A 56633-nucleotide genomic window follows, 5' to 3' on the forward strand; every position below is an offset into this window, starting at 1 on the left:
ACGCGGATCCAGGCTGCCGCACCCGGCGCCGAGGTGAACAGGACAGCGTCGACGGCTCCCGATGCGGCCTGCTGCGCGGAGCGCCGCACCACTTCCGGGTCCGGCGGAGGCCCCCAGCGGTACACGGTGAGCGGCACGACGTCGGCGCCGTGCTCGATCAGCAGGGAGTCGAGCCCATCGGCCCCGGCGCCGTGGTGCTGGACGGCGATGCGAAGCCCCTCGACACCGCCCGCGATCAGGTGCTCTGCGACCTCGGCGGACGTCTCGGATGCGGCGACCCACCGCGCCGCGAAGCCGGCCTGCTGGACGGCGCCGTGCGCTTTGGGCCCACGGGCGATGAAGCGGGCGTCCTGCAGGGCGGTTGATAGGGGCTCGTGCAGACCGCGCTCGTGCGCCGCGTCCATCCACCCCCGCAGGCCGATGCCGGTGGTGACCACGACCACGTCCGGCGGTTCCGCGATGAGCGCGCGCGACCGCTCGATGAGCTGCTCGTCATCGGCGGCATGAAGGATGCTCAGTGCCGGAGCCCGGTACACCGCGGCTCCGCGGCGCTCGAGCGCCTTGGCCAGGTCGCCCGCGCGCCGGTCGGCGGCGATGACGATCGTGCATCCGGTCAGGGCCTCGTCGGGCAGGGAGGCGGCCGTCATGCGAGTGCCACCCGCTGCGACGCGGGGGCGGGCAGAAGCAGATCTGCGCGTGCGACCTCGCCGATCACGATCACCGCGGGGTTGCTGAGGCCGATCTCCGCGGCGGCGGTCAGCGCGTGCGCCAGCGTGGTGCGGGTGGTGCGCTGCACTGCGCTGTGCCCGTTCTCGACGAACGCCATCGGACGCTCCCCCGGGATGCCGCTGCGCACCGCGGCCGAAACGAGCTGCGGGAGCGCGGCGACGCCCATGAGCACGATCGTCGTCACCGCGGGATCGCCCATCGCGGCCAGCGTCGAAGGCTCGAGTCCGCCCTGGCCGTTGACGACGTGGAAGGCGGCTGCGGTGCCAAGGTGGGTGACCGGGATGCCCGCCGCCTGAGGCACAGCGATCGCGCTGGACACCCCTGGCGTGACCTCGACGGCGACACCGGCGGCGAGGCAGGCCCGCACCTCCTCACCACCGCGGCCGAACACGAACGGATCGCCGCCCTTGAGGCGGACCACACGATGCCCCGCGAGCGCATGCTCGACGAGGATGCTGTTGATCTCCTCCTGTGGCACGGGATGGGCCCCAGGGCGCTTTCCGACGTCGATCACCTGCACACCGGGGTCGAGTTCACGGACGACCTCCTGCGCGGGCCCGAGACGGTCGGTGACGATCACGTCCGCCTCGGCGATGAGGCGCCGGGCACGCACCGTCATCAGATCGGCGGGCCCTGGCCCTCCGCCGACGAGATCCACGCGGCCTGCCCCGCCTCGCCGGTTGCGGCGCAGCGGGAGGCGTCCGTTGGCCACGAGGTCTCCGATCGCATCCCGGATCGCCATCGTGCGCCTCGGGTCGGCGCCGTGGGTGCTGACGACGCCGAGTGTGACGTCACCCGCCTCCGTCTGAGCAGTCATCCGCGCTGAGCCGTGCGATCCGTCACCGGCCGCGACGCACAGGATCCGGCGTCGTTCGCAGAGTGCCACGACGCGGCGATCGACGTGCGCATCGCCGGTCGCGACGTGCACCATCCACACCCCTGCGAGGTCCGCGGCGCGGAACCGTCGCGCCCGCCAGTCCAGCGCATGCGTCCGGACGAGCCGAGCGGTGTCGGAATCCAGCTCCGGCGCGACGACCCGCACGATGGCGCCCTCATCGACGAACCGACGCAGCCGGCGCGCCGACACGGCGCCTCCCCCGACCAGCAGAACGTCGCGCCCGGCAAGTGAGACCCCCAGCATCAGCGTCATCCCTGCTCCTCGAAGTCGAGGTAGACGTCATCATCGCGGACGACGACCAGCCAGACCCGCAAGGACGCCGCAGGCCTGCCCTGCGTCGCCACGCACAGGCCGGTGCGCAGATCGAAGACCTGCTTGTGCATCGGAGAGGCGACCGTGGGCGACTGATCCCTGGTGCCGACGATGCCGCGGGACATCACGTGCGCTCCGCTGTACGGGTCGAGGTTCGACACGGCGTGCACCGTGCCGTCCGCGAGGAGGAACAGCGCGATCTGCGTGCTGCCGAGCAGCGCGGCGCGACCGCGTTCCACTTCCAGGTCCCGTATTGAGCACACGCGCACGAGCGTGTCGACGGCTGCTGCGATGGTCATCTGCGCACCTCCAAGGTGGTTCCGGCGATGAGGATGCTCTCGGCCGACCGCTCGTCCGCGGTCGCCGGCCGCACCTGTCCGCGGACGGGCACGTACGCGAGCGAGGGATCGGGGGTGTCTGCGGCGTTCACGAAGGAGCCGAAGCGCCGCAGCTTCTCCGGGTCGCGGAGCGTCGCCGCCCACTCGTCCTCGTAGCGGTCGACGTGGCGCGCCATCGCGGCGTCGAGATCAGCGCAGATGCCGAGACTGTCATCGAAGATGACCTCGCGCAGGCCGTCCAGACCGCCCTCGAGTTCCTCACACCAGGGTGCCGTCCGCTGCAGCCGGTCGGCCGTGCGGATGTAGTACATGAAGAAGCGATCGATCGCGCGGATCAGCCCCTCGTCGTCGAGCTCCGAGGCCAGCAGCTCGGCATGCCTCGGTGAGAATCCGCCGTTCCCGCCCACATACATGTTCCAGCCGGTCTCGGTGGCGATCACTCCGACGTCCTTGCTGCGGGCCTCCGCGCATTCGCGAGCGCATCCCGAGACGCCCACCTTGAGCTTGTGGGGCGCACGCAGCCCGCGGTAGCGCAGTTCGAGGCGCACCGCCATGCCCACCGAGTCGAGGACGCCGTATCGGCACCACGTGGAGCCCACGCACGACTTCACCGTGCGCAACGCCTTGCCGTACGCCTGCCCAGACTCGAATCCCGCCTCGACGAGGCGCCCCCAGATCGCGGGAAGCTGCTCGAGCCGGGCGCCGAACATGTCGATCCGCTGACCCCCGGTGATCTTCGTGTAGAGCCCGTAGTCGTCGGCGATCCGGCCGATCGCGATCAATCCGGCAGGTGTGACCTCGCCGCCGGGCATGCGCGGCACGACCGAATAGGTGCCGTCCTTCTGCATGTTCGCCATCACATGGTCGTTGGTGTCCTGCAGCGCGGCGTTCTCGCCGTCGAGCACGTGCTCCCCGACCAGCACGGAGAGAATGCTGGCCAGGGCGGGCTTGCAGATGTCGCAGCCCCGCCCACGGCCGAAGCGCGCGATGATCGCGCTGAAGGTCGTGAGCTCCGACACGCGCACGGCGTCGAACAGCTGGCGTCGTGACATGTCGAAGTGCTCGCACAGAGCCGTGGAAGCCGTGCGACCGGACTTCGCGAGTTCCTTGGCGACGATCTTCGACACCATGAAGACGCAGGAACCGCAGGTGGCGCCCGCTCGTGTGCAGCTCTTCACGCCCGCCGCGTCCGCGCATCCCTCCTCGTGCACGGCGGTGCGGATGCGTCCCGCGGTGACGTTCGAGCACGAGCAGACGACAGCGTCGTCGGGCAGTTCGCGGGAGGGCGCCTCTACGCGGTCCTCCGGCAGCAGGTACGCCGCCGGGTCACCGCCCAGTGGGCCCCCGACGAGCGGCCGCAGTGCGCCGTACGCCGACGCGTCGCCAATCAGGATGCCGCCGAGGAGCGTCTTCGCATCGTCCGAGAGGACGAGTTTCTTGTAGACGCCCGCCACCGGGTCGGTGTAGACCACGTCGAGCGCGCCGGGAATCGTCGCCATCGCGTCCCCGAAGCTCGCCACGTCCACGCCGGACAGCTTCAGCTTCGTCGAGTCGTCGTAGCCGGGGAAGGACGCGTCCGCGCCGTTCAGCCGCGCCGCCGCCACTTCCGCCATCGCGTATCCCGGCGCGACCAGACCCACCGCGCGCCCCTCGAAGCTCGCGACCTCACCGACGGCGAGGATCCGAGGATCGTCCGTGCGGCATCCCTCGTCGATGATCACGCCTCCGTGCGGGTGGACCGCGAGTCCCGCCGCGCGGGCGAGCTCGTCGCGCGGGCGGACGCCGACGGTGAACACGACGACGTCGGCGGGCAGGCGGCCTCCGTCCTGGAACTCGACCGCGGCGACCGCGCCGGACTCGTCGGCCGCGAGCCGGCTGGTGCGGCTTCCGGTGCGCACCGAGATGCCTCGAGCCTCGATGAGACGCCGCAGCACGATCCCGCCCGCCGCGTCGAGCTGGGCGGACATGAGCCGATCCGAGGACTGCACCACCGTGCAGTCGACATCCATCCCCTGCAGCGCCCCGGCGGCCTCGAGCCCGAGCAGGCCACCGCCGATCACAGCGCCGCGTAGCGTCCGTCCCAGTCGCGCGCTCCGCTCCGCGACGTGCTCACGCAGCCGCGCCACGTCGTCGAGGGTGCGATAGACGAAGCATCCGTCGAGGTCGCGGCCCTCGACCGGAAGCCGCGGAGCATACGACCCGGTGGCCAGAACCAGCGTCTGGTAGGCGAGCACCGCGCCGGACAGCGTCTGCACCGTCTGCGCGGCACGGTCGACGTGCGTCACGGGATCGCCGCTCAGATGGGTCACCCGTGGATCGGCGAGCACCCTGCGGTCCAGCGCGAGCTCGTCGGCGGTCGCGCCGGAGAAGAAGGACGTCAGGCCCACGCGGTCGTAGGGATCCCTCGCCTCCTCGCCGATCACGGTGACGGAGTGGCGGTCCTGACCGCCGCTGAGAAGACTGTCGACGAAGCGGTGCGCGACCATCCCCGCACCCACCACGAGCACATCCGCGGCGGCTCTGAGCTTTTCGGTCATCGCACCCTGTTCCATGCATCGAAGCTATGGAGCCCGTGTTTCGCGAACCGGCCGATCCACGTTACGCGCGTCGAACAGTTCGCTCACAAACGGGTAACGATGGTGTGAGCAGACCAGGCGATAGGGTTGCGGTGGCGGGCCCACCGGTCCGGACGGAGGGAGAGGAACGCGATGGCGACACGCGGTTCCCGTGGCGCGCAGCAGCGCGCCCGCAAGGATGCAGAACGTGCGCGCCTGTACGCGGCGCGAACCGGTTGGAACGATCGGATGCTGGCGCGCCGTCGGCGAGACACCGTGATCGCTTCGATCGCCTGTGGGCTGATCGTGATCGGCGCGGTCGTCAGCCAGACCGTCCACGCCCAGGTCACAGCCCCCGCGCCCACCCCGTCCGCGCCCTCCGACGCGCCGTCGGCGCCCGCACCGACTCCCCTGTTCACGCCCGATGCGACGCCGTCACCGCAGCCCACACAGACGTCGGGTGAGTGAACTAGGCTGAGCGGAGTCCTTTCCCCACTCCCGCGGGCTGACCGCGCAAGGAGCACACCGTGTCTGACGACAACGCCCCCAAGCCCACCCCTCCCATGCCCGCGCCGCCGCGCAAGCCGCTGACCCCGATCGTCGCGGCCGCCGCCGCAGCTCCGGCCGCCCCCGCACCCGTGGCGTCGGATGCCGCCCAGTGGGGACGCGTGACCGAGGACGGCACCGTCGAGGTGCGCGAGGGCGAGAACTGGCGCCCCGTGGGCCAGTACCCCGACGGCACGCCCGAGGAGGCGCTGGCGTACTACGCGCGCAAATTCGACGACTTCGCGGTGAAGCTCGGGACGCTCGAGACCCGCGCTCAGGCCGGCGGCAGCTCTGCATCCGACCTGACCAAGCAGGCGAAGCACCTGCTCACCGAGGTCACCGACGCTGCCGCGGTCGGCGATCTCGCAGGCCTTCGTGCACGGATCGAGATGCTGATCTCCTCGCTGTCGGAGGCGACCGAGAAGGAGGCCGAGGCGGCCAAGGAGGCGCTGGAGGCCGCCATCACGGAGCGCGCCGCGATCGTGGAGAAGGCTGAGGCAGTCGCTGCCCGCGACCTCACGAAGGTGCAGTGGAAGCAGGTCACCGTCGAGATGACCGAGCTGTTCGACGCCTGGCAGGCGCACCAGCAGAACGGACCGCGTCTGCCCAAGGGCACCGCGCAGCAGCTCTGGAAGCGATTCCGCGATGCGCGCTCGAGCGTCGACAAGGCCCGCCGCGCGTTCTTCTCCGAGCTCGACGACGTGCACCGCGCTGCGCGCGACGCGAAGTCGCGCCTGGTCGAGCGCGCCGAGGCCCTCGCACCACGTGGGGTCGACGGCATCCCCGCCTACCGCGGTCTGCTCGACGAGTGGAAGGCGGCCGGCCGTGCCGGACGCAAGGCCGACGACGCCCTGTGGGCGAAGTTCAAGGCCGCCGGCGACGCGCTGTACGCGGCCCGCGCCGAGCAGGCTGCGGCCGAAGAAGCCGACTCCGCGCCCCGGATCGAAGCTCGTGAGGCGCTGCTCGAAGAGGCCAAGGCAGTCGCCGACGAGCCCAACCTGAAGCGGGCACGTGCGCTGCTGACCCGCATCCAGCGCCAGTGGGACGAAGTCGGACGCATCTTCCCGCGCGAGCGGGAGCGCGCACTCGATGACCGGATGCGCTCGATCGAGCAGGCGCTGAAGTCTCGCGAGGACGTCGACTGGAAGAAGAACAACCCCGAGACGAAGGCGCGCGCGAACGACATGAGCTCGCAGCTGGTCGAGTCCATCGAGAAGCTCGAGGCCGAGCTTGCCGCCGCGGAGAAGTCCGGCGACAAGAGGGCCGTCAAGGAGGCGACCGAGGCGCTGACCGCGCGTCGTGCGTGGCTGAACGCGCTGGGCGGCTGAACGGCCCCGATCGCGTTATCCACAGGTATGAGCCGTGCTCGCCCGTCGCCCGGGCGCACGGCTCATACTCTTTGTATGCATCCTGCGCTGTTCTACCGCCCGGGAGGACGTCTCTCGCTGCCCGAGCTGACGGCCGCTCGCCTGGACGGCGATGTGATCGAGGTCGGTGACGGCTACATGCCGGCCGACTCGGTGGAGGATGCGGATGCCAGGGCGACGAGCGTGCGGGAGCTGGTGCCCGCGCACGCGGCGGCGTGCGGACCGACCGCGGCCTGGATCCACGGTGCCGGCGACGCTCCGCCCGGCATCCACCACGTTCGTCGCATCGTGAGCACCCGAACGCGCGTGCCGCATTCCCCCCGGGTGATGTACCACGAGGCCAGGGCGTCACGCGACGACGTGCAGAGCATCGGCGGCACGAGAGTTCTCACTCCGCTGGCGACGGCGGTGGAGCTGCTGTTCGCCACCGCGCTCACCGATGCGGATGACTGGTGGCTGCGCGCCCTGCTGCAGGCCCGCTCCACGCTGCTCGCGGAGCTGAGCGACGTCGTCGACGCCTCGCCGCGGCGGCCGGGACGACGGGGCGCGGCGGAGCACCTGCAGAAGCTGGGTGCAGCTGCCCGCCGGTCGGGTCAGGAGGTCGTGACGCGGTACACGTCGTAAACGGCGTCTATGCGCCGCACGGCGTTCAGCACGCGGTCCAGATGCACCGAGTCGCCCATCTCGAACACGAAGCGACTGAGCGCCAGCCGTTCATCGGTGGTGGACACGGATGCGGAGAGGATGTTGACGTGGTGCTCGGTGAGCACGCGCGTGACATCGGAGAGCAGCCCCCCGCGATCCAGCGCCTCCACCTGGATCTGCACGCGGAACACGCTCTTGGTGGTCGGAGCCCACTCCACCTCGACGAAGCGCTCGGGGTCCGAGCCCAGCGCCTTCACATTGACGCAGTCCTTGCGGTGCACCGACACGCCGCTGCCGCGGGTAACGAAGCCGACGATCGGGTCACCCGGCACGGGCGTGCAGCAGCGCGCCAGCTTGACCAGGATGTCGGACGCACCGCGCACCAGGATGCCCGAGTCGCCGGAGCGCGCCTCGCGGACCGGCGCGTGCCCGGGCAGCTCGATGGCCCCGGTGCTGGTGTCGGGCTCGGTGGCGACCAGAGCGGTCACCTTCTCGAGCACCGACTGCGTGGAGACATGTCCCTCGCCGACTGCGGCGTAGAGCGCGGAGACGTCCTCATAGCGCAGCTGACGGGCGACCTCGGCGAAGGACTCCTGGTTCATCAGTCGCTGCAGGGGCAGGTTCTGCTTGCGCATCGCGCGTGCGATGGACTCCTTGCCCTGCTCGACCGCCTCTTCGCGGCGCTCCTTGGTGAACCAGCCGCGGATCTTGTTGCGCGCCCTCGTGCTCTTCACGAACGACAGCCAGTCCTGGCTGGGGCCGGCATCCGGATTCTTCGAGGTGAACACCTCGACCACGTCGCCGCTGCGCAGCTCTGTCTCCAGCGGCATCAGGCGCCCGTTGACCTTAGCGCCCATGGTGCGGTGACCGATCTCGGTGTGCACGGCGTACGCGAAGTCCACCGTCGTCGCACCGGACGGCAGGCCGATGACACGCCCCTTCGGGGTGAAGACGTAGACCTCCTTCGCTCCGATCTCGAAGCGCAGCGAGTCCAGGAACTCGCTCGGGTCTGCGGTCTCGGCCTGCCAGTCGGAGATGTGCGCGAGCCAGGCCATGTCGGCATCCGTCTTGCGGGTGTCGACCTTGCCCCCATTCATGCGCTCCTTGTACATCCAGTGCGCGGCGACGCCGAACTCGGCCTGCTGATGCATCTCGTGCGTGCGGATCTGGATCTCGACCGTGCGCCCTGAGGGGCCGATCACCGTGGTGTGCAGCGACTGGTACAGGTTGAACTTGGGCGTGGCGATGTAATCCTTGAAGCGGCCGGGCAGCGGAGTCCAGCGCGCGTGGATCGCACCGAGCACCGCATAGCAGTCGCGCACCGAGTTCACCAGCACGCGGATGCCGATCAGATCGTAGATGTCGTCGAACTCGCGACCGCGCACCACCATCTTCTGGTACACCGAGTAGAGCTGCTTGGGGCGGCCGAACACCTTGCCGCGGATGCGCAGTTCGCGCAGATCCTCGTCGATCGCGTCGATGACCTGCTGCAGGTACTTCTCCCGCTGCGGGGTGCGCTGGGCGATGAGGCTGGTGATCTCTGCGTAGAGCTTGGGATGCAGCACCGCGAAGGACAGGTCCTCGAGCTCGGACTTGATGGTCTGGATGCCCAGCCGATTGGCCAGCGGGGCATAGATCTCCAGTGTCTCCTTGGCCTTGCGCGCCGCCTTCTCTGGCGGAACGAACCCCCAGGTGCGTGCGTTGTGCAGGCGATCGGCGAGCTTGATGAGCAGCACCCTGATGTCCTTGGACATCGCCACGATCATCTTGCGCACGGTCTCGGCCTGGGCGCTCTCGCCGTACTTCACCTTGTCGAGCTTGGTGACGCCGTCTACGAGCATCGCCACCTCGTCGCCGAACTCCGAGGTCAGCTCGGCCAGCGCGTAGCCGGTGTCCTCGACCGTGTCGTGCAGCAGCGCCGCCGCCACGGCCCGAGGCCCGAGGCCGAGCTCGGCGAGGATCTGCGCGACCGCGAGGGGATGGGTGATGTACGGCTCGCCGCTCTGACGCACCTGGCCCTGGTGCTTCTCCTTGGCGATCCGGTAGGCGTGCTCGATCACCGGCAGATCGCCGCGCGGGTGGTTGGCGCGCACCGTGCGGATCAGGTTGTCCAGGTCGTTGACGCGGGGCGCGCGCGAGAAGATGCGCGGCACCAGCCGGCGCAGGCTGGAACCCTGCGATGTGGCCTGAGAATCCGCCATCTGTGCTCCTGTCCGCGATGTGATCATCCTACGCGGGGGCCGGGGTCTTCCCGGTCCCCGCGGCAGCGGTCAGACCGCGGCGGAGGCGGCGCGCTCGCGCGCCAGCAGCACCTTCTTGTCGTGCTCGCGAATGCCGGGCTCGCCCTGACGGAACGCGGCGTACAGCGGCGCCGACACGAACAGCGTGGAGTAGGTGGCGACCAGGATGCCGACGAAGATCGACAGCGAGATCGAGGTGAGCGTCTCGGCGCCGAACCAGAACGCGCCGATGAACAGGATCGCCCCCACCGGAAGCGCAGCCACGACCGAGGTGTTGATCGAGCGGATCAGGGTCTGGTTGACCGCGAGGTTGACCGATTCGCCGAAGGTGCGCTGCAGCGAGACGGCATCCTCCTCGGTGTTCTCGCGCACCTTGTCGAAGACGACCGTGGTGTCGTACAGCGAGTACGCGAGGATCGTCAGGAAGCCGATCACCGCCGCGGGCGAGATCTCGAACCCTGCCAGCGCGTAGATGCCGACCGTGATCACCAGCACGTCGAGCAGGCCGACGATCGATGCGGCGGACATCTTCCAGGTGCGGAAGTAGATGCCGAGGATCAGGAAGGTCAGTGCCAGGAAGATCGCCAGACCCCAGAGGGACTGGCGCGTGACGCCCTCACCCCAGGCCGGACCGATGAACGAGTCCGCGACCTCGTCGGCCTGCACGCCGTACGCGTCGGCCAGAGCGGCCTTGACGTCCTGCGTCTGGTCAGGCGACATCTGGTCTGTCTGGACTCGGACGTCCTTGTTGTTGACGATCGCGACCTTGGTGGTCGCGTCCGCCACGACGCTGCGCACCGCATCGGTCGCCAGGCTCTGCTCGCGGCTGTCGGGGTCGACGACCATGAACTGCGAGCCGCCGGTGAACTCGATCGAGAACTGCACGCCCTTGGTGAGCGGCACGACGACCGAGCCGAGCACCAGCAGGATGGCGATGACGAACCACAGGCGGCGCCGGCCGACGAACGGGAAGGACGTCTTTCCCGAGTACAGGTTGTTGCCGAACTCATTCATGGAGAACATCAGGCGTCGGAGTCCTTTCCGGCATCCTTGGATCCCATCGCGGCGAGGGCCTCAGCGCGCTTGCGCTCGGCGATGGTCTGGCGCTTCTCGGCTTCGCCGCGGGCGCCCTTGTTGCGGGCTGCCCGGCCGGTGCCTCCCGTGGTCGCCTCACGGAATCGCGCACGACCGCGATACACGGCGCCGAGCGATTCGGGATCCAGCCCCGACAGCTTGTGCCCGCCGCCGAAGAAGCGGGTGCGGGCCAGCAGCTGCATCACCGGATGCGTGAAGATCACGAAGATGAACACGTCGATCAGCGTGGTCAGGCCCAGCGTGAAGGCGAAGCCCTTGACCGTGGCGTCGGCCAGGATGAACAGCACGACGGCCGCCAGCACGTTGATCGACTTGGAGATGTAGATCGTGCGCTTCGCGCGACCCCAGCCGTCCTCCACCGAGCCGATGATCGATTTGCCGTCTCGCAGCTCATCTCGTATTCGCTCGAAGTACACGATGAATGAGTCGGCGGTGAATCCGATCGACACGATCAGACCGGCGACACCGGCGAGCGAGAGCCGGAAGCCCATCCGCCAGGCCAGGATCGCGATGATGATGTACGTCAGCACGCCCATCACGGCGATCGACGCCATGATCACCCAGCCCAGGGCGCGGTAGCTGAGCAGCGAGTAGATGGCGACCAGTCCCAGTCCGATCAGGCCGGCGATCAGGCCGTACTGCAGCTGCTGCGAACCGAGCGTGGCCGAGACGGTGTCCGAGCTCTGCACGGTGAAGCTCAGCGGCAGGGCGCCGTACTTCAGCTGGTCGGCCAGCACCTTGGCCGACTCCTGCGTGAAGTTGCCCGAGATGCTGGGCTTGCCGTTCAGGATCGTGGCCTGCATGATGGGCGCGGAGATGACCTTGCCATCCAGCACGAAGGCGAACTGGTCGCGGGGGCTGAGGTTCGCCAGGCGGTTGGCGTTCAGTCGCTGGCTGATCTCGCCGAACACCTTGGTGCCCTTGGCATCCATCGACAGGTTGACGGTCCACTTGCCGGACTGCTGCTCGCGCCCGGCGGTGGCGTCGTTGATCACGGTGCCGTCCAGCTCCATCGGCCCGAGCAGGTACTTCGCCTGGAAGATGCCCTTCTCGTCGGCCTCGCAGGCGATCAGCGGCTCGTCCTCCGGCGGGTTGCTGTCCTGCTCCTTCGAGCAGTCGTAGGCGAGGAACTCGGCCTGCAGCTTGGGCGTGATGTATGCCGGGTCGGATGCGTCCGTCGGTGCAGCGGTGGGGGTCGCCTCCAGCGTCGCGGCCGGCGACGGGTAAGGGGTGCTCTTGCCGTCCTCCCCGATGAACTCGTTCGACGGGGCGGTCGTGGCGAGCACGGCGCGGAACTCGAGCTTGGCGCTGGCCATGATCCGCTCGCGCTCGGCCTTGGAGGCGGTGCCGGGGATCTGGACGACGATGTTGCGGCCGCCCTCGGTGGTGATGTCCGCCTCGGACACCCCCGATGCATCCACGCGCTGACGGATGATCGCCACCGCCTGGTTCAGCTGGTCGCTCGTCGGCGCCGAGCCGTCGGGCGTCGCGGCCTGCAGGATGATCTGCGTGCCGCCCTGCAGGTCGAGCGCGAGCTCGGGCGCCCACGAGCTGGCGGGCTTGCCGTTGTCCGCCTTGAAGACGTACACGCCGAGCGAGTTGATGCCGAACAGCACCGCCGTCACGATGAGCAGGCCGAGAAGGACCCGCCAGGCGTGGCGGGTCGGGGATGTGGATGCCACGAGGTTCCGCTTTCCGCGAGAGATGACGCTGCGCGTCAGTTGTCGTTGTTGCGCTCGAGACGAGCCTTCGTCTCCTCGGGCGTCTCGACCTGGATCGCCTCGATGCCGTCCTCCGCGCCCTCGGCCGGGATGGTCTCGGCATCCACCTCGTCCTCGTCGGTCGCGTCATCGACCGGGTCGGTGGGGTCGATGACCCGGATGATGGCCTGACTGTGCACCTCGATGACCACGCCCGGCGCGAGCTCGACCTCGGCGGGCTTGTCCAGGTCGACCGGGTCGAAGGAGACGATCGTGCCGTACAGGCCGCCCTGCAGCAGGACCTTGGCGCCGGGGACCGTCTTGGCCGCCTTCTCCTCCTGCTGCTCCTTCATCTGCCTCTGCCGCTTGCGCGTGTTCAGGAACATGAACACGAGCATCACTGCGAGAAGACCGAACAGCATGAGGGACATGGGATCCATGAGTGCAAGAGCCTTTCAGGTGCACGCCGAACGCGGCGCTGCGTGGGGGAAACCGGGATTCCGGGAAGCCTTCAGCGATTATAGGTCATCGAACAATGCCGCACCCTCGGGGTGGTCCACACCCAGGTGGCGGTACGCCTCGGGCATCGCGATGCGACCGCGCGGCGTGCGGCCCAGGAACCCGATGCGCACCAGGTAGGGCTCGACGACGCTCTCCACCGTCTCGGCCTCCTCCCCGACGGCGACGGCGAGGGTGCTGAGTCCCACGGGACCGCCGCGGAATCGGCGCACCAGGGCATCCAGCACCGCTCGGTCGAGCCGGTCGAGTCCGATCGCGTCGACGTCGTACAGCTCCAGAGCCGCGCGCACGTCGGCGATCGACGCCTCTCCCCCACCGCTGTCGCGGCGGGAGCCGTGCACGAGCGCGTAGTCGCGCACGCGCCGCAGCAGCCGGTTCGCGATCCGCGGCGTGCCACGGGAGCGACGGGCGATCTCGGCGAGCGAGTCGGCGGGCAGGCCGACGCCGAGCACCGTCGCCGAGCGCGCGATGACCCGCTCCAGATCGCTCTCGTCGTAGAACTCCAGGTGGCCGGTGAACCCGAAGCGGTCGCGCAGCGGGTTGGGCAGCAGGCCCGAGCGCGTGGTGGCGCCGACGAGCGTGAAGGGGGCCAGGTCCAGCGGGATGCTGGTGGCGCCGGCGCCCTTGCCGACCATGATGTCGATGCGGAAGTCCTCCATCGCGAGGTACAGCATCTCCTCGGCGGAGCGGGCCATCCGGTGGATCTCGTCGATGAACAGCACCTCCCCGGGCGTGAGGCTGGACAGCAGTGCCGCCAGATCACCGGCGTGCTGGATCGCGGGGCCGCTGCTCAGGCGCAAGGCGCGCCCGCTCTCGTGGGCGACGATCATCGCCAGCGTCGTCTTCCCCAGCCCGGGCGGGCCCGCGAGCAGGATGTGATCGGCGGGGCGCTCCTGGATGCGGGCGGCCTCCAGCAGCAGCTGCAGCTGGCCGCGCACCTTGGGCTGCCCGACGAACTCGCCCAGGCTGGTCGGGCGCAGTGCGCCCTCGATCGCGAGCTCGGTCTCATCCAGCGCCTCGGCGGCGTCGCGGGCCTCGTGCTCAGCCACGCTTCGCCCCCTGCGCCGGAGTCGGCTGGCCCATCGCCGCGAGCGTGCGGCGCAGCAGCGCGGACACGGATTCGCGTTCGGCATCCGTGGCATCGTCCGCCGACTGCGCAGCAGCCTCCGCCGCCACCTTCTCCGTCCACCCCAGACCGACGAGCGCGGCGGTGACCTGGTCGACGGTCGCGGATGCTGCTGTCGCCGCCGCCGGCGCGGAGGCGACACGCGCCTGCACCTTGCCCGCCAGCTGCACCACGATCAGCTTGGCGGTCTTCGGGCCGATGCCGGATACGCGCCGGAACGGGGCGTCGTCCTCGGCGGTGACCGCCTCGGCGATCTGATCCACGGTCAGGTGCGAGAGCACGCCCAGCGCCGACTTCGGCCCCACGCCCGTGACGCTGAGCAGCTGCCCGAAGATCTCCAGCTCATCGCGATCCCCGAAGCCGTACAGACTCAGCGCGTCCTCGCGGACGATCAGGCTGGTGTGCAGCTGCAGCGACTCCCCGGGCACCGCGGTGTGAGCGACGTCGGCCGGAACGAACACCGAGAACCCGACGCCGCCCGTCTCGATGACGACGTGGCCGGAGGCGGCGTGCAGCACCGTGCCGCGCAGCGAGGAGATCATGCCTCCACCCTACGGCCCCCTCCCCCGGTTGTTGAGCGAGCGGAGCGAGTCGAAAGACGAGGCGCGCGCGCGCCGCGCTCGGCGTCGGCCCAGGCCCGCTGCGCGGGCGTGAGAGGGCTGGATGCCGTGGGCGCCGCCGCTCCGCCGCGCCAGGCGTGACAGAGGGCGATCGCGAGCGCATCCGCGGCATCCGCGGGCTGCGGCGGTGCATCCAGCCGCAGGATGCGGGCGATCATCGCCTGCACCTGTCGCTTGTCGGCAGAGCCGTAGCCGGTGACGGCCGCCTTCACCTCGCTGGGCGTGTGCGTGGCGGCGGGCAGGCCCGCCTCTGCCGCGATCAGCAGGGCGACGCCGGATGCCTGGGCCGTGCCCATCACTGTCTGCACGTTGTGCTGGGCGAACACGCGCTCGACGGCGACGGCATCCGGACGGTGCTCTTCGATGACGGAGCGGATGCCCGCGGCCACCGCCGCGAGACGCGCGGAGAGGTCCGCGTCAGCGGGTGTGCGAACCACGCCGACGTGCACGAGCGTGGCCTGTCGCGTGCGGCCGACATCGACGATCCCCACGCCGCAGCGGGTCAGGCCGGGGTCGATGCCCAGCACGCGCAGAGAACTCACTCCCCCAGGCTACGGGCGCGGAAACGCCGCGGGCGCAGGCGCGCCCGAGTGGGTCGCTGAGCCGGGCCCACGCGCTCCCGAGGCTCCGGCCGGCGCGCAGCGGTGGCTGGAGTGGGGCGTGGGGATCGAAGCGTCGCGAACCCGGAAAGGGTCACTCGTCGTCGTCGTTCTCCAGCTCGGCCTGCACCTCGGCGGTGAGGTCGAAGTTGCTGAACACGTTCTGCACGTCGTCGCTGTCCTCGAGCGCGTCGATCAGCCGGAAGACCTTGCGGGCCGTGTCGGCGTCGATCTCGACCTTGAGGTTCGGCACGAACTCGACGTCGGCCGACTCGTAATCGATGCCCACGTCGACCAGCGCCGAGCGCACGGCGACCAGATCCGTGGCCTCGGTGATGACCTGGAAGCCCTCGGCGTGGTCCTCGACCTCCTCTGCCCCCGCCTCGAGCGCCGCCATCATCACGTCGTCCTCGGTGGTGCCCTCGGAGCCGACCACGATGACGCCCTTGCGGGTGAAGTTGTAGGCCACCGACCCGGGATCGGCCAGCGTGCCCCCGTTGCGGGTGAGCGCGGTGCGCACCTCGGCCGCGGCGCGGTTCTTGTTGTCGGTCAGACACTCGATCATCAGCGCCACGCCGTTCGGGCCGTAGCCCTCGTACATGATCGAGGAGTACTCGACCGCCTCGCCGCCGATGCCTGCGCCGCGCTTGACGGCGCGGTCGATGTTGTCCTTGGGCACGGAGGTCTTCTTGGCCTTCTGCACCGCGTCGTACAGCGTCGGGTTTCCGGCCAGATCGGGGCCGCCGAGCTTGGCCGCGACCTCGATGTTCTTGATGAGCTTGGCCCACGACTTGGCACGACGCGAGTCGATGACCGCCTTCTTGTGCTTGGTCGTGGCCCACTTGGAATGCCCGGACATATGTCTCCGCTCGTCTCGTGTGCCCCGAGTCGCCTCCAGGGCGTCGTCCAGTCTAACGAATCGCGAACACGCGGCCCGTCAGCGCTCCCGCTGCGCCTCGTCGCCGCGGCCGAGCGCATCGCGGATGAACGGGACATGCGGGAGCAGGATGGGCTGATCCATCGCGGCATCCGGCACCCAGCGTTCCCAGCCCTCGTCGAGCGGCCAGGCGCCGGGCATGATGAGCTCGGCGACCGCGTGGTCGGCGATCGCGCGCACGGCGTCCGCCTGCGCCGACGTGAAGCGCCCCTGCGCCACGGCGGAGCCCAGCTCGTCGGCGTCCTTGAGCCAGATGTCCTCCTCGCCGGCGTGCTGCGCGTCGATCCACAGGTCGAGGATCAGGTCGCGCGAGAGGATGTGGGCCTGTGAGGCGGCAGAGCGCAGGTGAGGCAGTTCCAGGTTCACGTACGCGCCGTCGGGCGTGCCGTCGGCACGACGGAAGAACCACACCGACCACGGTCGGCCGTGGGGCGCCGCCCGCACGACGCCCGGCCCTCGCCAGACCGACTCGCGGACGGTCCGCGCGACGCTGAACCGCTCGGCGAGCGGCACATCGCGGGTCCTCCGGCCGTCCGCGGGCACCGACTCCAGCCGCGCCGATCCGGACGGGATCCATGCCACCAGACCGCGTTCATCGTCGCGGACGACGCGTGCGGTCTCGATCCACTTCCCGTACCGCCACAGGATCACCTGCCCGGGGGCGAATCTCTCCGCCTCGGCGGAACCCGCGGCGACGGCGTTCGCGAGTTCGACGCCGGGGTGCGCGCCGTCATGCTGATCCGCGAGCAGGTCGATGGCGTCGGTCAACGGCATCCGCTCCGCGAGCAGCGGCGCCCATGCGTCTCCCCTGCGCCCGACCAGGGTGACTGTTCCGCCGCTCGCGCTGACATCCGATGATCCGAGAGGAAGACGCATCCCGCCACGCTATCGCCGGATGCCGTCGCCGGCGCTCAGCCGCGCGCCGCGACGCGATCGAGGAAGCGCTGATGGAATCGCGCCTCGCCGGTCAGCTCGGGATGGAAGCTGATGCCCATCAGGTTCCCCTGCTCCACGGCCACGACGCGCCCATCCGGCAGGGACGCCAGTGTCACGGCATCCGTTCCGACATCCTCGACCACGGGGCCGCGGATGAACGCGGCGCGCACCGGCGCCGTGCCGAGCGCGGGGATGTCGAGCGCCGCCTCGAAGGATTCCGTCTGGCGTCCGAACGCGTTGCGCCGCGTCAGCACGTCAAGTCCGCCGAAGGTCTGCTGACCGGCGATGCCGTCGATCAGGCCGTCCGACAGCATGATCAGCCCGGCGCAGGTGCCGAGCATCGGCATCCCCTCGCGGATCGCGGCGCGGATCGGATGCTGCAGCTCGAACTGCCTGGACAGCTTGTCGATCACCGTCGACTCACCGCCGGGGAGGGCCAGACCGTGGACCTGGGCGAACTCCTCCGGACGGCGCACGCGCACGACGTCGGCACCGAGGTGCTCGAGCAGGGCGACGTGCTCGCGCACATCGCCCTGCAGCGCGAGCACGCCGACGCGTGCCGTGGTCACCAGCCCCGCTCGGCGAGACGGTGCGGTGCGGGCAGGTCGGCGACGTTGATGCCGACCATGGCCTCGCCGAGGCCACGGGAGACCTCCGCGATCACCTTCGGGTCGTCGTAGAACGTCGTCGCCTTGACGATGGCCTTCGCGCGGGCGACCGGGTCGCCGGACTTGAAGATGCCCGAGCCGACGAACACGCCGTCGGCGCCCAGCTGCATCATCATCGCGGCGTCCGCGGGGGTCGCCACGCCGCCCGCCACGAACAGGACGACGGGGAGCTTACCGGTCTCGGCGATCTCGGACACCAGCTCGTACGGCGCCTGCAGCTCCTTGGCCGCGACGTACAGCTCGTCCTTCGACAGCGCGCCGAGGGCGGCGATCTCGCCGCGGATCTTGCGGATGTGCTTCATGGCCTCGGAGACGTCGCCGGTGCCGGCCTCGCCCTTGGAGCGGATCATCGCCGCCCCCTCGGTGATGCGGCGCAGCGCCTCACCCAGGTTGGTGGCACCGCAGACGAAGGGAACCGTGAAGCCCCACTTGTCGACGTGGTTGACGTAGTCGGCAGGCGAGAGCACCTCGGACTCGTCGATGTAGTCGACGCCGAGCTCCTGCAGCACCTGCGCCTCGACGAAGTGGCCGATGCGGGCCTTCGCCATGACGGGGATGGAGACCGCGTCGATGATGCTGTCGATCATGTCGGGGTCGCTCATGCGCGAGACGCCGCCCTGCGCGCGGATGTCGGCGGGCACGCGCTCCAGGGCCATGACCGCGACGGCGCCGGCGTCCTCGGCGATCTTCGCCTGCTCGGCCGTGACGACGTCCATGATGACGCCGCCCTTCAGCATCTCGGCGAGTCCGCGCTTGACGCGTGCGGACCCGATGGTCTGGGTTGCGGGGTTCTGGTCGGCGGATGCCATGGTCACTCCTCGGGAGACATCGATTCAGCACAAAGGATCGTTTGGTCTATGTCAAAAGATAGCACCGTAGAATCGAGCCGTGAGCATGGATATCGCCGGGAGCACTGCTGCGGAGATCGCGGACAGCGTGCGCGCGCTGACCGAGCGCGGTCTGCTGCGGCCCGGTGACGCTCTTCCCCCGGTGCGGGAGCTGGCCGGCATCCTCGGCGTCAACCGCAACACGGCCGTTGCGGCGTACCGTCAGCTGGCGCAGGCCGGGCTCGTGATCTCGAGGGGTCGCGGCGGAACGCTCATCGCCGGCACCGATCCCGTCGCTCGGGAAGGCATCGCCGCCGACACCGTGCTGCAGGACATCGGCTCCGGCAATCCCGACCCGCGCCTGATCCCCGACCCGACCCGCGCACTGGCGAGCGTCGTCGGACGCCCCGTGCTCTACGGCGAGCCGGTGATCGATCCCGGATTGGAAGCGTGGGCCCGGGACTGGATGCTCGCCGATCTGCCGCGCGACGACCTGCGCATCACGGTCACCAGCGGCGCGGTCGATGCCGTGGAGCGTCTGCTCGCGCAGGCGCTCACCCGCGACGATGCGGTGGCTCTGGAGGATCCCTGCTTCCTGGCCAGCATCCACACCGTGCGTCTCGGCGGCTACCGCGCCGTGCCGGTGCCCGTCGACGCCGAGGGCATGACCGTCGAGGGCCTGCGGAACGCGCTGGATGCCGGCGTGCGCGCGATCATCAGCACACCGCGCGCGCAGAATCCGACCGGAGTGAGCCTGTCGCCGGCGCGCGCCGAGGCGCTGCGCGATGTGCTCCGCGACCACCCGTACGTGCTGATCATCGAGGACGACCACTTCTCGATGCTGTCCGCGCACGCGTATTCGTCGCTGATCGGACCGGATCACCGGCGGTACGCGCTGCTGAGGTCGGTGTCGAAGTTCCTGGGCCCGGACATGTGCCTCGCCCTGGCTGCGACCGACCCCACCACGGCCGAGCGGCTGGCGATGCGGCTGAACCCCGGCACCACGTGGGTCAGTCACCTGCTGCAGCGTCTTGCGCACGCGCAGCTGGCCGAACCGGGCATCCGCCGGCAGATCTCCGACGCCGCCGCGCACTACGCCGAGCGCAACAGCGCGTTCGTGACCGCGCTCGCCGAGCGCGGCATCAGCACGAGCTCGACCGACGGGCTGAGCCTGTGGGTGCGGCTGGACGTGCCCGCCCGGACGGCTGCGGAGCGCCTCATGCGCCGTGGCTGGCTGGTGCGCACCGGTGACGAGTTCCGCATCGACGAGACATCACCGGCATCCGATCACCTGCGACTCACCGTGCACGACCTCTCCGATGCCGACACGGCGCGCCTGCTGGACGACCTCCGGATCGCGGCGCGCTGAGCCCGGCCCACGCGGGTGAGAGGATGTCAGGATGAAGATCCTCTCGATCCAGTCGGCCGTGACTCACGGCCACGTCGGCAACTCGGCCGCCGTCTTCCCGCTGCAGCGCATCGGCGTGGAGGTGCTGCCGGTCTACACCGTCAACTTCTCCAACCACACCGGCTACGGCGCGTGGCGCGGTCCGATGATCGCGCCGGACGACGTGCGCGACGTGATCACCGGCGTCGAGGAGCGCGGCGTGCTGCCGCAGGTCGACGCCGTGCTCAGCGGGTACCAGGGCGGCGAGGGCATCGCGGATGTCATCATCGAGGCCGTCGCCAAGGTCAAGGCCGCCAATCCGGATGCCGTGTACGCCTGCGACCCGGTGATGGGCAACGCCAAGTCGGGCTGCTTCGTCGCCCCCGCGATCCCCGAGCTGCTGCGCGACAGGGTCGTGCCGGTGGCCGACATCATCACCCCCAACCAGTTCGAGCTCGGCTATCTGACCCGCACCGAGCCCGGCGACCTGGCATCGACGCTCGACTCGGTGGATGCCGCGATGGCGATGGGGCCGAGCGTGGTGCTGGTCACCTCCGTCGAACGCCCCGAGCGCGCGGAGGGCACCATCGAGATGCTGGCCGTCGACGCCCAGGGCGCCTGGCTGGTCGCGACCCCGCACCTGCCACTGAAGGCCAACGGCTCGGGAGACGTGACCGCCGCCCTGTTCACCGCGCACTACGTGCAGACCGGCGACGCGAAGGTCGCGCTCGAGCGCACCGTCTCCAGCGTGTTCGACCTGCTGCAGAACACCCTCGACTCGGGTGAACGCGAGCTGCAGCTGATCCAGTCGCAGGAGACCTACGCGAACCCGCGCCTGCAGTTCACCGCGTACCAGGTGCGCTGACCCGCTGGGCTGCGGGGCGGGTCAGCGCGGCCACGCGTTCGCGACGGCCTCGCGCACCTCGCCCAGCAGCTGCGGCAGCGCCTTGGTCTTGGCGATGATCGGGAAGAAGTTCGCGTCCGACGACCAGCGCGGCACGATGTGCTGATGCAGGTGCGCGTCGACGCCGGCACCGGCCACCGCGCCCTGGTTCATCCCCAGGTTGAAGCCGTCGCAGTTCGAGACCTGTCGCAGCACCCGCATCCCCGTCTGGGTCAGTGCACCGATCTCGGCGACCTCCTCGGGCGAGGCCTGATCGTACGTGGCGATGTGACGGTACGGGCACACCAGCAGGTGGCCGGAGTTGTACGGGAACAGGTTCAGCAGCACGAAGGCGGTCTCGCCGCGCGCGACGATGAGCCGCTCGGGATCCGGATGCTTGGGCGCCTCGCAGAACGGGCAGTCCTCGCGCAGCACCTCGGGACCGGCCTGGATGTAGGCCATCCGGTGCGGCGTCCACAGCCGCTGGAACTCGTCCGGCACGCCGGCGAGGTGGCCGCCGTCCTCGACGGCCACCTCGAGCTCGGGCGTATCTGTCACGCGAGGTCCTCTGAGCTCATCACCCGCGCATGCGACGCGATCGCCGCGCGGATGCGGCTGACGGCATCGGCGATCGGGACGCCGTTCTCCTGCGAGCCATCGCGGAATCGGAACGAGACTGTGCCGGCGGCGCGATCCTGCTCACCGGCGATGAGGATCAGCGGCACCTTCGCGGTGGTGTGGTTGCGGATCTTCTTCTGCATCCGGTCGTCGGAATGGTCCACCTCGGCGCGCACGCCGTCGGCCTTCAGCCGGCCGATGACCTCGTCGAGGTAGTCGCCGAACTGGTCGGCCACCGGCACGCCGACGACCTGCATCGGGGCCAGCCACAGCGGGAAGTCGCCCGCATAGTGCTCGAGCAGGATGGCGAAGAAGCGCTCGACCGAGCCGAGCAGCGCGCGGTGGATCATCACCGGGCGGTGCTTGGCGCCATCCGGTCCGGTGTACTCCAACTCGAAGCGCTCGGGCTGGTTGAAATCGAGCTGGATGGTCGACATCTGCCAGGTGCGTCCGATGGCATCCCGCGCCTGCACCGAGATCTTCGGGCCGTAGAAGGCCGCGCCGCCTGGGTCGGCGACGAGCTCCAGACCGGATTCCAGGGCGACCTCGCGCAGCGTCTCGATGGCGGCCGACCACTGCTCGGGCTCGCCGAGGAACTTCGGGTTGCCCTCCTCGTTGGTCGACAGCTCGAGATAGAAGTCGTTCAGGCCGTAGTCGCGCAGCAGCTCGAGCACCAGGTTCAGATTGGTGGTCAGCTCTTCGCGCACCTGGTCCTGGGCCACGTAGATGTGCGCGTCGTCCTGGGTGAGTCCGCGCACGCGGGTGAGGCCCGAGAGGGTGCCGCTCTTCTCGTATCGGTACACCGTGCCGAACTCGGCCAGCCGCAGCGGCAGCTCTCGGTAGCTGCGTCCGCGTGCACGGTAGATGAGGTTGTGGAACGGGCAGTTCATCGGCTTCAGGTAATAGTCCTGGCCCTGACGTGTGACGTTGCCGTCCTCGTCGACGACTTCATCGAGGTGCATCGGGGGGAACATGCCGTCGGCGTAGGTCTTCAGATGACCCGAGGTCGCGAACAGATCCTTCTTGGTGATGTGCGGACTGTTCACGACGTCGTAGCCGTTGCGAAGCAGGTGCCGCCGCAGGTTCTCCTCGATCTCGTAGCGGATGATGCCGCCCTTGGGATGGAAGACAGCCAGGCCCGAGCCGATCTCGTCGGGGAAGGAGAACAGGTCCATCTCGACGCCGAGCTTGCGGTGATCACGGCGCTCGGCCTCGGCGAGGCGCTCCTGATAGGCGCGCAGCTCGTCCTTGCTCGGCCACGCGGTTCCGTAGATGCGCTGCAGCTGCGGGTTCTTCTCGCTGCCGCGCCAGTAGGCCGCGGCCACGCGGGTGAGGTCCCAGCCGTTGCCGACCATGCGGGTGCTGGGCACGTGCGGCCCGCGGCACAGGTCCTTCCAGGCGACCTCGCCGTCCTTGGTGGTGTTGTCGTAGATGGTCAGCTCGCCGGCGCCGACCTCGACGGATGCTCCTTCGGCGGCGTCCGCGCCGGATCCGGGCCCGCCGGCAAGGTCGATCAGTTCGAGCTTGAACGGCTCTTCCGCGAGCTCGGCACGCGCCTCGTCAGCGCTCACGACCCGCCGGGTGAAGCGCTGACCTTCGCGCACGATGCGCTGCATCTCCTTCGAGATGGCCTTGAGATCCTCGGGGGTGAAGGGCTCGTCGACGCCGAAGTCGTAGTAGAAGCCGTCGGTGATGAACGGCCCGATGCCCAGCTTGGCCGCTGGGCGGATGCGCTGCACGGCCTGAGCGAGCACGTGCGCGGTCGAGTGCCGCAGGATGTCGAGCCCTGCCGGGCTGTCGATCGTCACCGGTTCGACGACGTCGGTCTCGGTGACGGTCGCCGAGAGGTCCTTGAGGGCGCCGTTCACGCGCATGGCGATCACGGAGCGGTCGGCGAAGAGTGCGAAGCCGTCGCGCTCTTCGGCGCTGGGCTGGGCGATGTCTGACACGGGGTTCTCCAGATAGACGATGGAATGAGACGACTCAGCTGCGGGCGCGAGCGCGCCCTGCCCGCTCAGGCGCCCGTAGTTCGCGTGACGACACCGGTGACAGAGGTCACGAGAAGGGTCGACACGGATTCCATGGGACGAGTCTACTCGGGGCAGAGCACCTCGGAAATGCGCGAGGCGCGCTGCGATCAGGTTCAGTTGGCGTTCAGCCCGTGCATCCGGGTGTCGAGTGCTCGCTTGTAGTGGCTCTCGGCGTCGTTGACGACCTTCTCCGGTGTGGCCGGATCGAATACCCGCAGGATCGAGAAGCGGAATGTCGACGGCACGAGACCACGCAGATCGCGATTGCCGCCATGACGTTCGCGGCATACGCCGCCCAGCGCTGACGGATGCTGTCCGCGCCGTCTGCCTTGCCCACGTACTGGCGACCGCTGCTGGTGTCGGTGATGAGATAGATGCCTTTGACCGAGCCGAGCGCCGTGCGCCAGGAGGCATAGCGCGGCTCGCGCATCACCGCCTGCAGATCGGCATGATCGAGGATGAACGCGTCGAAGCCGGGGAACGGAATCGGCTCGGCATCCGCGATGCCGGATACGGGATAGGCGCCAGCTGTCTTCGCCCGCATCCACCAGCTACGCGGGGCATTCCAGCGGATCACCAGACGCGATCGCAGGTCCGCCATCAGGTCAGTCTTCAGGAGATCGAACTGCCGGCGCACGCCGTCATTGCCGATCTCTCCTCTGTTCTCCAGCACCGACCACAGCCGCGCTTCCGCGCCGCCCTCCTTGATGAACACCAGCCAGAAGCGCGGGGGCGCTGCCGGGAAGCCGAAGCCGTCTACGCGCTGATCCCGGGTGTAGGCGAAAATCTCCTCGTCGGCGGAGTTGGGGGTGGATGCCGCGCACACCGCTGTCCTCATGAAGTGGCACATACGCATGGCGGATCACGATGGCCTCGGACGCGTCGATCCCGGCATCCTGCAGCAGCGGAGCGAGCGTCAGCGCCATGACAGCGTGCCATCCTTCGCGATGCTCAGGCGGGACGCGGATGCGGACGATAACCCGTGCGGATGCATATCCGGAGACTACCGCGCGGGAATCGGACCCCTGGCGCGTCACGCCGGACACCTCACCCATCATCCAAGACCGCGCCGCCAACGGCAAAGGCCCGGAACTCGCGACTTCCGCGAGATTCCGGGCCTTTTTCTGTGCGCGATACTGGGATCGAACTTGAGGCGAGCGGCTCCTGTAATACGCGGCATTCCGGCTTTGGCCAGTGTTTTCTAAGCATCTCGTGCATTTCGCGTCTGCCGATAATCGACAGGAATCGACAGGAACGACTGCTCAAAGGCCCACGCAGGGCCCACGCGCCGCCGGCGTCCTGGCCCGCGAGGATAGTTCATGAATGAAACCGGGAATGCGAGTTTGATGCACCGGAATAGCGTCATGAATAGTGTCCAGGGGCGCAGGGTGCACCGTCCGGGATGTAGCCCCCTGCCCCGATGCCTCGAGCCACGACGCAGAGCGCCCGCGGTACCCGCATTCGATGTCGGAGGCGCGGCCTATCCTGCAAGTACGAGTTCGTTGGTCTCACCGGAAGACCAGCTCGGGCACCCAAAGGAGTGTTGTCGTGGCAGAGAAGGTCGTATTCGTTGCGTTCGCCATCGAGGACGAACGGCAGCGTGACTTTTTGAAGGGGCAGTCGCTGAGCCCGCGGTCGCCGTACGCGTTCGTCGACATGTCCGTCAAGCAGCCGTATAGCTCAGAGTGGAAGGCGCGGGTGCGCACTCGCATCAAGCGTTCGGACGGTGTGATCGTCCTCGTGAGCAAGAACTCTTTGACCTCATCCGGCCAGGCGTGGGAGATCCAGTGTGCTCGCGAGGAAGGCAAACCCGTCCTGGGTATCTGGGCATACAGTGACGATCGCACGAACATTGCTGGCGTACGAACTGTCGCTTGGTCCGACCTGAATATCTCCACCTTCATCGACGGTCTCTGAGATGCCTGGCGTCCGGAGAGCTCTCGTTGCGGGGCTCAACTACTACGAACACATCGGCTCTCTCCAGGGCGCAGTAAACGACGCCTACAGCGTCAAGGCCGTGCTGGAGCGGAACGCCGATGGCACTCGGAACTTCGTGCAGCCTAAGCTCCTGACGAGCACAGGTCCTGGTGCTGATCTGACGCGGCACGCGCTTCGATCCGCCGTGGAGGAGCTCTTTCGTGATGAGGCAGAGATCGCGCTGTTCTACTTCGCAGGTCACGGGTACATCGACGGTGCGGGTGGCTATCTCTGTGGCAGTGACGCGAGCACTGGAGACGATGGCCTGGCGTTGTCTGACGTCGTGACCTTCGCCAACAACTCCCCCGCCAGCAATCGCGTGATCATCCTGGATAGTTGCCACGGTGGGGTCGCGGGCAACAACCCGTCGGGTGTGCAACTCGCCGAGATCAAGGAGGGCGTCACCATCCTGACTGCTTCGGCTGCCAATCAGTACGCGATGGAGGAGAACGGTTCTGGTGTGTTCACCGGCCTCCTCGTCGATGCCCTCAATGGCGCAGCCGCGAACCTCGTCGGGGACGTAACGCCAGGCAGCGTGTACGCACATGTCGATCAATCGCTGGGACCGTGGTCGCAGCGTCCTATCTTCAAGACGAACGTTAAGGAGTTCGTGTCTCTGCGACAGGCGGACGCGCCGATCGAACTCGACAAGCTGCACAAGCTCACCGAGTTGTTCACAAGCCCGGAGACGGAGATCCAGCTTGACCCGAGCTACGAGCCTGAGCGAACTCCGGCCGACGAAGGCGCGGTACCTCCGCCGGACCCAGTCAAGACAGCCGAGTTCGCGGTACTGCAGTCTTTGGTCCGAGTGAATCTCGTGCGCCCTGTCGGTGCTCCGCACATGTGGCACGCCGCCATGGAGTCGAAGTCGTGCGAACTGACTGTACTTGGCCAGCACTATTGGACGCTTGTCGACAAGGAGCTCATCTGATGCTGTCACACGAGCAGATCCGCTCTCGCTTGACGGGGGCAGAAGCCCAGGAGCGTCTCGCCGCCCTCGAACATGAGCGATGGTCGCGGTGGCAGCGGTATTTGCATGACCAGTGCCGACGCCAAGACGACGGCTCCCTCGTCATTCCCCCTGATCTTGTCGAGCGGTGGGAGGGACAGATGAACACTCCGTACGCCGAACTCTCGGCTGCCGAGCAGCAAAGCGACCTCGAACAAGTCGAGACGTACCTTCCGACGGTGATCGACATCCTCAGATGACGAGACGCTAAGTCTGGTAAAAACCCCGAGGTCACAGCCTCGGGGTTTTTTCTTGAAGGTGCTTCGCCATTCGCTCGATGTAACGTATCTGATACAAGAGTCGTGTAATGTTGCTGATACAAGACTTTGTATCATCGAGAGACGAGTGAACATGGCGGACCAGACCACCGCGGCAGCAGCTTCCAACACTGCTCGCATCGTATGGGACACCGCGGACAAGTTCCTCCGCAACGTCGTCGAGCCCCAGGAGTACGGCGACTACATCTTGCCCTTCACCGTGCTGCGCCGCCTTGAGTGCCTGCTCGCGGACACGAAGAAGGACGTGATCGCGTATGTGCACAGCCTGGGCGAGATGCCGCCGCACCTGATCGACATCGCCGTGCGCGATCGCTTCAAGCTGAGCTTCTTCAACGTCTCCGAGCTGGACCTCGCGACCATCGCCTCTGTCGACGACAACGTCGATAAATCGCTGACGAGCTACGTGGCCGGCTTCTCGAACAACATCGCCGACATCTGGAACGCGTTCGAGTTCCCGAAGCTGGTGACGAAGCTGGCTTCCGCGAACCGGCTGCACGCGGTCGTAAAGCACTTCTCGACGCTGCCGCTGGGGCCCGACCAGGTGTCTAACACTGCGATGGGTGACATCTTCGAGGACGTGATGTACCGGGCGTTCGACAAGAAGGGCAAGGGCGCGGGTGCCTTCTACACGCCGCGTGACGCCATCAAGCTCATGGTCGACGTACTCTTCGCAGCGGATGAAGACTCGCTCGTCGGCGAAAGTACGCTGCGTTCAATCTATGACCCGACTGCAGGCTCCGGCGGCATGCTGCTCGTGGGGCAGGATTCGCTCAAGGCGCTGAACCCCGACATCAAGGTCACGCTGTTCGGCCAGGAGCTCATGCCCTCGGCATACGCACTCGGCAAGGCAGACTTGCTGATCCAGGGCGGCAGACCCGACGCAATCCGCATGGGCGACACGCTCATCCACGACGAGTACGAAGGCCAGACCTTCGACTACGTGCTTTCGAACCCGCCGTTCGGCTCGGATTGGGGAGTACAGGAAACGGAAGTCCGCAAGCAGGCGAAGGTCGACGGCTCCAGGTTCAGCCATGGCCTCCCGAGCAAGAGCGACGGCCAGATGCTGTTCCTCGCACACTGCGCGTCAAAGCTCACACCCGCCGGTAAGCAGGGCCACGGTGGTCGCGCCGCGGTGGTCTCGAACGCATCGCCGCTGTTCACGAGCGACAAAGGACCGAACGCGATCCGCCAGTGGCTGTTCGATGAGGACCTCATCGACGCGATCATCGCGCTGCCGACGCAGATGTTCTACGGCACCGGTATCGCGACCTATATCTGGATCCTCGACACGAACAAGGACAAGGCGCGCCAGGGCAAGATCCAGCTCATCGACGGCTCAGGTCTCTGGGACCCGATGCGCAAGCCCATGGGCGACAAGCGGCGCTACGTCTCCGACGGCAAGCGCAAGAAGATCCTTGATGCGTACCGAGACTTCGATTACGCAGATGAGGCGATCTCGAAGGTGCTCACGCCGGAGGACTTCCAGTTCATTGACGTGCCGGTCTACAAGCAGGCACGGCTCGCCACCGTCGTGAGTGACGAAGCGATCGAGACGCTCCTAGAGCGCAAGGACTTCACAGATGCTCATGCCCATGCGCTGCGCTCGCTCGACGGGTCGCCGTGGAACGGACTCGCCACCGCGTGGCCGCAGGTCGCTAAGGCCGCCGGGCTCAAGGTGCCGGTCACGCAGATCGACGCTGTCATGAAGGCCGTCGGCGTCGAGGACGAGAACGCACCTGTCGCGGTGGACCGGAAGGGCAACGCTGTCATCGCTGACGGGTGGAAGATCACCGAGCGCGTGGCGCTGAGTGAAGACCTCGACGAGCACATGCGGCGCGAGGTGCTACCGTTCGCGCCGGACGCGCAGTGGGACGAGGCGGCTGCGAAGGCTGGTAACGAGATCCCGTTCACGCGTCTGTTCTACATGCCTGAAGAGCCGCGCGACCTCGCCGAGATCGACGCCGACGTGAAGCGCGTCATGGGCGAGCTGGCCGAGATGTTCGAGGCGGTGAGTCACGAGTGATGACGGCACCGCTGTGGGCTCTTGCAGACATACGCACATCCAACGTCGACAAGAAGTCGAGGGATGGTGAACCAGCTGTTCGTCTCGTCAACTACACCGACGTCTACTACAACCAGACGATCTCCTCAGACATGACGCTGATGGAGGCAACTGCGTCTTCAGATCACATCGCGCGATTTGGCGTTCAGGTCAATGACATCATCATCACGAAAGACTCGGAATCGCCTGACGACATCGGTGTTCCATCGCTTGTCATCGATGCTTCCGATGACATGGTTTGTGCCTATCATCTGTCGCTGCTGCGGCCGGACCCGAAGCACGGAAACGCGCGCTACTTGTACTGGGTACTCGAATCGGATCTCGCTAAGCGGCACTGGTTCACGACATCGTTCGGAGTCACCCGGTACGCGATCCTTAGCGGCACAATCGCGCGTCTTGGGGTTCCTTACTATGACTTTCCCACCCAGAAGCGCATTGCCGACTACCTCGACCGCGAGACCGGTGAGATCGACGCGATGCTGGCGAAGATGGACGAGCTGACGGAGACGCTGGAGGCGCGGCGAGTTTCTGCCATTCAGCGAGCTACGCAGCTGGACCCAGACGGTCAGCGGTGGAGCACAGTCCCTACCGCACACCTCTTCGGTTCCATTGGAAGTGGCACCACGCCGAAGGATCCGTCACATTACACGGAGAGTGCCGACGGAGTGCCCTGGGTGACTACCTCAGAGCTCAGAGAGACTCTGATCACGGAAACAACAAAGCGCGTAACGCCAGGGGCGATCGCAGCTGTTTCCTCGTTGCGGGTCCATCCAGCCGGTTCGATTCTCATCGCGATGTACGGAGCAACGATCGGTCGGCTCGGCACCCTCGGAGTCGACGCCACCATGAACCAGGCCTGTTGCGCGTTCTCCGATCCGCAAGGCGTGGACATGCGCTTCTTCTATTACACGTTGTGGGGCCAGCGCGACGACATCATTCTGCTTGCGGTGGGCGGCGGTCAACCGAACATCAGCCAGACGATGCTTCGTCGATGGCGTGTGCCGTGCCCGCCGCTCGACGAGCAGCGCCGCATCGCCGACCACCTCGACGAGGTCACCGGCAAGATCGATCAGATGCTCGCGAAGACCGCCGAGCTGAAAGCCCTTCTTATCGAGCGCCGCGCGGCGCTCATCACAGACGTTGTTACCGGAAAGAAGCAGGTGTCCTGATGAGTGACGCACAGTTGATGGAACTGGCCTTCGAGCAGGACCTCTGCGCGGAGCTGTCCGAACGCGGATGGCTCTATGAGGCGAACGGCTCCCCCCAGGCAGCAGGTTGGGACGTGGCGCTCGCCATGGTTCCGCGCGATGTGCTCTCGTGGCTCGCGACGCAGTACCCCGACGAGTATGAGAAGGCGGTGCCTGCTGATCTCGTGAACGGCCAGCGCGACGCCGCCGAGAAGAAGCTCCTCGAGCACATCACAAAGGAGCTCGCGAAGCAGACGAAGATGGATCCAACCACTGGGCATCCGGTCGGCGGGCTTCTCGGTGTGCTCCGCAAGGGGTTCTCCTACGCGCAGGTCGGACGGCCTGCAGCGAAGTTCGGACCGATGATGGTGTTCCCGCCGGCGAACCCGAACCTCACCGAGGTCATGGAGCAGTCGGAGGCCGTGAAGCTCCGGATCCTCCGTCAGGTGCGCTTCGACACCACGACAACCGAGACCATCGATGTCGTGCTGGCGGCCAACGGCCTGCCGATCGTGACGATGGAGCTGAAGACCGACAACACGCAGACGGTTCAGCAAGCGATCCGGCAGTATCAACAGGATCGCGTGCCGGGCAAGAATCGTCCTCTGCTGGCCCCGGGCCGTGCGCTTGTGCACTTCGCGGTCTCGAACGATCTCGTCTACATGGCGACGAAGCTGGCCGGCTCCGATACCGTGTTCCTACCCTTCAACCAGGGCAACAATGGTCACGAGGGCAACCTGCCGTCGGACACGGGTTCGCCGAGCAACTACCTGTGGCGTGAGATCCTTACGCGCCCGACGCTCATGCGGATCCTGAAGGACTTCGCACTGTTCGAGCCGAGCAAGTCCGGCAAAAAGGACGGACGCCTAGTCTTCCCGCGCTTCCACCAGCTGCGTGCGGTCGAGCGCGTCGTCGCGGACATCGAACAGCGCGGCACCGGCGGCAAGTACCTGGTCTGGCACTCCGCGGGCTCCGGAAAGACCAAGACGATCGCCTGGCTCAGTCACCGTCTGATCCGGCACATGGGCCCTGACAGCACGTCGACGTTCGACTCGGTGATCGTGGTCACCGACCGCACGGTGCTCGATGAGAACATTCGCGACGACATGAACCTCGTGCAGTCGTCGAAGGGGCTCGTGGTGTCGATTGGCGAGAAGTCGGGTGCGAAGTCGCCGCAGTTGAAGAGGGCGCTCATCGAGGGCGATCACATCATCACCTGTACGCTGCAGACCTTCCCGGAGGTCATGAAGCTCATTGAGAACACCGACGAGCTGCGCGGCAGGCGCTGGGCCGTCGTCGCCGACGAAGCCCACTCTTCGCAGACGGGTGAGAGCGCCCGCAAGCTGAAGGAGCTCCTGGCCGACGTCGTGGGTCTGGACTTCGACGAGGACGACATCGACGCCGAGCTGTCAGCCGAGGACCTGCTGCGCGCCAAGAACAGTGCCGTAGCGAACGCCGAGAACATCACCTTCATAGCCCTGACGGCGACGCCGAAGGCAAAGACGCTCCGGCTGTTCGGCACGCACAACCCGGACACAGACCGCTGGGAAGCCTTCGACACGTACACGATGGCGCAGGCGATCGAAGAGGGCTTCATCCTCGACGTGCTGCAGAACTACTCGACCTATGACATGTTCCTGCGCGTGAAAGACGCGCTCGGTAAAGCAGAGGACCTCGAGGTCAATACAGGCGAAGCGGTCACGAACATCGTCAAGTACGCACGGCTCCACCCGACCGCGGTCGCGCAGAAGGTGCGCGTCGTGATCGAGCACTTCCGCCGGAACGTGATGCACCTGCTGGACGGCGAAGCGAAGGCCATGGTCGTCACCGGCACGCGCATGGAGGCGTACACCTGGTCGAAGAAGATGAACGAGTACATCGCCGAACGCGGATACGACGACATGGACACGCTCGTCGCTTACTCGGGGTCGCTGAAGAACGAAGCTGGAGACAAGGTCACTGAGGTCGCCCTCAATGGCACGAGCGATGTCGCGCGCGCCTTTCGCGAAGAAGGCATCTACAAGGTGCTCATCGTCGCGAATAAGTTCCAGACCGGGTTCGATGAACCGAGGCTCATGGCGATGTACGTCGACAAGAAGCTCTCGAACATCACGACGGTGCAGACGTTGTCTCGCCTGAACAGGATGTACCCCGGCAAAACCTCGCCGATGGTCGTCGACTTCGTGAACTCGCCGGAGGACATCCAGAAGGACTTCCAGCTCTACTACGAGGACGCGCATGTCAAGGGCGAGGTCGACCCGAACGCGCTTTACACCCTCGCCGAGCGCCTGGACACGGCCGGGTACTACACGGAGAGCGGCCTTGAGGCCGCGGCCCGGGCGTACCTCGAGAACCTGGGCAGTGAGCAGATCTCGAAGGCGGTCTCCCCCATCGTCGCGAAGTGGCATGGCGAGTGGAAGCAGGCGAAGCTCGCGAAAGACAAGGCCGCGCGCGAGCAGATCGAGCGTTTCCGTTCTGACGTGATCAGCTACCGCAATGCCTGGCAGTTCCTCAGCCAGATCGTCGACTATGACGATCCGGTGCTCGCGCAGCGCGCGGTGCTGACGACCCTCCTGGCGCGCAGGCTCCACACCGACGGCATTGAGATCGACCTCGGCTATCTCGACGGTGTGCAGCTGTCCGGCGTGAAGCTCGTGCCCTCGCAGATCGCCGTGGACTACTCCCTCAGCGAGGGAAGCGGTGACGGTATCGAACTCCCGCAGTTCGACGGTGAGCACGGCGGCGGCGCGTCGGCTCCGAAGCGCGGACCGCTCGATGAGGCGATCGACGCCGTGAATGAGCTGTTCTCTGCGAAGGGCGTCGACGTCGGCAAGGACAGCGTCGCCGGGTTCATCACGACATTCTGGGGTTTCCTCGATACGGATGACGACGCGGTCGCGATGGCGAAGAACAACACCGCGGCGCAGATGAAGTCCTCCGAGAGCTTCCACAACGCTGTCGGACTCGCGATGTTCAAGGCCGTCCGAGAGTCTCAGGAGATCCAGTCGTACATGGCGGACCCGGCGTTCCTTGATGACATCGCGGCAATCGCGGCGGATGCGTTGTCTTCGCAGCACCGGCAGGATGAGGGCGCATCTATCAAGGGGACATCGTGACCGAGCGTCGGTCATTCGGCGATGACATCCGAGACGCGCGGAACGCGCGCGGTTGGACGCAGGAGACGCTCGCCGAAAAGGCGAGCGTCTCGCGCCCCACCATCGCCCGTGTCGAACGCGGCGATGATGTGTCGACGGCGAACCTGGCAAAGGTTGCCGGAGCGCTCGGGCTACAGATCACGCTTTCCGACAGGACGACATCTCGAGGTGAGGGGAACACGCCGTGAGCCAGATCGACGACACCTTTGTTGAACCTGTGGTGACGCGGGAGAAGCTGCTTGAATTGCTCGGGCTCGGCGGTGAGCGGCGCTCATTGGACTTCAAGCAAAAGGTCGACCTCGGTGTGCACAACGAGCTCGTCGAGTTCGCAAAGGACGTTGCGGCCCTGCGCTCATGTGGCGGTTACCTTGTGATCGGCGCTGATGATTCCGGCGCATTGACGAGCACCATGACGGCCGAACTCGCCAAGAAGTTCGACGAAGCGACCCTGCGCCCCAAGCTTGAGAAGTTTCTTCACCCAACCGACGTGATTACGGCTACGCATGAGGTCGATGGCCACCATGTAGTGCTGGTGTTCGTACCGAGGCATCGGATCGGTTTCACCGTAGTGCACGGTATCGGAGAGTACACACTTGCTGAAGGAAAGCGACAGAAGATCGTGCTCCGCCCTGGAGATGTGTTCGTGCGGAACGGCACCTCGTCGGAGCTGTGGTCCGAGAACCACGTCGAGCAGCTCCTACATGCAAGAGACGAAGTACTCCGGGAGACCTTCCGTCGTGACTTTGCAGCTACTGTCGCCGCGATCGAGAGCGGTCGAAATGCTCAGCTACTCGCGAGCGGTCCGTCGCAGTCCCTGACCTGGCGGCTTGATCAGGACTCGTTCGATGCGACGATCGTCGAGCTGCTTCGGCGAGACGACCGGGTTCCCATCCGGATGTTTCTTGTTCGCACTCCTGGCGATGCGCTCGCGACGATGTCTCGTGGCGATGAAGACGAGTTCGGCGTCATTCTCGACCGACTCATCTCACTCGCGGGCATCGCCCTCACACTCGGCCTGATTGAGATCGCTGACGAAGTGATCAATCAGCTTGCGGAGCTGTACCGCAACCCGCCTCGCCCCCAGGGCGTTGACCGTTCGTTCGCGGATGCACGATTCTGGTACGAAATCATCGCTCGCGTGTTTGCCCTGGGCGGACTCGCAGCGCATCTCGGGCAGTGGGCGCTTATTCGACGCCTTGCAACGCAGGCTCCCGCTGACTCGACGTTGTCGTTGTCATCATGGCTCCGACACGGACTCACAATGGCTTCGCGGAACAGCCTGTTTCCTCAGACGAACGGGCACTCGGAGTCGGGCGGAATCATCCCGGCCGCTCGTCGAGTCACCCATCGGCTTCCAGCACTGCGGCCGTACGCGCCCGATGACTCGGCATACGACCCGGAACCCGGGCGCGCGATGCCCGAGAACGATGCCTCGCTCAACTCTCTCTGCGTCTTTGACGCACTAACGAATGTCATCATCATCAGCGAGCCGGAGAGCGAGAAGAACACGTATCGGTCTGCCTACCCATCTTTTGGGTACTACTACGGACGCCGTTCGGCTCCAGCGCTTGCACGCCTACTCACGGACGCCGTCTACCGCGAGGCCCTTGTATCAGGCATCTCCGACGAAGTGTTGGAGGATGCGCTCCGGGAAGTCGTCGCGAGCGCGGAGAAGGTAAATACCTATGGACTGAACATCTGGGATCACGATGAGCCAGCTCTCACCCGCGCGATCACTGATGCCGCAGCCCGCGAGCTTGTCCGACAGAGTCGTCAAGAGTAGCCAATCACGTCACGCCGGATCGTCTGGATGGTCTCCGCAGGCACGTCGGCGACAGCCAGCCGATGCACCGTCGCCAACCGCGGGTTGAACAGCCCGACGTGGGTGAGCCCCGCGAACTCGGGCAGCCCCGATTCCTTCCCCATCAGGAAGTACATCAGCAGCTGCAACGTCTGGTCCTTCGTCGGCTTGTTCGCCGAGACCTTCATATCCCACAGCGTGTCGGTAGTGAGGAAGTCTCCGTCACCGGAATCGACGAGGTCGGTGTAACCGCCAGGCTCGCCGAGAAGATCTCTCACGGGATCCGCGAAGACGAAGCCGTCCTTCGTCACGGGTCCGTACTCGGCGAAAAACGCCTGCGTACGAGCGAGCATGATCGCGACGTGCGTGATCGTCATCTCATTGGGAACAATGCCGGCCGCACCGTGCTCGGGGTTCCAGAGCCGCGGGTCGTTTCGGCCGCCGACGTCGTAGCCGGCCAGCTGACATGCCGCGCCGACCGTGCCTTCGTCGATCACTGCCATCACGCGGCCCCGTTCCGTCTCGAAGGACCGAATCGATGCAACAGCTTCTTGAGCCGCCGCCGCGACGCCGAAGCCGGGACAGACGGCGTCGACTCGTTCTGCCCCGCGCAGGCTCACCCTGAAGACTTGTCGGACCGAGTCGTAGAACTCATCCCGCACCGTGCGGACTCTAGCGAGTCGGGTGAGATAGTCGACAGCCATCCCTATGACGCTGGCGTGAAGATTCTCGATCTTGTGGTCGAGCACGCCGTGTTCGTCTTCGGTCACGGCGCGGGTCAGCATCGACGGATTAATCAGACCGCCGCGAGGCTGCCCGGCCTCGCGGTTGTACTGCGTGATGCGCTGAGTCGCACTGACCATGAGCGTCACCTTCCTGTGAACTAGCGCCGAACGCTACTCGTTTGGCCTCTCCTCTCAGTCTGATTGGTTCGTCTCCGAGCACCTCGACGTTATCTATGTACTGGCAGTTAGGAGCCTATGAGGCCGCCCCAGATGCAGGCCTGTGCGCACTGACCATCTGACGCCGATAGTGGCAAACGTGGTCCTCGTAGTGGATCACGCCGTGCGCGATGTCATAGCGCAGCAAGACATGCCTCTAGTTCGGCTTCGCCGAGAGCAACGCCGGATTCGACGACATGCTAGCTACCGCCCGGAGTCGCTTCTTGAGTTTCGTGACCGGACGTCTCCTTGTCGACGCGCAACAAGTCCGCTGCCAGCATGTACGTCCAGGTCACGCAGGCGTCAGCCTCGGATGTGGGCACCTCAGAGTGGACGCCCTTGCTTGCGAGGTCATCCAAGGATTTGAGGCGCGTTCCGAGAACGGCAATGTTCGAGGCGAGCAGATCGGCATGAGTCGACTTACCTCGGTTGGACCGTACGTACTCAACGAGCCGATTCCGGTAGTGCTCATCATCCATCACACGCGTGATCCCCTCGTCGTCAATGATGGGTTCGGATGGTGGGTACAGTGCGTCAGCCAGGGCCTTTATCGCCCTCCGACAAGATGTAGCTGCATGGCTGAGAGATTCTCGGTCGCCCTGCGCAAGACGATCTTGAGCCGAGGCCAGCGCTTCGAGGGCGTCCGGGGCTCTTGTAGCAAGAGATGCTTCGACGAACGCTCGTCCCTGGGCGATAGTATCCGGCACGAGCTGTCCCCGTACGATCTCCGACTCTACTCGCACCAAGTATGCGTATGCAGCCTGCCGGATGCGCTGAATAATCAGTCCCTGTTGCATGAGTAGCGGCGTTGTCGTCGCCCGAGTCTTGTCACGGTTGATCGATGCCAAGCCAGTGTCGATCGGCGTCATGCCAGGTGTGATCGGGTCATCGTGGATTTCCCGAGTTGCCAGATAGAGAGACTCCAGTTCACCGATACTCTGGCCTTGAACCGAATCATCTCCGTTAAGCGGTGCCGAACGTCGTGCAATGAGGGCTTCAACTACAGCTGATATCTGCACCCTGGCCTCGGCCGTGCCCACAAGAGCCGCGAGGCGCGAATGGCACTGAGCAATTTCAGGAGACTTCGGACCACTACGGGAGACTCCGTCAAGCTCAAGACGAAGCCACGACTCGGCCAGAGGATCATCACGAAGGACGGCCACCCGCAGCGCAGTCTGCGCTAGCTCTGTCGCCGACATGCTCGCGTGTCCCCCTAGCGCCGAGCTCAGAATCTCGCGCAGCTGATCGTCGATCGTCATCGCCATAGTGTGCACTATAGCCATCGCCACAGACACTGCCCGCTCTACTAATGATGCGGATACAGGAAGTTTCATGAGCGCACTGTCTTCCGAGATCACACTGCGTTGAGAACGCGCTATCACGCGCCTCCGGAATGTCGCCTGCGACGGTGCGTAGCTGATTCGGCTGAGCGAGGTGAAGCCGTAACGAGGGTTTGTCAAATGAAGTCGTCACCGGCCGCGTTCCCGCCGCTGACGTCACGATCTGTGGTGCTTCCGATGGTCAGTCAGTGGGTCGCAGGTGAGGCATGACAGCACCCGCGATCTTCTCGGCGATGACGGCGACCGAGTCACGTGAGGTCTCGAAGCCCGCGAGATCGGGAAGAAAGCCACTGTACTCAGCGACGTCGGCGAAGGTCACTCCGTTGAGCACGGGGATCAGCGTCGACTTTCCGAGCAGCACTCGGAGCTCGCGTTCGGTCCAAAATCGACCGGTGAGGTAAGCAGGCGTGAGGAGCACGACGCCGGCGCGGGCCTTGCGTAGGCCCCTGTCCATCTGTAGCGCCTGACTCTGACCGGGGACAATTGCAACTTCGTCGAACCATACGCGGACGCCAAGGCTCTCGAGCTCGTCCTTGAGCTCGGTTGCAACGGCCGAGCCATCGATGCGGGCGTAACTGAGAAAGATGTCACATTCGCGGTCGTCTCGCTCGACAAGCCCATGCTGAACGCGTTCGGCCAATTCCTGCTCCGCAGGTGTATACACAATCCGCGTGGTTGTCGCCGCCGACTGGAGCTTGCGATTCAGCTCACGGGCGGCGCGGTCGGCTTGGCCGGCGACCTGCTGATTGTGGGCGTTGGCCTGGCGGATCTGTTGGTTCACCCGCTGGTTGTGCTGATTGACGCGGTTCACTTCGCGGTTGTACTCGTCGACCCGCCGCTTGTTCTCGCGGTTCACACGGTCGACTTCTCGTTGCAGCTTCTGCTGAGCCGCCCTCATCTTCGCCTGCAACTGCGCAGTATTGATGCTTCTCGCCATGACGATGCCCTCTCGCGTCCGTGTCATGAAGATTAGGCGCGACCACCGACATCGCTGCTCCAGGGCTGGCTGGCGATTTGTGCGCTACTTGGCGAGACAACGACTCAGCTCAACAAAGGGACCCCGTGATCGAGTGGTCACGGGGTTCGTCGCAGTCGACTCGGTGATCGAGGTCAACCGGCGTTCGTAGGCTCGAAACCGCGCGCGTGGACGTACTGACGCCAAAAGCGACGAACGTCGTCCTCGTAGTGGATCACGCCGTGCGCAGGATCGCAGCTCGGCGCACCCACGCAGAGCCCGCGGGTCTTGCCGGCCGCCCAGCGCCGATACCCCGTGACACCTGAGGCCAGAATCGTCTCGAGCTGTTGCTCGGTAAAGCCGAGGGCGCAGGCGGGCTCGGGGAAGGTCACAGTCACATCCTCGCAGGTCGAGTCGAGCATCCCGACTACAGTCGCCTACGCCGAGCGCCGGGCTCCATGAGCGCGGAAGCTCCGGACCGATATCCATCGAAATCTGAATTCGTAAGCCATTCGAGCCGCTTTCCCACAGCATCCAGACACCGTGGAGCGGGGATTGTCATCGCTGGATAGCGCTCGGAAGCGTCACTGGGATAGACCACCCTCGCGGCGTTCCCAGTGATGTTCTCGACCCCAGGTGCCCGTGAGTGACAGGGAGTCAGCCTCAGAAAGATCACGATCGGGTCACGAAAACGGGCGAATATGGCCCACGTGGGGCCCACGCGGAGCGCCTGACGTGCGCTCGAATAGACGAAAACCCCTGATGATCAGGGGTTTTCTGAAGTGCGCGATACTGGGATCGAACCAGTACAGACCGCCGTTTCACTCCCGCAGGATTCCGACGTACTTCCGCGCTATTTCTGGAAACAAGCGGCTCCGTGACACTGTTTCGTGGCCTAAGATGGACACGTTAGGACACACGCTAGGACACGTTAGGACACGGACATGGCCCGTCAGCGGAAGATCATCGACTCGCTCGGTCGCGAGCGGAAGGCCACGCGCCGCACCTGGGGGAAGGTCGAACCTCTCCCGAGCGGGAACTACCGAGCGAGCTACACCGGCCCCGACAAGCAACGGCACTTCGCGCCGATGACGTTCACCGCGATCATCGACGCTGACGCCTGGCTCGCGACTCAGCGCGCGCAGATCGTGGCGGGCACCTGGACCCCCAGCACTGCCCGCGCGGAGGCCGACGCGCAGGCGAACCGCGCGCAGACGTTGGGAGCGTACGCCGCGCAGTGGATCACGACTCGCACGAACAGCCGGGGCGACCACCTGAAGCCGCGCACGAAGGCCGAGTACGAACGGCTCCTGCGCACCCCCGACCGCGCACGCGCAGGCGACGACGGCGGTCCCCTCGCTCCCCTCGTCGCACTCCCCCTCATCGACATCACGCCGGGGCGCGTGCGGAAGTGGCGCGCTGACCTCCTCGCCACGGGGACCAAGACGCAAACCTCCCGCGCATACGGGCTCCTCAACGCGATCATGGGGACCGCCGTCATCGACCGGATCATCGACGCGAACCCCTGCACTGTGAAGGGTGGCCAGAGCACGCACACGGGCCGCAAGGTGGTCCCGCCCACGGATGCAGAGCTGGACACGATCCTGACCAAGATTCCGCCTCGCTATCGCGCCCTCGTCGTGCTGGCCGCGTTCGGCGGACTGCGCTACGGAGAGGCGACCGCACTGCGCGCGAAGGACGTGTCCGTCGAGAAGGATGAAGACGGCGCGGTGACGGCTGTCCGGGTCAACGTTGAGCGCGCAGTCACGCACACGGCAGGCGAAGGATTCGTCGTCGGTTCGACCAAGAGCGAAGCCGGTACGCGCCGTCTGGCGATCTTCGGAATCGACGCCGACATCATCGCGGAGCACGTGCGCGGGCTCATCGGGGACGCTCTTCTGTTCCCTGCGGTGGACGGCGTGAGCTTCCTTGCGCAGAGCGCGTTCTGGCGGCACTGGAACCCCGCCAGGACCGCCGCAGGACGGCCTGACATGCCCTTCCATGCCCTCCGCCACTACGCGGGCACGCGCTATGCCCAGGAGGGCGCGACGCCTCGCGAGACCATGGCTCGGCTCGGTCACTCGTCCATGGGCGCGGCGATGCGGTATCAGCACAGCGGCAACCGGGACGATGAGCTCGCGATGCGGATGGCACGCCGCAAGACATCGGCCTGACACCGAGTCCATCACCGGTCGTCGAAGGGCGTACACTGACCATCAGCGCCCAGCCGATGCTGGGAAGGGCTCAGGTGTGGAGAGCGACCTAACAGCACCATTCGATTCGACCGAATGGTTTCGCCATGTCCACCCCCACCTCCTCGTTCATCACGATCCAGCAGGCCGCTGACGCACTCGCCGTCTCCACCAAGACAATCAGGCGTCGGATCGCAGACGGCACCATCCCGGCTAAGCGGATCGGTTCGCAGATCGTGCGCATCCCCGCCAATGCCCTCGACGGGATCGGTCGCGACCTCGCTGTGAGCCGCCGCGCCTGAAACGACGAAGCCGCCCCTACTGCCAAGCCGGGACGGCTGTCGACTAACGATCATGTCTAGCGTACCTGGCGACGCCGAAGCGCGCCCCGCCCGCACCCCAGAGACTTCCGCAGATAAGGTGCTCGACAGCTTCGCAAATAAGGTGCTGGGCACTTCCTCAGATAACCCCATATCCCCCTGGGATATGGATACCGCTCAGGCCGTGCTCACACGTTACGCGCACGATGCTCTCCCGCCGAGAGGAAGGGGGAAGAACGCACGTCGTCAGCTCGACTTCCCCGAGCCGAAGGCGACGTATCCGCGTGGTCGCATCGACCCCGCGACCGGCGAACGTCGTCGGGGAAGCTACAGCTCCGACGTCTGGGGGTTTCTGGAAACGTGGGGGTTCCGCATCCTGAACGATTTCGATAGTGACGACATCGCCCCTCCGACGCTCGACCTGCTGTCTGAGCTGTTCGCGGATCACGTCACGAGGCACGCGAACACATGGCATCCGTATGACGGTCGCGGCCCGAGGGCGTCGCTTCGGATCGACCAGGCCGAGGATATGGCTGTGAGCGCCGCTGAGCACGTCCTCCGGGACTGGACGCCCGACTACATCAAGCAACAGCGCGAGCGTGGTCACAACGGCGGGAAGGCCGGGAGACCACGCGGGCCGACGAAGAACACCGATGAGAACTATCGCCGTCTCCTCCGGCTCCCCCGAGGACTCACCCGCCAACAACAAGCCAAGCGGCTGAAGGTGAGCACCGGGACCATTGACCGACTGCGCGCACGTCAGCGCAGGGACGACCCGTTCGCAGACCTCCTCTGATCGCCAGCTCGCACACCTTCCTGGCGTTCAACTCGCACACGTTCCTGGCGTTCGACTTGCCCGTGGCGCGTAACGCGATGATTCGGAGAGATCCCGAGTGCGCCTGTGGGTCCGTCAGTCAGGACGCGCGCACCGGGTGCTCTATCGTTTTCGGAAACGAACAACCCTCCAGGGTGCCTGGAATCATCCACCCCCTCCGTGCCAAATCTGTCGAGCGCGAGCGCCGTCACCCCTCCTTATGGAGCTTCAGACCCTTCTCCATTCCGGGTCGAATGAGGCACGGTTCTCCACCTCGTTCGCGAGCACCTGGATCGGGCGGCGACGACGGCTGAGTACCTCCTGTTCGCAGGATGGCAGTTCATTCTGGGCAACGAGGATGGCTTCATTCAGAGCCAAGAGGCTCGCTTGAAGGCCCGCGCTGGTCTCCTTTCGAAGCTCCCGTGCGGCGGTGTCGAGATGTGCGCGAGCCTCTGCACGTCGCTCGTTGGGAGAACCCATCGCGATACTCGCCTACAAACTCTTCGATGGGTCCAGAGTGTCCACGTACAAGTACGTCCACTCGCCCGAAGTGGGTTCGCTGTCCCTTAGATACGTGACCATGCTGACCTCGCGCTCATCGATGCGAGGGAGCTGAATCCTTCTCGGCGCAGATTCGTTCACGTTCTCGTCGGATGAGAGGGGCTCCAGATTGCGGGACTGGCCGTGGAAGGGTCCACCCACGAGCGTCGCCACGATCAGCGGCTCGCCAACGAGACGCTCCTGAGCCTCAATCTCCAAGTCCTCTTCAGGGTCGTATCCGTACGTCCCTCGGAGGCTCTCCAGTCGCTCGATCCGCCCAACTGCGCGGGAGAAGTGATCGGTGAACGTGCGCCGCTCCTCGTCGCTGAGCGCGCCTCCGAGGGTCTGTGCGCGGTCAAGGAGGTCTGCCGCCTCCTGCTGTCGGTGTGTCGCCTCTTCCCCCCAGTCGAGTGGGTGCTCGCGGAGGAGCACGCGGTATGCATCAACCGACTGGTCGATCAGACTGAGCACGATGGCTAGGTTCAGGCTGGTGGCGGACACTTGGATCACCGCCGAGTAAGGAGGCGGACGATCCAGGCCACTGTGTGCCACGCGATCCAGAGCACGAACGTCGGGAGCAGGAGCGCGAGCGCCAGCGCAGAGCTACTTCCCTGACTGGAGCCGGTGCCATCGAACGAATCGAAGTACCGAATCCAGAAGTCCGATCCGCTCATGAGTCCCCTTGGTGCAATGGTCGGAACGGCAGAAGTTTCGGAGTCGGCGAGGATCTCCCCCAGACCACCGTTATGGCTAACCATAATTGTGCTGGTTAGCCATAACAGGACGCAACTGGTGCACGAGTGACGTAGAGGTGTGCCCGACCTTTCACCTGTCGCTGAACCGAACATCTCGGCCCTCCGCATTCATCTCGCCCGCCTACGGCACGAACGCGGCTGGTCCTACGATGAACTCTCCGCTCGATCCGGCGTGGCACGCGCGACCATCGTCGCTCTGGAGTCCGCCAAGCCGGACAAACGCCGGGGCCTGGGACGCCCGGCTACGAGCGGAACGCTCGTCACATGGTGGAGGCTCGCACAGGCGCTTGGCGTCGATCTCGCAGAACTCCTTGAACCGCTATATGCCGACGAACATCCCGCCCCCGGTTCGGATTGAATGGCATCGAGCGCCTGGGGCGGTCATCCTCTCTCGGACAGGTGAGTTGGGTGCTCCAATCAGGCATTCGCTTCGGTGTCGGATTCGTCCAGGTCGCCGTAGCTCTGCTCCTCAAGATTCACCGGTATGAGGATCATGCCGCGCACGTCGCCGCGCGTTCCCTCGTAGTCGAAATCGTCGCGCGAGACGAGATCCAACTGGGGCTGTGGGTTGCCGAGCGACGCGGCAGGATCAGGTGAAAGCGCTTCGATGACGCACTCTCGCGCGGTCACCAAATGAGGCGCGAGGGCTATGCGGACCGCTTCCGCGAGTGTCCGGAGCCTCACCATGTCGTCCTCGGTGAGCACAACGCGGAGGTTCATGGCGAAGACGTCGCGAAGGCTCACTTCTCCGTCATCGGAGATGACCGCGATGGTGAGCGTCTGGTTCAGCGCGTTGACGGAATGCCCGACGTGCTTATCGCGCAAGGCCATGGCCCACGAGTGTAAGGCCCGAGTCTCATCGTCTAGGTCGGACACTAGCTCGGGCGGCATTCGACCACCCGCACCTTGTGCGATTCGCCCGTAGGCGACGACGGCACTCTCCGCCAGGCTCGCCAGCCGGGCGACTTCGGCCAACCCTGATACCCGCTCTTCTTCGAGGAGATCGCATCGAGCGATTGCTAATTGAAGATCAGCGTCGATGCGAGCCAGGAACGCCAACCGCTTGGCTTCCGCGCCGTAGGCGATGACTTGCTTCCCCGCTTGATACTCCGGGCCGAGCATGTTCGTGACCTGGACGTGAACGTCAACCATACGTCGAAACTACAAGCCACCAAGTTCGCACACTTTTCGGAGGGCCGCGTCTGGCTCTGAAAGTCGAGATTTCGACACCGACTCTCCGTCGAAGTCTCGACCCGAAGTCACAAGATGGGCCGGTTCGCGCGACCGCGACGTCCGAGACTCGCATGTAATCCCCTCGCACCATGCTGGCCTCGGATTGGCTCATTGTGGGCATCCATGCCGACCCGTGACCGGTGTGTCGCGCGGCCCGTTCGCGCCGCGTCAGCGCGCGATCTCATCGTTGCGGCCCCAGTCCACCGGCCATTCCTGTCGCGCGGCGTCGATCCAGACGCCGCCATCCCCCGGCCAGGAAGTGGGCACGGCGGGACCTGCGTAAAGGAACTGACTAGTGCGGTCTGTTGCCCCGATGCCGAGAACCCAGCCGCTCGGTAGGACGCGCCAACCTCGCCAGCGGGTCCTGTCTGGCGTGGTCTCGACGATGACGCTGTGGTCATCAGGTAGCTCGTATCTGGAGGTGGGCCGGAGCATATCGTCCGTTCGCTCCGCACCCCAGAAGCGGTTTCCTTGCCGCTCGTACCACCCGGCCTGACACGTGTGAAGCCACTGAAGGGCCTTCTTCGTGCCGTTGAACTCGCGTCGATCTAGCTGAGCGCCGCTTGCGTCCGCACCCGCTACCCCGGCCAATGCGTCGAGGGTCTGCAACTGGTCGCGCTCCCTCGCCACACGACGGTCCAAGTCATCCCGGACGTTGCGCGCATGCTCGACAGCTCCACGGAAGGTGCGGTCTCCGGTGAGTCGCAGATGCGTACCGCTGAATGCCTTTGCGGTCCGAAGGGAGAAGGAAAGCCCCACAAGGATGCCCGCCTTCTCTCGCCAGCTCAGCTCCTTGTTCAGGCGGGAGACGCGGAGGATGATTCCCTCGACAGCCGCTATATAGGCGAAGCCGTAAAGGAACGGGAAGAGCGATAAAGGAAGCCAGACCGCCAAGCAAAGCTGGAGGAAGAGTTCCTTCTGATCGAGCGTGGGCCAGTCACTAATCAGGCGGATGGTGCTCCACGTCATGAGACCGATTCCTACAGCAACGAGGGCGAAGTTGACGCAACCGGACAGCGCCTTCTGACCGGAGCTGGGGTCGGTGCGCTGGACGGCAACTTGCATGAGCACCAGCAGGAGCAATACCACCTGGAGCAGGATTTCGGCCCACAACGGGAACGGTCTCAGATTGACGTAGAAAGCAACGAATGCCGAGAATCCCAGGGCCTCCTTCCCCACGTCTTGCAGGAGAAGACCTCCGGACTTGTTGTTGAGCGCGCGAAACATCAATGGCAGACCAACGACCAGCGCGGTAAGGATGGTGTCCGTCAACAGCGAGAGTTGCCAAAGGCCGAGGGTGTGCGCGCCGAGCACGCATAGGATCACCCAGGCGGTGTAGGCGACCAAAACCCCGATGATCTTGCGGTTCCAAAGCGCCCTGCCGACCCCAGCGAAGCCGCTCCGAAGACCATCGCGAGTGTTCGGGTTGACCAGCCCCACGACAATCAGAGTCGCGAACACAATCGCTGTCGCGATTTCTCGTTCGTTAAGCACCCGGCCTCCCGCCGTTGACCGTAGCAGGACGAACCTGTCCCGATTGGGAGGCGCAAGTTGCTCCGCGATTCGGGATCGCCACTGGCTCCACGCACTATTCAGGGGGTTGACCCTGGCTCCGAAGGTGGAGTTTTGAGCGCCGGTTCCCCCTCCGCGATCTCGACGGTGTAAGCCGCCAGACGGGCCTCTTCGCGCGGTCGTTAGGACACGCCTGGGACACGCGCGGCGATTCGGTGACCCGATGGAAGCAAGAAACCCCCGATCAGTCGGGGGTTTCTGTCTGTGCGCGATACTGGGATCGAACCAGTGACCTCTTCCGTGTCAGGGAAGCGCGCTACCGCTGCGCCAATCGCGCCTAGAAGGCTGTTCAGTTGTGTTGAGAGGTGACGACGGGATTCGAACCCGTGTAAACGGCTTTGCAGGCCGGTGCCTAGCCGCTCGGCCACGTCACCAGAGGTGGATTCGAACCCACATGCCGGTGCCCCGGGCTGGGGCTCCTGCACTCGAGCGGATGACGAGACTCGAACTCGCGACCCTCACCTTGGCAAGGTGATGCGCTACCAACTGCGCTACATCCGCATGCTTGTTCTTCAGTTTTTAATTGTACCCGCAGAGCCGGGCACTCGAGATACATTAGCCCAGGTTCGGAGCTTCACCAAACCGGATCGCGCCATCGGGCGTGTCCATGCACCGGCGATCCGCACGCCACGCCCGGCGTGCCGGCGATGCGGGTGCGACTGCCCGGATCGGGTATGCTTTTCATTCGTGCCGGAGTGCACGAGACAACTACACACGGGCGATTGGCGCAGTTGGTAGCGCGCTTCCTTCACACGGAAGAGGTCGTCGGTTCGAGTCCGGCATCGCCCACGCGGATGTAGCGCAGTTGGTAGCGCATAACCTTGCCAAGGTTAGGGTCGCGAGTTCGAGTCTCGTCATCCGCTCCACAACAGAGGTCCGGGATCGTGCGATCCCGGACCTCTTCGCATGTCCGCGATGCAGGGGCCCGCCGTCGGCCCGATTCGGTCATGCTCTCTCGAGCTCGCTCCGGCGCGTCGACCTGGCTGCCACCGCGGTCGTCGCGCGGATGAAGGCCGTCAGAGCCGGAGACGTGGCATGTGAGGGCCAGGCGAGGATGAGAGTGGTGGGCTCGGCATCCTCCACGGGGACGGCTGCCAGATCATCACGAAGCTGATTGCGGATGGAGGAGGGAAGAACCGCGACCATCCGCCCCAAGGCGATGAGGTGCAGGAGTTGCCCCAGGTCGTGGATCTCGGGTTCGTGAGGGCGGTCCCCCGCCACTCCGGGCCAGCGCGGCAGCGGCTCTTCGGCGAGATCGCTCAGCAGGACGCTGTCACGCCCCGCGAGGCGATGCGATCTCGGCACCACGAGCAACTGGGACTCGGTCAGGAGGTCCTGAGCATCCAGACCTCCGAGGTCGTGGTGGGGACGATGAAGCAGGGCGGCATCTGCGCTGCCCTGCCGCACAAGGATCTCCCGCTCGCCGAAGCTCCACACCAGCTCCACCGGCAGCGCGCTCGGCTCGTCTTGATACGCGTCGAGGATTGCGGGGAGGAGCCCGCCGTCGCCACCCGGCTTGACGACCAGCACCAGGCGCGGGTCATCGCGACCAGCCCGCGTCACTCGACGCACAGTGGCCGCGGTGGCATCGAGCACGGTGCGGCTCTCGCGCAGCAGGACAGCACCTGCCTCGGTCAGCGTGACACCACGAGGGCCGCGTTCCATCAGTAGGACGCCCAGTCGTCGTTCGAGTTGCTGGATGGCTCGGGAGAGCGGTGGCTGGGTCATCCCCAGCCGTGCCGCCGCCCGGCCGAAGTGCAGCTCTTCGGCAACAGCCGTGAAGTACACGAGCTCGCGCACCTCTGGTGTTTCCATACCCCCACGGTATCGCCCGGTGCCCGATCAGTGTTGGATCTCCCGTCGACTCCCGTGCTTGTCTGAACGCATGACAGAAACCACGACCGCCCTGGTCACAGGAGCTAACAAGGGGATCGGGCGCGAGGTCGCAGCCCGACTCGCCGCGCTCGGCACGACCGTCGTGCTGGGCTCGCGCGACCCCCACCGCGGCGCGGCAGCGGCAGCCGAGCTCGGCCCGCAGGTGCATCCGGTCCCTCTGGACGTCACCGACCGCGCCAGCGTGCTCTCCGCCGCGCGCTGGATCGACGAGCACTTCGGCCGGCTCGACATCCTGGTCAACAACGCCGGGACCTCCGTGAGTCTCGCCGCGCAGGCCCCGAGCAGCGTCGGACTGGCGGCTGTGCGCGAGGTGTTCGAGACCAACGTGTTCGGCGTGATCAGCGTGACCACCGCGATGCTGCCGCTGCTGACTCGATCCCCGGCTCCCCGGATCGTCAATGTCAGCAGCGGACTGGGCTCCCTCACCCGGATGACGGATCCCGAGGACTACTTCACGTCTCGTCCGCCGATGGCCGCGTACGTGCCCTCCAAGACCGCATTGAACTCGTTGACCGTGCAGTACGCCAAGGAGCTGCGCGGCCGGAATATCCTGGTGAACGCCGCCGATCCGGGGCCGTCGGCGACCGACTTCACCGCCGAGTTCCCAGGGCTCACCCGCACCGCCGCTGACGGCGCCACCGTGATCGTCCGACTCGCCACACTGCCCGATGACGGACCGACCGGCGGTTTCTTCGACGAGCACGGCCCGGTTCCCTGGTGAACCGCAGAACGGAGCGCGGAGCGGAACCGCGGCACCCGCCGGTGCCGGGTTGTTCACTCGCTGCACGGACGAGGGCCGGGATCACATGATCCCGGACCTCGTCTCATGTCCGCGGCGCGGCGGCCGCTTCACGGACTCAGGCGCGTGCGGCGCCCGCCCGCCGGGTCTGCTCGGGCTGCGTCTTCGAGAAGATCACGACGAGGATGACGGCGGCGCCGACGACCACGTGCGGCAGCCAGACGTTCCCAGACTCGCCCGCGAAGCCGAAGATCCACGGAGAGAGCGCGAGGAAGAGGCTGGCCACGATGTCGAACGCGAGATGCACGGGCATCGGGATCAACCCGAACGGACCCCACTCGTACTTCGTGAACAGGCTGTAGACGATCAGACCGACACCGAGGACGATCGGGATGACGACAGCGGCTCCGCCGACGTTCGCAAAGCCGAACAGCCAGGGTGCCGCGACCAGCGCCACGCCGACGACGTAGTCGAGGATGCCGTGGACCTTGGTGGGGATGAAACGCATGATTCCTCCTTCGTTCCGCCGCAGAATGCGGCTCACTGCGAGTTCGGAGGCCTCGAGGAATCGGATTGCGGTTGCTGCGCCGCGCGCTCAGCCGCGCGCCCACCCGTAGCGCCGGATCAGCGCCTGCACGACCCGGTCGTAGCGCTTGCGGTCGAGCACGGCGGCCTCGCGCCGCATGCCCTCGTCGTGCACGCTGTACAGCTGCTCGATGTCCACCCACGACTCACGGCCGCGCGAGTCCCAGCCTCCCGAGCCGATCGAGAGGAAGTCCCGATCTCGGTCGTGAGCCTTGCTGGTCATCCGCACGGCGAAGACCCGGTCGCCGGACTGCCGCCCGATCACCAGCACGGGCCGGTCCTTGCCTCGTCCGTCGTCCTCCTCGTACGGCACCCAGGTCCAGATCACCTCACCGGAGTCCGGCCGCCCGTTGTGCGATGGCGAATAGCCCACAGTCACATCGGGCATCCGCTCCGGATGGACCTGGATCGTCTCGGATCCCGCGAGCCGCCCCGGGCTCAGCTCGTCCTCGCGCCTCCGGCCGCGCGACGACGCTGTGCCCCGGCCGTCGGGCCGGAGCACAGCGTTCGGGTGCGGCGAAGGCGCGGATGCGCGCCGGTTCGGCTTGGTCAGCATCCTTCCGACGATGCCCGCAAGGGTGGAGAGGATGCGCCGGGTCGAGCTCATCCCCTCACCCTAACCGGCGCTCACTCGACCAGTGCGTAGCCCTCCTCGCCGTGCACGAAGGTGTCCACTCCGGCGACCTCGGCCTCCTTCGTCACCCGGAAGCCGATCGTCTTCTCGATCACGAAGCCGATCGCGAACGACACCACGAAGGCGTAGGCCAGCACTCCCCCGCTGGCGATCAGCTGCACGATCAGCAGCCGCAGGTCGCCGCCCGCGAACAGTCCCTGCCCGGTGGCGAAGAAGCCCAGGTACACGGTCCCCAGCACGCCGCCCACCAGGTGCAGCCCCACCACGTCGAGCGAGTCGTCGAAGCCCAGCCGGTACTTCAGCTCCACCGCCAGCGCACACGCGATGCCCGACAGTGCGCCCAGCAGCAGCGACCAGCCCGGCGTGAGATTCGCGCACGCCGGCGTGATGGCCACCAGCCCCGCCACCAGGCCCGACACTGCACCGACCGACGTCGGCTTGCCGCCGCGGATCCGCTCGATCAGGATCCAGCCCAGGATGCCCGCCGCCGACGCTCCCAGCGTGTTCACCACGATCAGGCCGGCGTTCCCCATGTCGGGCGAGAGCCACTCCGCTCCGGTGTTGAATCCGATCCATCCGAACCACAGCAGCGCCGCACCCAGCAGCGTCAGCGGCACGTTGTGCGGCTTCTGGATGCCCTTCTGGAACCCGATGCGCTTGCCCAGCACGATCGCCAGCGCCAGCGCGGCTGCGCCCGCGTTGATGTGCACGGCGGTGCCGCCGGCGTAGTCGATCACCGCGATCCCGCTCGACTCGCCGAACAGCGCGGTGCCCAGGTTCATGATCCAGCCGCCGCCCCACACCCACGCGGCGATCGGGAAGTAGCCGATCGTGCCGAACACGCCGACGAAGATCAGCCACGGTCCGAAGCGCGCGCGATCGGCGATCGCACCCGAGATCAGAGCCACCGTGATGATCGCGAAGGTCGCACCGTACGCGACGCTCAGCAGTGCGGTGTTCGCGCCCTCGCCCGATGCCGCGGCCACCAGGCCGAAGTCGCCGAACGGATCGCCGGCGAAATGAGCAGGGTCGGCGACACTGCTCATCGAGTAGCCGTAGAGCACCCAGAGCACCGCGATCAGCCCGATCGCGCCGAAGCTCATCATCATCATGCTGATCACGCTCTTGGCCTTCACCAGGCCGCCGTAGAAGAACGCGACCCCGGGCGTCATCAGCAGCACGAGTGCTGTCGCGGTGACCGCCCAGGCGATGTTGCCGGTGGATTCCATCTCGAACCTCTTCCCTCGAACTCGATTGGACGCCAGTCTGCGGGCGGTGTGTTTCCGCAGTGCGCGCGTCGTGTTGCGAGCGTGTTACAGCAGATGCCGTGATGTGACGATCCGGTTACGCGGGCGGATTCCGGTATTCTCGAACGCAACTCCCGCCGATCCGCGCGGGCACGAAGAGGAGTCTCGCGTGATCGATCTCGAACAAGTCAACGGCGACTGGGAGTTCGACCCGGCCCACACCCGGATCGGATTCTCCGCCAAGCACGCCATGGTCACCACCGTCCGCGGTGCCTTCAACGAGGTCAGCGGCCACCTGCACGTGGACACCGAGCGCCCGGAGAGCTCCTGGGCCAGGGTGACCATGCAGACCGCCAGCATCGACACCCGCGTCGCGCAGCGCGACGACCACCTGCGCAGCGCGGACTTCTTCGACGCTGAGAAGTGGCCCGAGATCACCTTCGTCAGCACGCACATCGAAGAAGTCGACGATCGCGCCTTCAGCGTCACCGGCGACCTGACGATACGCGATGTGACCAAGCAGGTGATGATCCCCCTGGCGCTGATCGGAATCGAGACGGGCGCTGCGGGCGAGCTGCGAGCCGGCTTCGAGGGCACCCGCCGCCTGAACCGCCGCGACTTCGGCCTGGAGTGGAACACCCCGCTCGACTCCGGCGGCGTGCTCGTCTCAGAGCGGATCACCCTCGAGTTCGAGATCTCCGCGGTGAAATCGGCATCGCCCGAAGGCGGCGACTCCGACGAGTGACCCGGCGCGGCTACGCCGCGTCGGCGCTGTCGTGCACCGCGTGGGTCAGCGCGTTCAGCCGCGAGATCGCCCGCAGGTACTTCTTGCGATAGCCGCCGCCGAGCATCTCGGCGGCGAACACGGCATCCAGTGACGCGCCTGTCGCGGCGACCGGCAGCTGCGCGTCGTACGCGCGGTCCACGAAGGCGACGAACCGCAGTGCCTCCGATTGATCGGTCAGCACCTGCACGTCGCGCAGCCCGACCAGGTCGACTCCGTCGATGAGGCGGATGTACCGCGAGGGATGCACCTGCGCCAGGTGCCGGATGACCTCGGCGAACGCGTCATCGGAGGCGACTCCGCGCGAGGCCGCGTCGGCCACGACCGCGGTGTACTCCGCATCGTCGAGCACGACCGCGCTCCCGTCGATCGCACGCTGCCGGTAGTCGACGCCGTCGATGCGCAGGGTCTCGAAGCTGTCCGACATCGCGTGGATCTCGCGCAGGAAGTCCTGCGCGGCGAACCTGCCCTCACCGAGCGCGTTCGGCGGGGTGTTCGAGGTGGCGGCGAGTTTGGTCCCCGACGCGACCAGCTCGCCCAGCAGCCGGGTCATCACCATCGTGTCGCCGGGGTCGTCGAGCTCGAACTCGTCGATGCACAGCAGGTCGGCCCCGCGCAGCAGGTCGACGGTGTTGCGATAGCCGAGTGCGCCGACGAGCGCGGTGTACTCGATGAACGATCCGAAGTACTTCCGGCGGGAGGGAAGGGCGTGGTAGACGGCGGCCAGCAGGTGCGTCTTGCCGACGCCGAAGCCGCCGTCCAGATACACGCCCGGCTTCGCGGGCGCCTGCTTGGGCGCGCGCCGGAACAGCCCGCCCCGCTTCACCGGCGCGCCGCCAGCGACGAACTGCTGCAGCTTCTCCTTGGCGGCCTCCTGCGAGGGATACGCGGGATCCGCGCGGTAGCTGTCGAAGGTCGCAGTATCGAACTGCGGCGGCGGGACCAGGCTGGCGAGCATCTCGGGCCCGGTGACGACCGGGGCGCGTTCGGTGAGGTGCACGACTCCGGTGCTCGTCTGCTGGGTCATCACGTTCCTGGTGTCAGAGGTTCCTGGTGTCAGAAGTCATAGTCTTACGATCCGGATGCGGGCGCGCCCGAAGGGATCTATCGTCAGAGGGACGGCTCAACCTTACGCCGTCGTCCCACCCGGCCCGCATCCTGAAGCGACTGGCGCAGCCGTGCACCGTCGGCCGCCAGCGTCCGCCACCCAACCCAGAGGAGCACACCGTGACCGTCGAGCACGACAACTCATCCGCCAAGTTCGCCGAGTACGCCGCACCCGGCCGGCTCGTCACCACCGAATGGCTGGCCGCCAACCTCGGCGCGCCCGGTCTGGTCGTCGTCGAATCCGATGAGGACGTGCTGCTCTACGAGACCGGGCACATCCCCGGCGCCGTGAAGGTCGACTGGCACACCGAGCTCAACGACCCCGTCGTGCGCGACTACGTCGACGGCGAGGGCTTCTCCGAGCTGCTCAGCCGCAAGGGCATCTCCCGTGACGACACCGTCGTCATCTACGGCGACAAGAACAACTGGTGGGCTGCATACGCACTCTGGGTGTTCTCGCTGTTCGGACACGAGGACGTGCGCCTGCTGGACGGCGGCCGCGACAAGTGGATCGCCGAGGGTCGCGACCTCACCACCGAGAAGACGGTGCGCCCGGCGACCGAGTACCCCGTCGTGGAGCGCGACGACTCCAGGCTGCGCGCCTACAAGGAGGACGTGCTGGAGTTCATCGGCCAGGGTCCGCTCATCGACGTGCGCTCCCCCGAGGAGTACTCCGGTGAGCGCACGCACATGCCCGCCTACCCCGACGAGAGCTCGCTGCGCGGCGGACACATCCCCACCGCGCAGAGCGTGCCGTGGAGCAGGGCCGTGGCCGAGGACGGCGGTTTCAAGACGCGCGCCGAGCTCGAGGCGATCTACCAGGACGGGGCCGGGCTCAAGGAGGGCGACGACGTGATCGCCTACTGCCGTATCGGAGAGCGCTCCAGCCACACGTGGTTCGTGCTGCAGCACCTTCTCGGCTTCGAGAACGTGCGCAACTACGACGGCTCCTGGACGGAGTGGGGCAGCGCGGTGCGCGTCCCGATCGTGGCCGGAACGGAGCCCGGCTCGCTGTGAGCGTGGGACAATCGCAGGGTGACTGACACGCATCTTCCCGCTCGTCTCGCCGCGGTTCGCGAGGAGTTCCTGGAGCTCCCGCAGGAGGACCGCCTCGAACTGCTGCTGGAGTACTCCGCCGAGCTCCCGGCCGTCCCCGACCGTCTTTCGGATCGCGTGGACATGTACGAGCGGGTGGCGGAGTGCCAGTCCCCCGTCTTCATCAACGTCGAGGTCACCGACGGCATCGTCGCCATGCACGCGACGGCGCCGCCGGAGGCCCCGACGACCCGTGGTTTCGCGAGCATCCTCGTGCAGGGGCTGACCGGCCTCACCGCCGAGGAGGTGCTCGCGATCCCCGGCGACTACCCCCAGACGATCGGACTGACGAAGTCGGTCTCGCCGCTGCGCATCGCCGGAATGACCGGGATGCTGATGCGCGCCAAGCGCCAGGTGGCCGCGAAGCGCTGATCCGCGCACGGAGTCAGGACACGGCGTCCGCCTCAGGACCGGACGTCCGCGGCGAGACCGCGCTCCGCCATCCAGTCCGTGATCGCCGCGGTCCAGCGGCTCTGATCGTAGTTCCACAGCTTCGTGTGCCGTGCCACCGCGAACGGCGGCATCGTCACCAGATCGGGTCGCGCCGCGGCCAGCGCGTGCGAGGCATCCGGCGGCACGAACCCGTCGTCGTCGCTGTGCAGGATCAGGATCGGCGCGGTGAGCTCCGATGCGCGCGCCACCATGTCCAGGCCGTCGAACCTGATCGCAGCCTCGGCGCCGCTGAGCCGCGCGGTGAACGCGTTCTCGAGCGCCCCCATCGCCAGTGAGGTCAGCGGCTCGATCAGCCCCTCCTCACGCGCCTGGAAGCGGAGCACGGTGCGCCAGTCCACCACCGGCGAGTCGAGCACCAGCCCGGCGACCCGGTCGCGGTGCTCCGAGCGGACGGCCGTCTGCAGCGCGATCGCGCCGCCCATCGACCACCCCATCAGCACGACGCGCTGCGCGCCATGGCGCAGCGCGTGACCGATCGCCGCGTCCACGTCGCTCCACTCGCTCGCGCCGAGTGCGTAACTGCCACCGCGCGAGCGCGGCGCCTCGCCGTCGTTGCGGTACGACACCACGAGCGTCGGCAGGCCGAGCGAATGGAACACCGGCACCGCGCGCAGGCACTCGGCGCGGGTGGTGCCGCGACCGTGCACCTGGATGACCCAGGTGTCGCCTGCAGCCCCGGCATCCGCCACCGGGAAGAACCACGCCGGGCACGGACCGGCCGGTGTGCCGATCAGCACGCTCTCCCACGGCAGGTGCAGCTCGCTCGGGGTGACGTAGTACCACCCGCTGAAGGCGGCGTCGCGGTCGACGTTCGCGCCGGGCTCGATCTGCGTGAGCAGCTTGCGGCGCACCGACGCGGCATCGGCGCTGAGAACCGCCCCGAGTTTGACATAGCCGTATGTGCCCGTCGTGAACAGCCCGTACCGCCCGGGAAGCTCAGTATCGAGTGTGCGATCCAGCTCGATGGTCTGAGCGCCGGTGTCGACCGCGACGATCCGGGTGTCGTTGCGCCGAGCGGTCGGCGTGACCACGCGGCGCGCCACGGTGAAGACGACGGCGCCTGCCGCGGCGCCGAGCGCCAGCAGAGCGGGGACGGCGATGGCTACGGCGTGCCTGAGACTCTTCATCGCCTCCTGACTTTAGCCTGTCCACGTGACCGCACACCCGGATGCCGCAGCGCTCTTCGACGCCGCAGCGGCGGAGCTGCGCGAGACAGCGTTCCGCGCCGACATCGTCGTGCGCGAGATTCCGTCCCCCGGCGGGCTCGCGCCGTTCTCGATCGCGTTCGCCGCCGACGTCCGCCCCGACGATCACGGCGACTCGGTGTACGGCACGGGCCGCTTCGTGCTGCTGCACGACCCCGACAGTCCCGACGCCTGGGGCGGACCCTGGCGGATCATCGCTTTCGCGCAGGCGCCGCTGGAGCCGGAGATCGGCACCGACCCCCTGCTCGCGGATGTCGCGTGGTCGTGGCTGGTGGACGCCCTGGACTCGCGCGGAGCGGGCTATCACTCCGAATCGGGGACGTCGACCAAGATGCTCTCGAAGGGCTTCGGCGGACTGGCAGAGGAGGGCGACGGGGCGCAGATCGAGCTGCGTGCGTCGTGGACGCCGGATGCACCGCTGCGCCCGCATGTGGAAGCATGGGCAGAACTGGTGGGGATGCTGGCGGGTCTTCCGCCGGGTTCCGAGAATGTCGCCGTACTCGGCGCAAGAAGGGTCTGACGTGGCTGAATACTCCGTGATCGAGAACCGCACGGAGTTCGAGAAGGCCTGTCGCGACCTCGCGAGTGCCGACGGGCCGGTCGCGGTCGATGTCGAGCGCGCCTCGGGCTTTCGCTATTCGCAGCGCGCCTACCTGGTGCAGGTCTTCCGGCGCGGCGCCGGGGTGTTCCTGTTCGACCCGCCGGCGCTGGGCGACTTCAGCGCGCTGCAGGCGGCCATCGGCGACGCCGAATGGGTGTTCCACGCGGCCAGCCAGGATCTTCCGTCACTGCGGGAGCTGGGCCTGAGTCCGACTCGCATCTTCGACACCGAACTCGCCTCCCGGCTGCTCGGCAGCGACGGATTCGGGCTGGCCGCGGTCGTGGAGCACGCGCTCGGCATCACTCTCGCGAAGGCGCATTCCGCCGCCGACTGGTCCACCCGCCCGCTGCCTCAGCCGTGGCTCGAGTACGCGGCGCTGGACGTGCTACATCTGATCGACGTGGAGGACGTGCTGCGGCAGCAGCTGGCTGACGCCGGGAAGACGGAGATCGCCGAGCAGGAGTTCCAGGCCACGCTGGACAAGGAGCCCAAGCCTCCCCGTGCTGAGCCGTGGCGGCGTCTGAGCGGCCTGCACAAGGTGCGCGGCGCACGCCAGCTCGCCGTGGCGCGCGCGCTGTGGA

Annotated in this window: 53 protein-coding genes and 5 tRNA genes (2 of these 58 running past the window's edge); 24 read left to right on the forward strand and 34 right to left on the reverse strand. The window is 66.6% G+C overall.

What is annotated here, in order from left to right:
• The 4 genes in view from Q9R19_RS06185 to nirB are tightly spaced (each overlapping or abutting the next) and all read right to left on the reverse strand, a layout consistent with a single transcriptional unit that may run on beyond the window.
• Nucleotides 1–647, reverse strand: the 5' portion of a protein-coding gene (locus tag Q9R19_RS06185) for a uroporphyrinogen-III synthase (protein ID WP_311255448.1). Its footprint begins 484 nt before the window's first position; 647 of the gene's 1131 nt are visible here — the first part of the coding sequence; the start codon lies at nucleotides 645–647; its stop codon lies off the left edge, out of view.
• Nucleotides 644–1879 (reverse strand): uroporphyrinogen-III C-methyltransferase, encoded by a 1236-nt coding sequence (gene cobA, locus Q9R19_RS06190; RefSeq protein ID WP_311255449.1) that lies wholly within the window; start codon nucleotides 1877–1879, stop codon nucleotides 644–646. Before cobA ends, Q9R19_RS06185 begins: the two co-directional genes overlap by 4 nt.
• Complete coding sequence (gene nirD / locus Q9R19_RS06195) at nucleotides 1876–2238, reverse strand: nitrite reductase small subunit NirD (protein ID WP_311255450.1); 363 nt, start codon at nucleotides 2236–2238, stop codon at nucleotides 1876–1878. Before nirD ends, cobA begins: the two co-directional genes overlap by 4 nt.
• Nucleotides 2235–4814 (reverse strand): nitrite reductase large subunit NirB, encoded by a 2580-nt coding sequence (gene nirB / locus Q9R19_RS06200; protein WP_311255451.1) that lies wholly within the window; start codon nucleotides 4812–4814, stop codon nucleotides 2235–2237. Before nirB ends, nirD begins: the two co-directional genes overlap by 4 nt.
• A gap of 171 nt (nucleotides 4815–4985) precedes the next feature.
• Here nirB and Q9R19_RS06205 point away from each other — a divergent pair, with 171 nt between their 5' ends.
• The 3 genes from Q9R19_RS06205 to Q9R19_RS06215 all read left to right on the forward strand — a co-directional run bounded on the left by Q9R19_RS06205 (nucleotide 4986) and on the right by Q9R19_RS06215 (nucleotide 7369).
• Nucleotides 4986–5300, forward strand: coding sequence for a hypothetical protein (locus Q9R19_RS06205; RefSeq protein WP_311255452.1), 315 nt, complete (start codon nucleotides 4986–4988; stop codon nucleotides 5298–5300).
• A gap of 95 nt (nucleotides 5301–5395) precedes the next feature.
• Nucleotides 5396–6706: a DUF349 domain-containing protein gene (locus tag Q9R19_RS06210; protein WP_311255885.1), complete on the forward strand. Its 1311-nt coding sequence runs from the start codon at nucleotides 5396–5398 to the stop codon at nucleotides 6704–6706.
• Between the two features lie 75 nt (nucleotides 6707–6781).
• Nucleotides 6782–7369 carry a hypothetical protein gene (locus Q9R19_RS06215; protein ID WP_311255453.1) on the forward strand — a complete coding sequence of 196 codons (588 nt, stop codon included), beginning with the start codon at nucleotides 6782–6784 and terminating at the stop codon, nucleotides 7367–7369.
• Here the strand turns inward: Q9R19_RS06215 and Q9R19_RS06220 are convergent.
• The 11 genes from Q9R19_RS06220 to pdxS form a co-directional block, all read right to left on the reverse strand.
• Entirely contained in the window at nucleotides 7339–9591 is a 2253-nt protein-coding gene (locus tag Q9R19_RS06220; RefSeq protein WP_311255454.1) for a bifunctional (p)ppGpp synthetase/guanosine-3',5'-bis(diphosphate) 3'-pyrophosphohydrolase, read from the reverse strand. The genes Q9R19_RS06215 and Q9R19_RS06220 overlap by 31 nt on opposite strands.
• 69 nt (nucleotides 9592–9660) lie before the next feature.
• The gene (gene secF / locus Q9R19_RS06225; RefSeq protein ID WP_311255455.1) at nucleotides 9661–10653 is read right to left on the reverse strand and encodes a protein translocase subunit SecF; all 993 of its coding nucleotides are present in this window, start codon (nucleotides 10651–10653) and stop codon (nucleotides 9661–9663) included.
• The gene (gene secD, locus Q9R19_RS06230; protein ID WP_311255456.1) at nucleotides 10653–12407 is read right to left on the reverse strand and encodes a protein translocase subunit SecD; all 1755 of its coding nucleotides are present in this window, start codon (nucleotides 12405–12407) and stop codon (nucleotides 10653–10655) included. Before secD ends, secF begins: the two co-directional genes overlap by 1 nt.
• Nucleotides 12408–12442: 35 nt before the next feature.
• Nucleotides 12443–12865 (reverse strand): preprotein translocase subunit YajC, encoded by a 423-nt coding sequence (yajC, locus tag Q9R19_RS06235; RefSeq protein WP_311255457.1) that lies wholly within the window; start codon nucleotides 12863–12865, stop codon nucleotides 12443–12445.
• Between the two features lie 78 nt (nucleotides 12866–12943).
• Nucleotides 12944–13993, reverse strand: coding sequence for a Holliday junction branch migration DNA helicase RuvB (gene ruvB, locus Q9R19_RS06240; RefSeq protein WP_311255458.1), 1050 nt, complete (start codon nucleotides 13991–13993; stop codon nucleotides 12944–12946).
• The gene (ruvA, locus tag Q9R19_RS06245; protein WP_311255459.1) at nucleotides 13986–14612 is read right to left on the reverse strand and encodes a Holliday junction branch migration protein RuvA; all 627 of its coding nucleotides are present in this window, start codon (nucleotides 14610–14612) and stop codon (nucleotides 13986–13988) included. The genes ruvB and ruvA overlap by 8 nt, the downstream gene beginning before the upstream one ends.
• A complete protein-coding gene (ruvC, locus tag Q9R19_RS06250) occupies nucleotides 14609–15232 on the reverse strand; it encodes a crossover junction endodeoxyribonuclease RuvC (protein ID WP_311255460.1) in 624 nt (207 codons plus the stop codon). Before ruvC ends, ruvA begins: the two co-directional genes overlap by 4 nt.
• A gap of 151 nt (nucleotides 15233–15383) precedes the next feature.
• Nucleotides 15384–16148, reverse strand: coding sequence for a YebC/PmpR family DNA-binding transcriptional regulator (locus tag Q9R19_RS06255; protein ID WP_311255461.1), 765 nt, complete (start codon nucleotides 16146–16148; stop codon nucleotides 15384–15386).
• 78 nt (nucleotides 16149–16226) lie between these two features.
• Entirely contained in the window at nucleotides 16227–17102 is an 876-nt protein-coding gene (locus Q9R19_RS06260; protein ID WP_311255462.1) for a DUF402 domain-containing protein, read from the reverse strand.
• Nucleotides 17103–17137: 35 nt separating this feature from the next.
• Complete coding sequence (gene pdxT, locus Q9R19_RS06265) at nucleotides 17138–17731, reverse strand: pyridoxal 5'-phosphate synthase glutaminase subunit PdxT (RefSeq protein WP_311255463.1); 594 nt, start codon at nucleotides 17729–17731, stop codon at nucleotides 17138–17140.
• Nucleotides 17728–18639, reverse strand: a complete 912-nt coding sequence (gene pdxS / locus Q9R19_RS06270; protein ID WP_311255464.1) for a pyridoxal 5'-phosphate synthase lyase subunit PdxS — start codon at nucleotides 18637–18639, stop codon at nucleotides 17728–17730. The genes pdxT and pdxS overlap by 4 nt, the downstream gene beginning before the upstream one ends.
• An 85-nt stretch (nucleotides 18640–18724) precedes the next feature.
• Between pdxS and Q9R19_RS06275 the strand changes: the two genes are divergently transcribed.
• Both Q9R19_RS06275 and pdxY read left to right on the forward strand, forming a co-directional pair.
• Nucleotides 18725–20026, forward strand: a complete 1302-nt coding sequence (locus tag Q9R19_RS06275) for an aminotransferase class I/II-fold pyridoxal phosphate-dependent enzyme (RefSeq protein ID WP_311255886.1) — start codon at nucleotides 18725–18727, stop codon at nucleotides 20024–20026.
• 31 nt (nucleotides 20027–20057) lie between these two features.
• Complete coding sequence (gene pdxY / locus Q9R19_RS06280) at nucleotides 20058–20909, forward strand: pyridoxal kinase PdxY (RefSeq protein WP_311255465.1); 852 nt, start codon at nucleotides 20058–20060, stop codon at nucleotides 20907–20909.
• Nucleotides 20910–20930: 21 nt separating this feature from the next.
• Here pdxY and Q9R19_RS06285 read toward each other — a convergent pair whose 3' ends face one another.
• The 3 genes from Q9R19_RS06285 to Q9R19_RS06295 all read right to left on the reverse strand — a co-directional run bounded on the left by Q9R19_RS06285 (nucleotide 20931) and on the right by Q9R19_RS06295 (nucleotide 24401).
• On the reverse strand, nucleotides 20931–21485 hold the full coding sequence (locus tag Q9R19_RS06285; RefSeq protein WP_311255466.1) for an HIT domain-containing protein: 555 nt from the start codon (nucleotides 21483–21485) through the stop codon (nucleotides 20931–20933).
• Nucleotides 21482–23419 carry a threonine--tRNA ligase gene (thrS, locus tag Q9R19_RS06290; RefSeq protein ID WP_311255887.1) on the reverse strand — a complete coding sequence of 646 codons (1938 nt, stop codon included), beginning with the start codon at nucleotides 23417–23419 and terminating at the stop codon, nucleotides 21482–21484. Before thrS ends, Q9R19_RS06285 begins: the two co-directional genes overlap by 4 nt.
• A 280-nt stretch (nucleotides 23420–23699) precedes the next feature.
• Nucleotides 23700–24401 (reverse strand): hypothetical protein, encoded by a 702-nt coding sequence (locus tag Q9R19_RS06295; protein ID WP_311255467.1) that lies wholly within the window; start codon nucleotides 24399–24401, stop codon nucleotides 23700–23702.
• A gap of 722 nt (nucleotides 24402–25123) precedes the next feature.
• Here Q9R19_RS06295 and Q9R19_RS06300 point away from each other — a divergent pair.
• The 8 genes from Q9R19_RS06300 to Q9R19_RS06335 all read left to right on the forward strand — a co-directional run bounded on the left by Q9R19_RS06300 (nucleotide 25124) and on the right by Q9R19_RS06335 (nucleotide 35026).
• Nucleotides 25124–25492 carry a TIR domain-containing protein gene (locus Q9R19_RS06300; RefSeq protein ID WP_311255468.1) on the forward strand — a complete coding sequence of 123 codons (369 nt, stop codon included), beginning with the start codon at nucleotides 25124–25126 and terminating at the stop codon, nucleotides 25490–25492.
• Nucleotide 25493: 1 nt separating this feature from the next.
• On the forward strand, nucleotides 25494–26483 hold the full coding sequence (locus Q9R19_RS06305) for a caspase family protein (protein ID WP_311255469.1): 990 nt from the start codon (nucleotides 25494–25496) through the stop codon (nucleotides 26481–26483).
• The gene (locus Q9R19_RS06310) at nucleotides 26483–26761 is read left to right on the forward strand and encodes a hypothetical protein (RefSeq protein WP_311255470.1); all 279 of its coding nucleotides are present in this window, start codon (nucleotides 26483–26485) and stop codon (nucleotides 26759–26761) included. Before Q9R19_RS06305 ends, Q9R19_RS06310 begins: the two co-directional genes overlap by 1 nt.
• Nucleotides 26762–26912: 151 nt before the next feature.
• Nucleotides 26913–28862 (forward strand): class I SAM-dependent DNA methyltransferase, encoded by a 1950-nt coding sequence (locus Q9R19_RS06315; protein ID WP_311255471.1) that lies wholly within the window; start codon nucleotides 26913–26915, stop codon nucleotides 28860–28862.
• Nucleotides 28862–30070 (forward strand): restriction endonuclease subunit S, encoded by a 1209-nt coding sequence (locus tag Q9R19_RS06320; RefSeq protein WP_311255472.1) that lies wholly within the window; start codon nucleotides 28862–28864, stop codon nucleotides 30068–30070. The genes Q9R19_RS06315 and Q9R19_RS06320 overlap by 1 nt, the downstream gene beginning before the upstream one ends.
• A 17-nt stretch (nucleotides 30071–30087) precedes the next feature.
• The gene (locus Q9R19_RS06325) at nucleotides 30088–33204 is read left to right on the forward strand and encodes a DEAD/DEAH box helicase family protein (RefSeq protein WP_311255888.1); all 3117 of its coding nucleotides are present in this window, start codon (nucleotides 30088–30090) and stop codon (nucleotides 33202–33204) included.
• Nucleotides 33201–33431, forward strand: a complete 231-nt coding sequence (locus tag Q9R19_RS06330; RefSeq protein WP_311255473.1) for a helix-turn-helix transcriptional regulator — start codon at nucleotides 33201–33203, stop codon at nucleotides 33429–33431. The genes Q9R19_RS06325 and Q9R19_RS06330 overlap by 4 nt, the downstream gene beginning before the upstream one ends.
• Nucleotides 33428–35026, forward strand: coding sequence for an ATP-binding protein (locus Q9R19_RS06335; protein WP_311255474.1), 1599 nt, complete (start codon nucleotides 33428–33430; stop codon nucleotides 35024–35026). Before Q9R19_RS06330 ends, Q9R19_RS06335 begins: the two co-directional genes overlap by 4 nt.
• Here Q9R19_RS06335 and Q9R19_RS06340 read toward each other — a convergent pair.
• The 4 genes from Q9R19_RS06340 to Q9R19_RS06355 form a co-directional block, all read right to left on the reverse strand.
• Nucleotides 35017–35907 (reverse strand): hypothetical protein, encoded by an 891-nt coding sequence (locus Q9R19_RS06340; RefSeq protein ID WP_311255475.1) that lies wholly within the window; start codon nucleotides 35905–35907, stop codon nucleotides 35017–35019. The two genes, Q9R19_RS06335 and Q9R19_RS06340, sit on opposite strands and share 10 nt — an antisense overlap.
• A gap of 278 nt (nucleotides 35908–36185) precedes the next feature.
• The gene (locus Q9R19_RS06345) at nucleotides 36186–37250 is read right to left on the reverse strand and encodes a hypothetical protein (protein ID WP_311255476.1); all 1065 of its coding nucleotides are present in this window, start codon (nucleotides 37248–37250) and stop codon (nucleotides 36186–36188) included.
• Nucleotides 37251–37506: 256 nt separating this feature from the next.
• Nucleotides 37507–38262, reverse strand: a complete 756-nt coding sequence (locus tag Q9R19_RS06350; RefSeq protein WP_311255477.1) for a toll/interleukin-1 receptor domain-containing protein — start codon at nucleotides 38260–38262, stop codon at nucleotides 37507–37509.
• 173 nt (nucleotides 38263–38435) lie between these two features.
• Nucleotides 38436–38672, reverse strand: coding sequence for a hypothetical protein (locus tag Q9R19_RS06355; protein WP_311255478.1), 237 nt, complete (start codon nucleotides 38670–38672; stop codon nucleotides 38436–38438).
• 552 nt (nucleotides 38673–39224) lie between these two features.
• Between Q9R19_RS06355 and Q9R19_RS06360 the strand changes: the two genes are divergently transcribed.
• The 3 genes from Q9R19_RS06360 to Q9R19_RS06370 all read left to right on the forward strand — a co-directional run bounded on the left by Q9R19_RS06360 (nucleotide 39225) and on the right by Q9R19_RS06370 (nucleotide 41588).
• A complete protein-coding gene (locus Q9R19_RS06360; RefSeq protein ID WP_311255479.1) occupies nucleotides 39225–40454 on the forward strand; it encodes a tyrosine-type recombinase/integrase in 1230 nt (409 codons plus the stop codon).
• 125 nt (nucleotides 40455–40579) lie between these two features.
• Complete coding sequence (locus tag Q9R19_RS06365) at nucleotides 40580–40774, forward strand: excisionase family DNA-binding protein (protein ID WP_311255480.1); 195 nt, start codon at nucleotides 40580–40582, stop codon at nucleotides 40772–40774.
• A gap of 52 nt (nucleotides 40775–40826) precedes the next feature.
• On the forward strand, nucleotides 40827–41588 hold the full coding sequence (locus Q9R19_RS06370) for a hypothetical protein (protein ID WP_311255481.1): 762 nt from the start codon (nucleotides 40827–40829) through the stop codon (nucleotides 41586–41588).
• Between the two features lie 510 nt (nucleotides 41589–42098).
• On the opposite strand, the gene Q9R19_RS06375 is transcribed toward Q9R19_RS06370, so the two are convergent.
• The 6 genes from Q9R19_RS06375 to Q9R19_RS06400 all read right to left on the reverse strand — a co-directional run bounded on the left by Q9R19_RS06375 (nucleotide 42099) and on the right by Q9R19_RS06400 (nucleotide 46207).
• Nucleotides 42099–42647 (reverse strand): hypothetical protein, encoded by a 549-nt coding sequence (locus Q9R19_RS06375; protein ID WP_311255482.1) that lies wholly within the window; start codon nucleotides 42645–42647, stop codon nucleotides 42099–42101.
• A 671-nt stretch (nucleotides 42648–43318) separates the two neighbouring features.
• A complete protein-coding gene (locus Q9R19_RS06380) occupies nucleotides 43319–44053 on the reverse strand; it encodes a hypothetical protein (protein WP_311255483.1) in 735 nt (244 codons plus the stop codon).
• 249 nt (nucleotides 44054–44302) lie between these two features.
• Nucleotides 44303–45628, reverse strand: coding sequence for a hypothetical protein (locus Q9R19_RS06385; RefSeq protein WP_311255484.1), 1326 nt, complete (start codon nucleotides 45626–45628; stop codon nucleotides 44303–44305).
• A 283-nt stretch (nucleotides 45629–45911) separates the two neighbouring features.
• Nucleotides 45912–45983: transfer RNA gene (locus Q9R19_RS06390), tRNA-Val, on the reverse strand.
• A gap of 26 nt (nucleotides 45984–46009) precedes the next feature.
• Nucleotides 46010–46080: transfer RNA gene (locus tag Q9R19_RS06395), tRNA-Cys, on the reverse strand.
• Between the two features lie 54 nt (nucleotides 46081–46134).
• A tRNA-Gly gene (locus Q9R19_RS06400) sits at nucleotides 46135–46207 on the reverse strand.
• A 215-nt stretch (nucleotides 46208–46422) separates the two neighbouring features.
• Between Q9R19_RS06400 and Q9R19_RS06405 the strand changes: the two genes are divergently transcribed.
• Nucleotides 46423–46495: transfer RNA gene (locus tag Q9R19_RS06405), tRNA-Val, on the forward strand.
• A gap of 1 nt (nucleotide 46496) precedes the next feature.
• A tRNA-Gly gene (locus tag Q9R19_RS06410) sits at nucleotides 46497–46572 on the forward strand.
• Between the two features lie 79 nt (nucleotides 46573–46651).
• Here Q9R19_RS06410 and Q9R19_RS06415 read toward each other — a convergent pair.
• A complete protein-coding gene (locus Q9R19_RS06415; RefSeq protein ID WP_311255485.1) occupies nucleotides 46652–47521 on the reverse strand; it encodes a LysR family transcriptional regulator in 870 nt (289 codons plus the stop codon).
• A gap of 70 nt (nucleotides 47522–47591) precedes the next feature.
• On the opposite strand from Q9R19_RS06415, the gene Q9R19_RS06420 reads away from it, so the two are divergent.
• Nucleotides 47592–48323, forward strand: a complete 732-nt coding sequence (locus Q9R19_RS06420) for an SDR family oxidoreductase (protein ID WP_311255486.1) — start codon at nucleotides 47592–47594, stop codon at nucleotides 48321–48323.
• Between the two features lie 136 nt (nucleotides 48324–48459).
• Here the strand turns inward: Q9R19_RS06420 and Q9R19_RS06425 are convergent, their stop codons facing one another.
• From Q9R19_RS06425 to Q9R19_RS06435, 3 genes are all read right to left on the reverse strand, one after another.
• On the reverse strand, nucleotides 48460–48849 hold the full coding sequence (locus tag Q9R19_RS06425; RefSeq protein ID WP_311255487.1) for an SPW repeat protein: 390 nt from the start codon (nucleotides 48847–48849) through the stop codon (nucleotides 48460–48462).
• An 87-nt stretch (nucleotides 48850–48936) separates the two neighbouring features.
• Nucleotides 48937–49533, reverse strand: coding sequence for a type II toxin-antitoxin system PemK/MazF family toxin (locus tag Q9R19_RS06430; protein ID WP_311255488.1), 597 nt, complete (start codon nucleotides 49531–49533; stop codon nucleotides 48937–48939).
• 20 nt (nucleotides 49534–49553) lie between these two features.
• Complete coding sequence (locus tag Q9R19_RS06435; protein WP_311255489.1) at nucleotides 49554–50789, reverse strand: ammonium transporter; 1236 nt, start codon at nucleotides 50787–50789, stop codon at nucleotides 49554–49556.
• A 187-nt stretch (nucleotides 50790–50976) separates the two neighbouring features.
• Between Q9R19_RS06435 and Q9R19_RS06440 the strand changes: the two genes are divergently transcribed.
• A complete protein-coding gene (locus Q9R19_RS06440; protein ID WP_311255490.1) occupies nucleotides 50977–51552 on the forward strand; it encodes a YceI family protein in 576 nt (191 codons plus the stop codon).
• 10 nt (nucleotides 51553–51562) lie between these two features.
• Here Q9R19_RS06440 and zapE read toward each other — a convergent pair whose 3' ends face one another.
• Complete coding sequence (gene zapE, locus Q9R19_RS06445; protein ID WP_311255491.1) at nucleotides 51563–52618, reverse strand: cell division protein ZapE; 1056 nt, start codon at nucleotides 52616–52618, stop codon at nucleotides 51563–51565.
• Nucleotides 52619–52818: 200 nt separating this feature from the next.
• Here zapE and Q9R19_RS06450 point away from each other — a divergent pair, with 200 nt between their 5' ends.
• Both Q9R19_RS06450 and Q9R19_RS06455 read left to right on the forward strand, forming a co-directional pair.
• Nucleotides 52819–53715, forward strand: coding sequence for a sulfurtransferase (locus Q9R19_RS06450; protein WP_311255492.1), 897 nt, complete (start codon nucleotides 52819–52821; stop codon nucleotides 53713–53715).
• 18 nt (nucleotides 53716–53733) lie between these two features.
• Nucleotides 53734–54165: a SufE family protein gene (locus tag Q9R19_RS06455; RefSeq protein ID WP_311255493.1), complete on the forward strand. Its 432-nt coding sequence runs from the start codon at nucleotides 53734–53736 to the stop codon at nucleotides 54163–54165.
• Nucleotides 54166–54197: 32 nt separating this feature from the next.
• Here the strand turns inward: Q9R19_RS06455 and Q9R19_RS06460 are convergent, their stop codons facing one another.
• Nucleotides 54198–55373, reverse strand: a complete 1176-nt coding sequence (locus Q9R19_RS06460; protein ID WP_311255494.1) for an alpha/beta fold hydrolase — start codon at nucleotides 55371–55373, stop codon at nucleotides 54198–54200.
• Between the two features lie 25 nt (nucleotides 55374–55398).
• Here Q9R19_RS06460 and Q9R19_RS06465 point away from each other — a divergent pair, with 25 nt between their 5' ends.
• Both Q9R19_RS06465 and Q9R19_RS06470 read left to right on the forward strand, forming a co-directional pair.
• Entirely contained in the window at nucleotides 55399–55971 is a 573-nt protein-coding gene (locus tag Q9R19_RS06465) for a DUF3000 domain-containing protein (protein ID WP_311255495.1), read from the forward strand.
• 1 nt (nucleotide 55972) lies between these two features.
• Nucleotides 55973–56633 carry the 5' portion of an HRDC domain-containing protein gene (locus tag Q9R19_RS06470; protein WP_311255496.1) on the forward strand. It continues 533 nt past the right edge of the window, so the window shows 661 of its 1194 coding nt (coding positions 1–661); its start codon is at nucleotides 55973–55975; its stop codon lies off the right edge, out of view.

The sequence above is a fragment of the Microbacterium sp. ARD32 genome, assembly GCF_031844385.1.
In the GTDB taxonomy this organism is placed as follows: domain Bacteria; phylum Actinomycetota; class Actinomycetes; order Actinomycetales; family Microbacteriaceae; genus Microbacterium.

Excerpts from the sequence above, each read along its gene's own strand:
- cobA (WP_311255449.1), bottom strand. The coding sequence starts at position 1,879 with ATGACGCTGATGCTGGGGGTCTCACTTGCCGGGCGCGACGTTCTGCTG.
- nirD (WP_311255450.1), bottom strand. The coding sequence starts at position 2,238 with ATGACCATCGCAGCAGCCGTCGACACGCTCGTGCGCGTGTGCTCAATA.
- nirB (WP_311255451.1), bottom strand. The coding sequence starts at position 4,814 with ATGACCGAAAAGCTCAGAGCCGCCGCGGATGTGCTCGTGGTGGGTGCG.
- Q9R19_RS06205 (WP_311255452.1), top strand. The coding sequence starts at position 4,986 with ATGGCGACACGCGGTTCCCGTGGCGCGCAGCAGCGCGCCCGCAAGGAT.
- Q9R19_RS06210 (WP_311255885.1), top strand. The coding sequence starts at position 5,396 with ATGCCCGCGCCGCCGCGCAAGCCGCTGACCCCGATCGTCGCGGCCGCC.
- Q9R19_RS06215 (WP_311255453.1), top strand. The coding sequence starts at position 6,782 with ATGCATCCTGCGCTGTTCTACCGCCCGGGAGGACGTCTCTCGCTGCCC.
- Q9R19_RS06220 (WP_311255454.1), bottom strand. The coding sequence starts at position 9,591 with ATGGCGGATTCTCAGGCCACATCGCAGGGTTCCAGCCTGCGCCGGCTG.
- secF (WP_311255455.1), bottom strand. The coding sequence starts at position 10,653 with ATGTTCTCCATGAATGAGTTCGGCAACAACCTGTACTCGGGAAAGACG.
- yajC (WP_311255457.1), bottom strand. The coding sequence starts at position 12,865 with ATGGATCCCATGTCCCTCATGCTGTTCGGTCTTCTCGCAGTGATGCTC.
- ruvA (WP_311255459.1), bottom strand. The coding sequence starts at position 14,612 with ATGATCTCCTCGCTGCGCGGCACGGTGCTGCACGCCGCCTCCGGCCAC.
- Q9R19_RS06255 (WP_311255461.1), bottom strand. The coding sequence starts at position 16,148 with ATGTCCGGGCATTCCAAGTGGGCCACGACCAAGCACAAGAAGGCGGTC.
- Q9R19_RS06260 (WP_311255462.1), bottom strand. The coding sequence starts at position 17,102 with ATGCGTCTTCCTCTCGGATCATCGGATGTCAGCGCGAGCGGCGGAACA.
- pdxS (WP_311255464.1), bottom strand. The coding sequence starts at position 18,639 with ATGGCATCCGCCGACCAGAACCCCGCAACCCAGACCATCGGGTCCGCA.
- Q9R19_RS06275 (WP_311255886.1), top strand. The coding sequence starts at position 18,725 with ATGGATATCGCCGGGAGCACTGCTGCGGAGATCGCGGACAGCGTGCGC.
- pdxY (WP_311255465.1), top strand. The coding sequence starts at position 20,058 with ATGAAGATCCTCTCGATCCAGTCGGCCGTGACTCACGGCCACGTCGGC.
- thrS (WP_311255887.1), bottom strand. The coding sequence starts at position 23,419 with ATGCGCGTGAACGGCGCCCTCAAGGACCTCTCGGCGACCGTCACCGAG.
- Q9R19_RS06305 (WP_311255469.1), top strand. The coding sequence starts at position 25,494 with ATGCCTGGCGTCCGGAGAGCTCTCGTTGCGGGGCTCAACTACTACGAA.
- Q9R19_RS06310 (WP_311255470.1), top strand. The coding sequence starts at position 26,483 with ATGCTGTCACACGAGCAGATCCGCTCTCGCTTGACGGGGGCAGAAGCC.
- Q9R19_RS06315 (WP_311255471.1), top strand. The coding sequence starts at position 26,913 with ATGGCGGACCAGACCACCGCGGCAGCAGCTTCCAACACTGCTCGCATC.
- Q9R19_RS06320 (WP_311255472.1), top strand. The coding sequence starts at position 28,862 with ATGACGGCACCGCTGTGGGCTCTTGCAGACATACGCACATCCAACGTC.
- Q9R19_RS06325 (WP_311255888.1), top strand. The coding sequence starts at position 30,088 with ATGGAACTGGCCTTCGAGCAGGACCTCTGCGCGGAGCTGTCCGAACGC.
- Q9R19_RS06340 (WP_311255475.1), bottom strand. The coding sequence starts at position 35,907 with ATGGTCAGTGCGACTCAGCGCATCACGCAGTACAACCGCGAGGCCGGG.
- Q9R19_RS06345 (WP_311255476.1), bottom strand. The coding sequence starts at position 37,250 with ATGGCGATGACGATCGACGATCAGCTGCGCGAGATTCTGAGCTCGGCG.
- Q9R19_RS06350 (WP_311255477.1), bottom strand. The coding sequence starts at position 38,262 with ATGGCGAGAAGCATCAATACTGCGCAGTTGCAGGCGAAGATGAGGGCG.
- Q9R19_RS06360 (WP_311255479.1), top strand. The coding sequence starts at position 39,225 with ATGGCCCGTCAGCGGAAGATCATCGACTCGCTCGGTCGCGAGCGGAAG.
- Q9R19_RS06365 (WP_311255480.1), top strand. The coding sequence starts at position 40,580 with ATGTCCACCCCCACCTCCTCGTTCATCACGATCCAGCAGGCCGCTGAC.
- Q9R19_RS06370 (WP_311255481.1), top strand. The coding sequence starts at position 40,827 with ATGTCTAGCGTACCTGGCGACGCCGAAGCGCGCCCCGCCCGCACCCCA.
- Q9R19_RS06380 (WP_311255483.1), bottom strand. The coding sequence starts at position 44,053 with ATGGTTGACGTTCACGTCCAGGTCACGAACATGCTCGGCCCGGAGTAT.
- Q9R19_RS06415 (WP_311255485.1), bottom strand. The coding sequence starts at position 47,521 with ATGGAAACACCAGAGGTGCGCGAGCTCGTGTACTTCACGGCTGTTGCC.
- Q9R19_RS06420 (WP_311255486.1), top strand. The coding sequence starts at position 47,592 with ATGACAGAAACCACGACCGCCCTGGTCACAGGAGCTAACAAGGGGATC.
- Q9R19_RS06425 (WP_311255487.1), bottom strand. The coding sequence starts at position 48,849 with ATGCGTTTCATCCCCACCAAGGTCCACGGCATCCTCGACTACGTCGTC.
- Q9R19_RS06430 (WP_311255488.1), bottom strand. The coding sequence starts at position 49,533 with ATGAGCTCGACCCGGCGCATCCTCTCCACCCTTGCGGGCATCGTCGGA.
- Q9R19_RS06435 (WP_311255489.1), bottom strand. The coding sequence starts at position 50,789 with ATGGAATCCACCGGCAACATCGCCTGGGCGGTCACCGCGACAGCACTC.
- zapE (WP_311255491.1), bottom strand. The coding sequence starts at position 52,618 with ATGACCCAGCAGACGAGCACCGGAGTCGTGCACCTCACCGAACGCGCC.
- Q9R19_RS06460 (WP_311255494.1), bottom strand. The coding sequence starts at position 55,373 with ATGAAGAGTCTCAGGCACGCCGTAGCCATCGCCGTCCCCGCTCTGCTG.